General features: G+C 36.4%; 47 protein-coding genes (1 of these 47 cut by a window edge). 37 read left to right on the top strand and 10 right to left on the bottom strand.

Translation table 11 applies throughout. The features are described 5' to 3' along the window. The first annotated feature begins 4 nt into the window (after positions 1-4). From E4T88_RS13370 to E4T88_RS13285, 18 genes are all read left to right on the top strand, one after another. Complete coding sequence (locus E4T88_RS13370; protein ID WP_135106236.1) at positions 5-3,829, top strand: efflux RND transporter permease subunit; 3,825 nt, start codon at positions 5-7, stop codon at positions 3,827-3,829. A gap of 11 nt (positions 3,830-3,840) precedes the next feature. Next, positions 3,841-5,325, top strand: a complete 1,485-nt coding sequence (locus E4T88_RS13365; protein WP_135106235.1) for a TolC family protein — start codon at positions 3,841-3,843, stop codon at positions 5,323-5,325. A gap of 13 nt (positions 5,326-5,338) precedes the next feature. After that, complete coding sequence (locus tag E4T88_RS13360) at positions 5,339-7,000, top strand: efflux RND transporter periplasmic adaptor subunit (RefSeq protein WP_135106233.1); 1,662 nt, start codon at positions 5,339-5,341, stop codon at positions 6,998-7,000. A 35-nt stretch (positions 7,001-7,035) separates the two neighbouring features. Beyond that, a complete protein-coding gene (locus E4T88_RS13355; protein ID WP_135106231.1) occupies positions 7,036-7,458 on the top strand; it encodes a heavy-metal-associated domain-containing protein in 423 nt (140 codons plus the stop codon). Between the two features lie 58 nt (positions 7,459-7,516). After that, entirely contained in the window at positions 7,517-7,891 is a 375-nt protein-coding gene (locus E4T88_RS13350; RefSeq protein ID WP_221411804.1) for a heavy-metal-associated domain-containing protein, read from the top strand. Between the two features lie 98 nt (positions 7,892-7,989). Next, entirely contained in the window at positions 7,990-10,284 is a 2,295-nt protein-coding gene (locus E4T88_RS13345; protein ID WP_135106229.1) for a copper-translocating P-type ATPase, read from the top strand. A gap of 602 nt (positions 10,285-10,886) precedes the next feature. Beyond that, positions 10,887-11,342: a MarR family winged helix-turn-helix transcriptional regulator gene (locus E4T88_RS13340; RefSeq protein WP_135106227.1), complete on the top strand. Its 456-nt coding sequence runs from the start codon at positions 10,887-10,889 to the stop codon at positions 11,340-11,342. A 55-nt stretch (positions 11,343-11,397) separates the two neighbouring features. Further along, on the top strand, positions 11,398-11,802 hold the full coding sequence (locus E4T88_RS13335; RefSeq protein ID WP_135106225.1) for an HYC_CC_PP family protein: 405 nt from the start codon (positions 11,398-11,400) through the stop codon (positions 11,800-11,802). 128 nt (positions 11,803-11,930) lie between these two features. Beyond that, positions 11,931-13,322, top strand: coding sequence for a TolC family protein (locus tag E4T88_RS13330; RefSeq protein ID WP_135106223.1), 1,392 nt, complete (start codon positions 11,931-11,933; stop codon positions 13,320-13,322). 3 nt (positions 13,323-13,325) lie between these two features. Beyond that, complete coding sequence (locus E4T88_RS13325; RefSeq protein ID WP_135106221.1) at positions 13,326-16,475, top strand: efflux RND transporter permease subunit; 3,150 nt, start codon at positions 13,326-13,328, stop codon at positions 16,473-16,475. 12 nt (positions 16,476-16,487) lie between these two features. Continuing rightward, on the top strand, positions 16,488-17,588 hold the full coding sequence (locus E4T88_RS13320; RefSeq protein ID WP_135106219.1) for an efflux RND transporter periplasmic adaptor subunit: 1,101 nt from the start codon (positions 16,488-16,490) through the stop codon (positions 17,586-17,588). Positions 17,589-17,662: 74 nt separating this feature from the next. Then, the gene (locus tag E4T88_RS13315; RefSeq protein WP_135106218.1) at positions 17,663-18,034 is read left to right on the top strand and encodes a heavy-metal-associated domain-containing protein; all 372 of its coding nucleotides are present in this window, start codon (positions 17,663-17,665) and stop codon (positions 18,032-18,034) included. A gap of 11 nt (positions 18,035-18,045) precedes the next feature. Beyond that, entirely contained in the window at positions 18,046-18,528 is a 483-nt protein-coding gene (locus tag E4T88_RS13310) for a GNAT family N-acetyltransferase (protein ID WP_135106216.1), read from the top strand. After that, entirely contained in the window at positions 18,501-19,283 is a 783-nt protein-coding gene (locus E4T88_RS13305) for a metallophosphoesterase family protein (protein ID WP_135106214.1), read from the top strand. The genes E4T88_RS13310 and E4T88_RS13305 overlap by 28 nt, the downstream gene beginning before the upstream one ends. Before the next feature lie 75 nt (positions 19,284-19,358). Continuing rightward, complete coding sequence (locus E4T88_RS13300) at positions 19,359-20,207, top strand: RteC domain-containing protein (protein ID WP_135106212.1); 849 nt, start codon at positions 19,359-19,361, stop codon at positions 20,205-20,207. Between the two features lie 274 nt (positions 20,208-20,481). Then, on the top strand, positions 20,482-21,015 hold the full coding sequence (locus tag E4T88_RS13295) for a dihydrofolate reductase family protein (RefSeq protein WP_135106210.1): 534 nt from the start codon (positions 20,482-20,484) through the stop codon (positions 21,013-21,015). Between the two features lie 285 nt (positions 21,016-21,300). Further along, entirely contained in the window at positions 21,301-21,663 is a 363-nt protein-coding gene (locus tag E4T88_RS13290; RefSeq protein ID WP_135106208.1) for a helix-turn-helix domain-containing protein, read from the top strand. A gap of 4 nt (positions 21,664-21,667) precedes the next feature. Beyond that, a complete protein-coding gene (locus E4T88_RS13285; protein WP_135106206.1) occupies positions 21,668-22,021 on the top strand; it encodes a helix-turn-helix domain-containing protein in 354 nt (117 codons plus the stop codon). A 73-nt stretch (positions 22,022-22,094) separates the two neighbouring features. Here E4T88_RS13285 and E4T88_RS13280 read toward each other — a convergent pair whose 3' ends face one another. The 3 genes from E4T88_RS13280 to E4T88_RS13270 all read right to left on the bottom strand — a co-directional run bounded on the left by E4T88_RS13280 (position 22,095) and on the right by E4T88_RS13270 (position 29,532). After that, positions 22,095-27,500, bottom strand: coding sequence for a helicase-like domain-containing protein (locus tag E4T88_RS13280; RefSeq protein WP_135106204.1), 5,406 nt, complete (start codon positions 27,498-27,500; stop codon positions 22,095-22,097). Continuing rightward, complete coding sequence (locus tag E4T88_RS13275) at positions 27,490-27,927, bottom strand: DUF1896 family protein (protein ID WP_135106202.1); 438 nt, start codon at positions 27,925-27,927, stop codon at positions 27,490-27,492. The genes E4T88_RS13280 and E4T88_RS13275 overlap by 11 nt, the downstream gene beginning before the upstream one ends. Positions 27,928-28,140: 213 nt before the next feature. After that, complete coding sequence (locus tag E4T88_RS13270; protein ID WP_135106200.1) at positions 28,141-29,532, bottom strand: DUF3945 domain-containing protein; 1,392 nt, start codon at positions 29,530-29,532, stop codon at positions 28,141-28,143. Between the two features lie 189 nt (positions 29,533-29,721). Here E4T88_RS13270 and E4T88_RS13265 point away from each other — a divergent pair, with 189 nt between their 5' ends. The 3 genes from E4T88_RS13265 to E4T88_RS13255 are packed head-to-tail and all read left to right on the top strand — an operon-like array spanning position 29,722 to position 36,799. Beyond that, positions 29,722-30,906 carry an MBL fold metallo-hydrolase gene (locus E4T88_RS13265; protein WP_135106198.1) on the top strand — a complete coding sequence of 395 codons (1,185 nt, stop codon included), beginning with the start codon at positions 29,722-29,724 and terminating at the stop codon, positions 30,904-30,906. Next, complete coding sequence (locus E4T88_RS13260; protein ID WP_135106196.1) at positions 30,903-34,985, top strand: hypothetical protein; 4,083 nt, start codon at positions 30,903-30,905, stop codon at positions 34,983-34,985. Before E4T88_RS13265 ends, E4T88_RS13260 begins: the two co-directional genes overlap by 4 nt. Before the next feature lie 35 nt (positions 34,986-35,020). Further along, complete coding sequence (locus tag E4T88_RS13255; RefSeq protein WP_135106194.1) at positions 35,021-36,799, top strand: DUF6035 family protein; 1,779 nt, start codon at positions 35,021-35,023, stop codon at positions 36,797-36,799. On the opposite strand, the gene E4T88_RS13250 is transcribed toward E4T88_RS13255, so the two are convergent. The 6 genes from E4T88_RS13250 to E4T88_RS18010 all read right to left on the bottom strand — a co-directional run bounded on the left by E4T88_RS13250 (position 36,796) and on the right by E4T88_RS18010 (position 43,562). Beyond that, positions 36,796-37,902, bottom strand: a complete 1,107-nt coding sequence (locus E4T88_RS13250; protein ID WP_135106192.1) for a UvrD-helicase domain-containing protein — start codon at positions 37,900-37,902, stop codon at positions 36,796-36,798. The genes E4T88_RS13255 and E4T88_RS13250 overlap by 4 nt on opposite strands. Continuing rightward, entirely contained in the window at positions 37,895-39,538 is a 1,644-nt protein-coding gene (locus E4T88_RS13245; RefSeq protein ID WP_135106190.1) for an ATP-dependent nuclease, read from the bottom strand. Before E4T88_RS13245 ends, E4T88_RS13250 begins: the two co-directional genes overlap by 8 nt. Before the next feature lie 96 nt (positions 39,539-39,634). Then, the gene (gene mobC, locus E4T88_RS13240; RefSeq protein ID WP_135106188.1) at positions 39,635-41,635 is read right to left on the bottom strand and encodes a conjugal transfer protein MobC; all 2,001 of its coding nucleotides are present in this window, start codon (positions 41,633-41,635) and stop codon (positions 39,635-39,637) included. A gap of 17 nt (positions 41,636-41,652) precedes the next feature. Continuing rightward, positions 41,653-42,936, bottom strand: a complete 1,284-nt coding sequence (gene mobB / locus E4T88_RS13235; protein WP_135106186.1) for a conjugal transfer protein MobB — start codon at positions 42,934-42,936, stop codon at positions 41,653-41,655. Next, positions 42,921-43,364: a conjugal transfer protein MobA gene (mobA, locus tag E4T88_RS13230; RefSeq protein ID WP_135106183.1), complete on the bottom strand. Its 444-nt coding sequence runs from the start codon at positions 43,362-43,364 to the stop codon at positions 42,921-42,923. Before mobA ends, mobB begins: the two co-directional genes overlap by 16 nt. A gap of 27 nt (positions 43,365-43,391) precedes the next feature. Then, a complete protein-coding gene (locus E4T88_RS18010) occupies positions 43,392-43,562 on the bottom strand; it encodes a hypothetical protein (RefSeq protein ID WP_167755460.1) in 171 nt (56 codons plus the stop codon). 478 nt (positions 43,563-44,040) lie between these two features. Between E4T88_RS18010 and E4T88_RS13225 the strand changes: the two genes are divergently transcribed. The 14 genes from E4T88_RS13225 to E4T88_RS13160 all read left to right on the top strand — a co-directional run bounded on the left by E4T88_RS13225 (position 44,041) and on the right by E4T88_RS13160 (position 55,891). Continuing rightward, a complete protein-coding gene (locus tag E4T88_RS13225) occupies positions 44,041-44,814 on the top strand; it encodes a ParA family protein (protein ID WP_135106181.1) in 774 nt (257 codons plus the stop codon). After that, complete coding sequence (locus E4T88_RS13220) at positions 44,807-45,214, top strand: DUF3408 domain-containing protein (protein WP_135106179.1); 408 nt, start codon at positions 44,807-44,809, stop codon at positions 45,212-45,214. Before E4T88_RS13225 ends, E4T88_RS13220 begins: the two co-directional genes overlap by 8 nt. Before the next feature lie 3 nt (positions 45,215-45,217). Next, on the top strand, positions 45,218-45,880 hold the full coding sequence (locus E4T88_RS13215; protein ID WP_135106177.1) for a hypothetical protein: 663 nt from the start codon (positions 45,218-45,220) through the stop codon (positions 45,878-45,880). 158 nt (positions 45,881-46,038) lie between these two features. Next, complete coding sequence (locus E4T88_RS13210) at positions 46,039-46,338, top strand: DUF4134 domain-containing protein (protein WP_135106175.1); 300 nt, start codon at positions 46,039-46,041, stop codon at positions 46,336-46,338. Positions 46,339-46,379: 41 nt separating this feature from the next. Further along, on the top strand, positions 46,380-46,715 hold the full coding sequence (locus E4T88_RS13205; RefSeq protein ID WP_135106173.1) for a DUF4133 domain-containing protein: 336 nt from the start codon (positions 46,380-46,382) through the stop codon (positions 46,713-46,715). Beyond that, positions 46,712-49,216, top strand: coding sequence for a TraG family conjugative transposon ATPase (locus E4T88_RS13200; protein WP_135106171.1), 2,505 nt, complete (start codon positions 46,712-46,714; stop codon positions 49,214-49,216). The genes E4T88_RS13205 and E4T88_RS13200 overlap by 4 nt, the downstream gene beginning before the upstream one ends. A gap of 53 nt (positions 49,217-49,269) precedes the next feature. Further along, the gene (locus E4T88_RS13195; protein WP_135106169.1) at positions 49,270-50,235 is read left to right on the top strand and encodes a fimbrillin family protein; all 966 of its coding nucleotides are present in this window, start codon (positions 49,270-49,272) and stop codon (positions 50,233-50,235) included. Positions 50,236-50,328: 93 nt separating this feature from the next. Beyond that, positions 50,329-50,958: a DUF4141 domain-containing protein gene (locus tag E4T88_RS13190; protein WP_135106167.1), complete on the top strand. Its 630-nt coding sequence runs from the start codon at positions 50,329-50,331 to the stop codon at positions 50,956-50,958. A gap of 20 nt (positions 50,959-50,978) precedes the next feature. Further along, on the top strand, positions 50,979-51,971 hold the full coding sequence (traJ, locus tag E4T88_RS13185) for a conjugative transposon protein TraJ (RefSeq protein ID WP_135106165.1): 993 nt from the start codon (positions 50,979-50,981) through the stop codon (positions 51,969-51,971). A 33-nt stretch (positions 51,972-52,004) separates the two neighbouring features. Next, positions 52,005-52,628: a conjugative transposon protein TraK gene (traK, locus tag E4T88_RS13180; RefSeq protein ID WP_135106163.1), complete on the top strand. Its 624-nt coding sequence runs from the start codon at positions 52,005-52,007 to the stop codon at positions 52,626-52,628. Between the two features lie 11 nt (positions 52,629-52,639). After that, positions 52,640-52,969: a TraL conjugative transposon family protein gene (locus tag E4T88_RS13175; RefSeq protein WP_135106161.1), complete on the top strand. Its 330-nt coding sequence runs from the start codon at positions 52,640-52,642 to the stop codon at positions 52,967-52,969. After that, positions 52,959-54,245, top strand: a complete 1,287-nt coding sequence (gene traM / locus E4T88_RS13170) for a conjugative transposon protein TraM (RefSeq protein ID WP_135106159.1) — start codon at positions 52,959-52,961, stop codon at positions 54,243-54,245. Before E4T88_RS13175 ends, traM begins: the two co-directional genes overlap by 11 nt. Before the next feature lie 52 nt (positions 54,246-54,297). Beyond that, on the top strand, positions 54,298-55,263 hold the full coding sequence (traN, locus tag E4T88_RS13165; RefSeq protein WP_135106157.1) for a conjugative transposon protein TraN: 966 nt from the start codon (positions 54,298-54,300) through the stop codon (positions 55,261-55,263). Between the two features lie 46 nt (positions 55,264-55,309). Then, a complete protein-coding gene (locus tag E4T88_RS13160; protein ID WP_135106155.1) occupies positions 55,310-55,891 on the top strand; it encodes a conjugal transfer protein TraO in 582 nt (193 codons plus the stop codon). Here E4T88_RS13160 and E4T88_RS13155 read toward each other — a convergent pair. Then, on the bottom strand, positions 55,888-56,172 hold the full coding sequence (locus tag E4T88_RS13155) for a YciI family protein (protein WP_135106153.1): 285 nt from the start codon (positions 56,170-56,172) through the stop codon (positions 55,888-55,890). The two genes, E4T88_RS13160 and E4T88_RS13155, sit on opposite strands and share 4 nt — an antisense overlap. Positions 56,173-56,213: 41 nt before the next feature. Between E4T88_RS13155 and E4T88_RS13150 the strand changes: the two genes are divergently transcribed. Continuing rightward, a complete protein-coding gene (locus E4T88_RS13150; protein ID WP_135106151.1) occupies positions 56,214-56,642 on the top strand; it encodes a DUF3872 domain-containing protein in 429 nt (142 codons plus the stop codon). 195 nt (positions 56,643-56,837) lie between these two features. Continuing rightward, on the top strand, positions 56,838-57,671 hold the 5' portion of the coding sequence (locus E4T88_RS13145) for a P-loop NTPase fold protein (RefSeq protein ID WP_135106149.1). It continues 708 nt past the right edge of the window; only the first 834 of its 1,542 coding nucleotides appear in the window; its start codon is at positions 56,838-56,840; its stop codon lies off the right edge, out of view.

Below are 57,671 nucleotides of genomic sequence, written 5' to 3'. Positions count from 1 at the left end.
TACTATGCTTAACAAAATTATTAAGTATTTTTTAAATAACAGATTGATAACATTGTTATTGCTTGTTATTCTAATTGTTTGGGGATTATCAACTGCACCTTTTAACTGGCATGGAGGATTATTACCTCGCGATCCGGTTCCGGTAGATGCTATCCCTGATATAGGAGAGAACCAGCAAATAGTGGCATCCGAATGGATGGGACGTTCACCGAAAGACATTCAGGATCAGATAACTTATCCACTGACAACATCCCTATTAGGGATACCTGGGGTAAAAACCATCCGTAGTACATCCATGTTCGGAATGTCTTTCATCTATATCATATTTGATGACAATATAGAGTTTTACTGGAGTCGTTCTCGTATTCTGGAAAAACTAAACTCTCTCCCAGCCGGAACACTTCCAGAAGGGGTACAACCTAGTTTAGGACCAGACGCAACCGCTTTAGGTCAGATATTTTGGTATACATTGGAAGGTCGTAATCCTGAAACGGGAAAACCGACCGGAGGTTGGGATCCTGATGAATTAAGAACTGTTCAGGATTTTTATGCCAAATATTCTATTTCATCAGCCGAAGGGGTCTCAGAAGTAGCTTCTATCGGTGGATATATCAAAGAGTATCAGGTTGAGATAAATCCGAATGCTATAAGAGCATTCAATGTTACCATTATGGATGTGATGGGAGCTATTCAAAAGAGTAATCTGGATATCGGAGCCGAAACTGTAGAAATCAACAAGGCAGAATATCTGGTTAGAGGCCTGGGATACATAAAAAAAGTTTCAGATCTGGAAGAAGCTGTTGTGACAGTCCGAAATGGAGTTCCGGTTAAAATCAAGGATGTTGCATTTGTGAACCTAGGACCAGCTACCCGTCGGGGTGGACTGGATAAAGAAGGTGTTGAAGCAGTAGGTGGAGTTGTTGTTGCCCGTTATGGTTCTAATCCGATGCAGGTCATACAAAATGTAAAAGATAAGATCAAGGAAATGGAAGCCGGCCTTCCTCAAAAGACATTAGCTGACGGTACTGTTTCCAAAGTGACTGTAGTTCCCTTTTATGATAGGTCCGGGTTGATACAGGAAACAATCGGGACGCTTGAAACAGCTTTGTCTCATGAAGTCCTTATTTGTATTATTGTCGTTATTGTGCTTGTCTTTAATCTAAGAGCATCGGTTGTTATATCGAGTATTTTACCCATAGCTGTACTTATGACGTTTATACTTATGCGTTATCTGGGTATTGAAGCCAATATTGTGGCTTTGTCCGGTATTGCCATAGCTATCGGGGTAATGGTAGATGTTGGTGTCGTTTTTGTCGAGAATATTATCCGGCATATGGAAGAGGAATCGAATAAGGGTATAACGAAAGGGAAAGCTTTTGTAGATTTGATATACAAGAGTGTTAGCGAAGTATCAGGTGCATTGTCTACTGCTATGTTAACTACTATTATCAGTTTCCTTCCTGTATTCGCTATGGAAGCTCAAGAAGGTAAGCTATTTAAACCTCTAGCCTATACGAAGACTTTTGCCCTATTATCTGCTTTCTTACTTGGAGTAGCAATGCTACCTACATTGGCTTATTATGTCTTTTCTCTCAAAATAAGCTCCAAGCTAATTCGCAAGGTTTGTAACATCACACTAGTTGTTAGTGGTATTATCTTGCTTATATCTACAGGGATTGTACCTGTGATTGGATTGACTCTATTCGGGCTGAATAATTTATTTTCTCATAAATGGAATAATAATAAAATACCTACCTATCTAAATGTTGGGATAGCAATTCTAATTGCAGTGTATTATCTTACTATAGAATGGTTACCTGTAGGTACGAAGGAAGGTATTCCTGTCAATTTTATTTTTGTTGTTCTGGCTATTGCTGTTATATTGGGTATGCTATGGGTATTGGTGCTTTATTACGAACGGATTCTGCGTTGGTGTCTTGCCCATCGTTGGAAGTTTATGCTCATACCTGTTGTTACAGTATTCTTCGGTATGATTATCTGGATGGGATTTGATAAGACATTCGGATTTGTAGCTAATGGCTTTGAAGCTATAGGATGGAAAACATTCAGGCAAACAAGTGTATGGCAAGCGTCCAGTAATAAATTTCCGGGTGTTGGAGAAGAATTTATGCCGAGTTTGAATGAAGGTTCTTTCCTTTTGATGCCTACAAGTATGCCTCATACCGGTATAGAACAAAATCTTGGTTATATCGAAACATTGGATAAGCGTATATCGAATATTCCTGAGGTGGAAATCACGGTAGGTAAATGGGGGCGTGTTAATTCAGCCCTTGACCCTGCACCAACCCAGATGTTCGAAAACACCATAAATTATCGTCCAGAATATATTTTGGATCAAAATGGACATCGCCAACGCTTCAAAGTAAACGGAAAAGGTGAGTTTTTGCTTGCTAATGGATCGGTTTATAATCCCAAAAATGAGTTCAGGATTATTCCTGCAGACAGCTTAATTATTGATGAGAACGGGGATTATTTCCGTCAATGGCGTCCTAAAATAAAGAAAACGGATGATATCTGGCAGGAAATCGTAAATATATCTCATATGCCGGGACTTACCTCTTCTCCGAAATTGCAACCGATAGAGGCCCGTCTGGTTATGTTATCAACGGGAATGCGTGCTCCGATGGGAATAAAAGTATCAGGTCCTGACCTTGAGTCTATTGAGAAAGGTGGTAAAGCTCTAGAGACCGCATTGAAAGATGTACCGTCGATACTTCCTTCAACAGTATTTTATGATCGAGCAGTAGGAGCTCCATATATCGAAATCAAGCTGAACCGAGAGAATATGGCAAGGTACGGTATTACTGTAGCTGATTTGCAAGAAGTAATCAGTGCGGCAGTAGGAGGCATGCCATTGACGACGACGGTAGAAGGACGAGAACGTTTTCCTGTCAGATTACGGTATCCCCGTGAGTTGAGAGAAAATCCTGAAGAACTGTCCCGGCTTATTATACCTACAGCAACAGGTGCACAGATTCCTCTTAGTGAGGTGGCAGATATAGAATATACAAAAGGAGCCCAAATGATACAAAGTGAAAATACCTTTCTCTTGGGATATGTTATTTTCGATAAAGCAGCAGGTAAGGCCGAAGTTGAAGTTGTGAAAGAAGCCGATAAAATATTAAAAGGAAAAATTGCATCGGGAGAGATTCAACTACCGAAAGGAGTTTCGTACAAGTTTGCAGGAAATTATGAACAGCAGGAACGTGCAGCTAATCGCTTACTTATAGTAATACCATTGAGTCTACTTGCTATATTGCTTATTCTTTATTTCCAATTTAAAACAGTTACAGCGTCACTAATACATTTCTCGGGTGTTATAGTCGCTTTTGCCGGAGGATTTATTCTGCTATGGTTGTATGGAGAACCTTGGTTTATGAATTTCTCAATAGGAGGAAATAATCTGCGAGACATGTTCCAGATGCATCCGATCAACTTAAGTATAGCTGTATGGGTTGGATTTATAGCCCTGTTCGGTATAGCTACTAATGATGGAGTCTTGATGGGGACTTATATACATGATACATTTCTGAAAGAAAATCCTCACACAAAAGATGAAATAAGGGAAGCTGTAGTACATGCCGGATTAAAAAGGGTACGTCCGGCTGCTATGACCACGGCAACAGCACTTATTGCGTTATTGCCTGTACTGACCTCTACCGGAAAAGGATCTGATATAATGATCCCGATGGCTATACCTACTTTCGGGGGGATGCTAATACAGTCCATGACCATGTTTGTTGTTCCTGTATTTCAGTGCTGGTGGAGAGAATCAGCTATCAGAAAGCACGGAAGTATTAAAGAATAAAAACAAAACTTATGAAAAGAAATTATGTAATATATTTATTGGGTGTATTGGTAATGGCGATTTCTCTTACGAATGTTTATGGGCAGACTGGAGATTCCTTAAACCATTACTTACAGGTTGCGGCTCAAAATAATCCGGGTGTAAAGGCTGATTTTCTGGCCTACAAAGCATCATTGCAAAAGATACCGCAAGCAGGAGCCTATCAGGATCCAAATCTGGAAATGGGAGTTTACCTTCAGCCTATGGATATCATAGGCGGAAAGCAGGTTGCGGAGTTCAAGCTGATGCAGATGCTTCCATGGTTCGGGACAAAGAAAGCCGCACAAACAGAAGCGATGCATATGGCCAAGATGTCTTATGAAAAATTCAGGGAAACAAGAGACAATCTTTATCTGGATGTTTATACACAGTGGTATATCTTATGCAGTTTGCAGCAACGTTTACTGAATAATAGGGAAAATAAGGCATTGCTCACCCAACTGGAAGAGTTGGCTATACGGAAATTTTCTTCCCCATCAGGGAGTTCTTCATCCCGATATTCGATAGCTTCACCAGTTCCGTCTTCGTCCTCTAGTGGTCTACCTGCCGTATCCGGAGGAGGGATGTCTGGTATGTCCTCAATGGGAGGCAACAGTTCCGGGTCAACAATTGGAAGCTCTTCAGGTATGTCTTCAATGGGAGGGGGGGCAGGTGGAATGTCTTCCTCTATGGGTTCTACCCCATCGGGAATGTCAGATGTCCTTCGTATACAGCTTGAGATCGCAGAAATAGATAATAATATAGCGAGTCTGCTTTCAGAGATAAAAGCGGAGAAGGCAAAGTTTAACACCTACCTGAACCGGGAAGTCGGCCATGATGTCGAGATTCCGGAATCGTTTACTCAGACAGCTTTTTTATTCGACGGGGTATCTATCATGTCCAAGATAGAGAATCAAAATCCGATGCTTGGAATGATAACCGAGGAAGGGCTTTCATATAAGGCAAAGGCCGAAATGGATAAAAAGATGAGTTATCCGATGTTCGGTATCGGGTTGCAATATATGGTTAATAAGAAGACCGATGAAGCTATGCTTTCAATGGGAGATATGAATGGCAAAGATATGATCATGCCTATGTTCTCAGTGAGTATACCCTTATACCGAAATAAATATAAGGCACAGCAGCGGGAAAGCAAACTGTGGTGGCAATCGAGCCGAGAGAAGTATACCAATACGCGTAACAGTCTGGAATCGGAATTATATAAGACCAAGCATTTACTGGACGATGCCTCCCGCAGAGTATCATTGTATAAGAAACAGGAGGAATTAGCCAAGACGACCTATAACCTGATAGTTCAGGAATTTGTTTCCGGCAAGAGCGACCTGACTAATGTTATCCAGGTGCAACGCCAGCTTCTGGACTACCAGTTAAAAGGAGCGGAATCAATAGCCAGTTACAACACGATGGTTGCTTCTATCGAGAAATTAATATCATTTAAACAAGAAACAGAACAATAAAAACATACATATCATGGATACGAATAAGCTAAAACAAGTGTTCAGAAATAATTATGTCAGGTATGGGATTATCCTGATAGCCGGTCTACTTCTGGGCTGGTTAATCTTCTCAGGCGGCTCGGAGAGTATACCCGGAGAAGATCATTCCGGGCATACACATGAGATGACTACCGATGAGAACGGCAAACAGGTTTGGACCTGTTCAATGCACCCACAGATAAAGATGGATAAGCCAGGCAAATGTCCGATTTGTGCGATGGATCTGATTCCGTTGAAAACAACAGGCTCGGGAGATGCGGCAATCGATCCGTCGGCTATCCAGATGTCGGCAGAAGCGGTTGCACTGGCCAATATCCAGACAACGGTTGTAAGTAAACAAAATCCGGTAAAGGAACTGCGCCTTTACGGAACCGTTCAGGCAGACGAGCGTTTGTCTCAATCCCAGACCTCTCATGTCAACGGACGTATAGAAAAACTGTTTGTAAATTTTACAGGAGAACGTGTGGGTCAGGGTCAGACTATAGCGACTATTTATTCCCCTGAATTGTTGAGTGCGCAACAGGAGTTGCTGGAAGCGGCAAAGATGCAATCAGTTCAACCGACCTTATTGCAGGCAGCCCGAGAGAAACTACGTCTCTGGAAGCTTACCGATGAGCAGATATCACGGATAGAACGATCAAAAACGGTATCTCCTTATGTTGAAGTCAAAGCTACAACCAGTGGTATTGTGGTTGGAAAAAAAGTAAGCCAAGGGGATTATATCAATCAGGGCAATGTTCTGTTTGATATCGCCAATCTCTCACGAGTGTGGATTATGTTTGATGCATATGAATCGGATCTTCCCTTTTTAAAGGTTGGAGATAAATTGGAATACAGCCTTCAGGCCTTACCCGGTAAAACCTTTTCTGGTACAATCTCGTTTATCAATCCTATCTTAGATCCTGTAACCCGTACGGTTAAGATTCGTATAGAGGCTTCCAATCCGGGCACTCAATTAAAGCCGGAAATGTATGCCAATGCTGTAATAAAGTCACCTTTAAATCAGTATGATAATCAATTTGTTATACCTAAGTCTGCTATTCTCTGGACAGGAAAGCGGTCGATTGTATACATGAAGCAGCCAGGAACGGTGACTCCGTCTTTCATGCTTCATCAGGTTGAACTGGGTCCATCTTTAGGCGATTCGTATGTAGTTCTATCAGGAATCAACGATGGTGACGAAATTGTAACTAACGGAGTCTTTACAATAGATGCGAGTGCACAACTGGAGGGTAAACATAGCATGATGAACGAAAGTTCTTCCCGTGCGGTGACCGGACATGAAGGGCATAATATGTCAGGAGGATCACATGCAGGGCATGATATGTCTTCAATGTCGGGGAGTTCTCAACAAGGGATGTCTGCAAAATCCGAACGGAGTATAATTCAAGTACAAGGTCTTTGTGAAATCTGTAAGAATCGTATTGAAAAGGCTGCAAAATCAGTAAACGGAGTAATCTCGGCGACATGGGATGAGAAGACAAAGCAGCTACAATTGAACTTTGATCCGTCAAAAACTTCACTGGATAAGATTAGCGGGGCTATAGCTAAGGCCGGTCATGATACTGACAAGCATAAGGCCAGCAAAGCAGCTTATGATGCATTGCCAAGCTGCTGTAAATACAGAAATAGTTAATATCCGATTTTTATAATAATTAAAACTAGACTAAGATGAAAAAGATTTTTATAGTAACAATGATTTTAGCTGCAACTTTATTTGTAGTATGTAATTCTAATGCCTCAAATAAGGTTATACAGGAAGCCCCAAGGATACAAGCTAAACATCCCAGCATGAATCATAATAATCATACTTCTGTACAAAAAGCTGGTCTTGAACATGCTATATTCAGTGTACAAGGGCTTTGTGAAATTTGTAAGGAGCGTATTGAAACTGCGGCAAAAAGTGTGAAAGGTGTTGCTTCTGCCAACTGGGATATAAAAAAGAAGAAAATTGATGTCAATTTCGATTCTAAATTAACAAATCTCGATACTATAAGCAAAGCGATTACGAAGGTTGGACATGACACAGAAAAGTTTAAAGCTGACAGTAAAGCTTATAATTCTCTCCCTAGTTGCTGTAAATATAGAAAATAGACTATAAATAACAGTTTTATTTGATTACCATGATATTTTATAATTAAAATTTAGAAATATGAAAATGAGATTTATAAGTTTATTGATTATTGTTTTTTTTAGTTCTATGACAATCCATGCAAAAGAAAGGACAGAAGAATTCCTTGTGAATGGAAAATGTGATATGTGTCAGGAGCGTATTGTAATGGCAGCTTTATCCCTTAGTGGAGTGACCAAAGCAAATTGGAATATAGATACCAAAATTGCTACCATCACATTTGATGATTCAAAAACAGAGCTTGACAGTATACATGCAAGTATAGCTAAAGCTGGTCATGATACAAAATTGTATAAAGCAGATGATGAAATATACGAAAATTTACTTGCTTGTTGTAAGTATGACAGAAACAAATTGGTTGCACCAGCAAAGCCAAATAGACATATACATAAATAATAGATGTGAGTTTTAAGCTGTAAATAATTTAAGTTAGGTGAGTTTTATATTTGAGAGAAATGCTCATTATGAGCATTTCTCTTACAAAAAGGGTTAATATGAAACATAGATATACCATAAGCGGAATGACTTGTAATCATTGTCGTTTAAGTGTAAAGAAAGCACTAAATACTATTGATGGTGTTAATGCTTCTGTCACATTATCTCCTACGGAAGCCATTATTAAGATGGATAAACATGTGCCAATTGAAATATTTCAGGATGCATTATCAAGAGCTGGTGATTTTACAATAGAAATGGTGCAAGATTCCGAACATGACAATCATCAGGATTATATAGGAATGGCTCATATGCATCAGGAGCATGACCTCAGTCAAGGATCTATCCCTCGGGGACATATTCACCAAAATTCTGATCATGTAGGAGGACATATGATACATATGGGAAATCTTAAGTATAAATTCTGGATTTCTCTTGTTTTGGCAATACCTATTATTTTGTTATCTCCCATGATGGGAATGCAGCTTCCTTTTAGTGTTTCGTTCGAAGGTTCTTATTGGATAGTGCTGTTTTTAGCTTCTTTTCTATATTTCTATGGTGGGTCGCCGTTTCTGGTCGGTGCTGTTAGTGAACTAAAAATGAGACGTCCCGCTATGATGACATTAATATCGATGGGAATCACTGTTTCATATATATACAGTATATATGCCTTTGCAGCCAATTATATTCTGCAAATCCCCGGTCATCAGATGGATTTTTTCTGGGAACTGGCCACACTGATTGTCATTATGTTACTTGGACATTGGATTGAAATGAAAGCAGTAGGAAATGCAGGAAACGCATTGCAGAAAATGGCTGAACTGTTACCAGGTAGTGCACATCTGGTACAACCTGACGGAAGTATGAAAGATATACCTCTTCAACAGATAGAAGAAGGACAGTCTGTTATGGTAAAAGCGGGAGAAAAAGTACCTGCAGACGGGAAAGTAATATCCGGCGAAACATCTGTAAATGAATCAATGATAACCGGTGAAGCTAAGGCGATAAAGAAAAGCGAAGGAGCTAGTGTTATAGGAGGTTCTGTTAATGGAGCAGGTGCTATCGTTATAGAAATTACTGGCACAGGCGAGTCAGGTTATCTGGCACAGGTAATGAAGCTTGTCAGACAAGCCCAACAAAAAAAATCGAGAGCAGAATCTATTTCCGACAAGGTAGCTAAAGCTCTCTTTTATATTGCATTAACAATAGGTGTCATTGCGTTTATTGTTTGGTACTTAACAAGTAAAGATATAAACATTGCATTGGAGAGAATGGTAACAGTCTTTATTATTGCCTGCCCTCATGCCTTAGGCCTGGCAATACCTCTTGTTGTCGCCCGTTCCACATCTTTGGGGGCTTTGCACGGCTTATTGATCCGTAACCGTAATGCTTTCGAAACAGCACGAAATATATCTGTTGTAACGATGGATAAAACAGGTACACTTACTGAAGGGAATTTTCGCGTTTCGATCGTTAAAAGCCTTTCTGATAAATGGGATGATAAGGATATATTAAAGATAATGGCTTCCATGGAGGTTTACTCTAATCATCCGTTAGCAATAGGTATATTGGATAAGGCTAAAGAAGATAAACTAGACTTATCACAAGCAGTAAATATAACTCTTATCAATGGAACAGGTCTTTTAGGAGTGGTCGATGGACAAGAAACCAAAATTGTAACTGCTGCTTATTTAGAGAAGAATGCAATGTTGTATGATAAAGATTTATTTAAGGATTTGGCTGGAGAAGGTAATTCTATCAGCTATCTTTTAATACATAATGAAATTGCAGGCTTAATAGCTCAAGGAGATCAAATTAAACCTGAGGCAAAACTAATTGTAGAAGAACTCCAAAGAGAAAAGATTACTCCTGCCATGTTGACGGGAGATAATGAAGTCTCGGCGAAGGTTGTTGCTGAACGGATTGGTATTAGCGATGTATATGCATCTCTCTTACCTGAAAATAAAGAAAAGGTTATATTAGAATACCAACAAAAAGGGAAAACAGTAATGATGGTTGGTGATGGGGTAAATGATGCTCCGGCTCTAGCGCGTGCAGATATTGGTGTGGCGATAGGTGCTGGAACGGATGTGGCAATAGATTCAGCTGATGTTATACTAGTGAAAAGTAATCCATACGATATTATTCATTTTCTTTCGCTTGCAAAGAATACATCAAATAAAATGACACAAAATCTATGGTGGGGAGCGGGGTACAACATCATTGCTATACCATTGGCAGCTGGAGTTCTTGCCCCTATAGGTATTATACTGAGTCCTGCCATAGGTGCTGTTTTAATGTCTGTCAGCACAGTTATTGTTGCAATAAATGCGTTAATGTTACGACTGAAATAATTTTCATTTTTCATACTTGATAATAGTAATTTAATTTGTTTTTATTTGATTCTGGTAAGTGTCACACCGGCATATGAAAGGACCTGATAAGTTAGAGTATATATGTCGGTGTACTTTACATTGAAGTAAAAAAAGTGAAGGATATTCTTCTGCGGACTGGGAGATAAAAAGAAAAAACTTCATGTAAATTTCTATTCTTAGCAATTACCGGTATGTTGTAAAGTGTAACAATATAGGATGAAAATCCTATAATTACTATGACTAATAATTTATTTAATAATTAATATATCAGAGCAGTTATAGATAAAAATAGGATATGAGTAATAAGGTTAAATTGAGTGCTGTTAAAAAGAATACTTTTCAACCTGAGAAATATATATATTTTTATAAATATATATCAGTTATTAGTTTAATTATTGGATCAATTATTGGTCTCTTATTCTGGTATCTATTTATACGATGTGGTAATAGTTCTTGTGTAAGACATAATTATCCTGTTCCGGCAATAGGAATATCAGCCTTTATCACATGGTGTATATTTATTTCAATTTTTAAAAGAGGATAATTCATATATTATTAATTAAAAATATAAAAGACATATAATGACATATAATAATCAAACAATATTATCTTCCGAATTTGAAAAGATAGTATTAAAATTTGGGAAAATAATTATAAAAAACAGAAAGAAAATATTGAATCAATTTGACTTATCATTCACTCAATTTGAAATACTAACTGCAATATTCGACTCCTCCAATAAAGGAGAAGACCTTATTCAAATTCGTTTGTCTGATATAACTTTAATTGATGCAATGACCGTTTCTACAGTTCTTAGATGTTTGCAAAAAAAGGGGCTGGTAAAAAGAGAAAGAGATGAGATAAATACACGCATCCTCAAAATAACACTTTCCGAACAAGGTGAATTAATTTATAATCAAATAATATGTGAGTTAGAAAAAGTTAGAATTAATTTTCATAAAGGGTTTGATAAAATACTATTATTAAAACTCCGTCTAAAGTTAGAACAAAGTTTATCAAAATATTATTTTATATAATTTTACAATAAACTTTTTTTACAAATAGAAATAGAGTACTAAATTTGAACTCAAGATGAAAAAACTTTTATTAATAATATTCTCTGCTATATACACGTTGATATCCGTTGGCTTTATCAACTATAATGTATATTGCCAGGATAGGCTGATAAAAACATCTTTAATTATAAATAATCAGAATTGTGACCAATGCCCGAATTGCACACAAAAGAAGTGCAAGAAAGACGGAAGCTGTTGCAAACACTCAAAGGAACACATACAGCTAAAGGTTGATCAAAACTATACAGTTCAGCATATTGATATTACACCTCAACAGGTTGCAATTTTAGATATATTTCTGTCCGGATATATTACTCCCGATGCGAATACAATAAGCGAAGAAACTTATCCGGTAACAAATGCCCCGCCACTGGGGGTACAAAATCCGATTCATATTCTTAATTGCACTTACCTTATTTAAACCTATTGCTCAACAATAGGAAGGCTTATTATGTCTTTTTTCTAAGGACATGATACACTTTATCTTTCTTTAGTCTTTTGCCTAAAAGACTACTCATTCAATATATACATTTTCATAAAAAGCAGAATATGAACAAAAAAATAATTGTTCTACTGATGCTGCTCTCGGTATGTAGAATTGTACCTGCTCAAACTTCGTTGAGTATGCAGGATGCCTTACATATTGCCACAGATAATTACGAAAACATCAAAGCAAAAAAGAATTATCTACAAGCATCAGAAGCCGCAGAACAAGTAAGTAAACGAGAATATTTACCCGATCTTAAATTTTCAGCACAACAGAGCTATGGTACTATCAATGCTCAGAATGGTCCTATGTATGGTTTTGGCGGACTTGGAGTCGCATCCACCAGTATGCCTCTAGCTGAGCAAAATTGGAATGCCGCTTTCGGCTCTCTGTATCTGGCCAATATCAATTGGGATTTCTTTACTTTCGGTCAGATAAGTAACACTATAAATCTGTTTCGTCTAGCAAAAGAAAAAAGCAGGGCCGATTTGCAACAAGAAGTATTCCAACATCAGATACGGACAGTGTCAGCCTATCTCAATTTATTGGCTATCCAACGAATGGTATTCGTTCAACAACAGAATATAGAACGAGCTGAGGTATTTCTCTCAACAGTACAAAGTTTAGCTGATAGTGAATTGAAGCCAAAGGTAGACGCATCTTTGGCTCAGGCAGAAGTATCGAATGCAAAAATAAGTCTGATAAAAGTGTTGGATAAAGAACTTGAGTTATCGAAAGTATTAGCCGTTCTTTTAGGTATTGAATATACCCAATTTCAATTGGAAGATACTTTCTCAAAATCATCACCAGCATTACTTTCATCAGCATCTGAAGGCTCTCAAAATCATCCTTCATTACTATATAAGCAGGCAATTATAGATCAGAGTAACGGGCAAATAAAGTTATTGAAATCTCAAAATATGCCGAGATTCTCTTTATTCGGAGTATTGCAAGGGAGAGGATCAGGTTTCGAATATAATTATGTTCAGGATAATTCAGCCTTCTCCCGAAAATACACAGACGGAGTAGGAATAGATAGGACCAACTATCTCATTGGTGTAGGTGTAACGTGGAATTTCACCTCACTATTTCGAAATCACTCAAAAATAAAGAGCCAGAGATTCACTTCATCAGCATTAGTAGATGAATACAAATTACTGGAAAGTGAATTAAAAGCCCAATCACTTATGGCAGACGGTAGAATACTCAATGCTTTAGACTATAAAAAAGAATCACCCATACAGGTAAAAGCTGCCTCTGAAGCATATCAGCAACATTTGGCTTTGTATAAAAACGGATTAACAACAATTGCAGATCTTACTCAATCTTTTTACAGTCTGAACAGAGCTGAAACGGATAACGAGATTGCAATTATCAACGTTTGGCAAGCTTTATTATTGAAAGCTTCTTCTGTGGGAGACATCAATTTATTCACTAACGAAATAGATCAATAAAATATGAATTTAATCAGAGCTGCATTACGCAAACCAATAGCGGTATTGGTGCTGGTAATGGGGTTGTTATTTTTCGGAATAAAAGCAACCCGTGATGTGCGGGTGGATATTCTTCCCGAAATGAATTTGCCGGTGGTTTACATTGCACACTCATTCGGAGGCTATACTCCTAGCCAGATGGAAGGATATTTCACTAAAATGTACATCAATATGATGCTGTTTACCAATGGTATCAAAAATATTGAAACAAAGAATACACAAGGTCTTACCTTAATGAAGGTGACTTTCTACGAGAATACGGACATGGGGCAGGCAATTGCCGAAATCAGTGCTTTATCCAACAGATCGCAGGTATTCTTACCACCGGGGGCTCCGGCTCCTTTCATTATCCGTTTCGATGCTTCGTCTCAACCCGTAGGACAACTTGTATTTAAGAGTTCGACAAAGACTAATAACGAATTGCAGGATATTGCCAACTTTACGGCAAGACCTTTTCTTATTGCAATTCCCGGTCTTACAAGTGCTCCACCCTTTGGTGGTAGTCCTCGGACAATTGAAATCAACATCGACCCTTCGGCTTTACGGGTACACAATATGTCGCCGGATCAAATTGTGGAAGCAATCACCAAGAATAATATTACTGCACCTGGGGGTAATGTTCAGATTGGAGACATCAATTACCTGACTCCTACGAATAATACCATAAAAGGAGTAAAGGATTTTGAAGATATACCTCTGTTTAAGGGAGATGTACAAACTGTTTATCTGCGTGACGTGGCAACGGTAAAAGACGGAGCCGATATAGCAACAGGATATGCTTTGGTAAACGGAAAACGTTCAGTTTATATCAACATAGCTAAATCAGGAAAAGCCTCTACGTGGGATGTAGTGAAGAATCTGAAAGCTCAGATTCCGACTATTCAAAAGAACTTACCTGATGATGTAACCATTTCTTACGAGTTCGATCAATCAACGTATGTGATTAATGCCGTAAAAAGTTTGATTACCGAAGGAGTAATCGGAGCTTTACTTACGGGACTTATGGTTTTGCTATTTCTTCGGGACAGACGTTCTGCATTTATAGTAATTCTTACAATACCTATTTCGTTGATATCATCAGTTTTATTTCTACAACTATTCGGGCAAACAATCAATATCATGACTTTGTCCGGTCTTGCTCTGGCTGTCGGGATATTGGTAGATGAAAGTACTGTCACGATAGAGAATATACACAGGCATTTAGAGATGGGTAAGAAAAGAGCAACCGCCGTATGGGATGCGTGTAAAGAAATTGCTTTTCCGAAATTACTTATCATGTTGAGCGTGTTGGCTGCTTTTGTTCCAGCACTCACTATGTCAGGAATACCCGGAGCATTGTTTAAACCTTTGGCTTTAGCTATCAGTTTTGCGATGATAACCTCTTTCCTTCTTTCTCAGACATTTGTGCCTATCCTATCCAACTGGCTGATAAAAGAGAAAGAAATTAAAGAAGAACATAAAGAGGGTGCTTTTGATCGGTTTAGAAACAAGTTTGAGAATTTTATCAGTGGTTTGCTTAATAAGCGAAAGATAATTACATTCAGTTATTTGCTTGTAAGCATAGGTATTGTGGTTCTGTTATTTAATATAATCGGTAGAGATGTACTTCCTTCTGTTAACTCCAGCCAATTTCAAATGAGAATCAAAGCTCCCGAAGGAACAAGGCTGGATGTAACAGAACAAAAGATCCATAAGGTATTAGATGAACTCGAACAAATGATTGGCAAGGATCATATAAAGATCACTTCAGCTTTTGTCGGACAACACCCATCCACATTTGCGGTGAGTCCTATCTATCTATACAATGCAGGCCCTCATGAAGCGACACTTCAGGTGGCAATGAATGATAATCATTTAAATCTGGATAACCTGAAAGAAGATATACGTAAGCATTTAAAAGAAAAAATGCCGGAGCTACAAATATCTTTCGAACCTATGGATTTAACAGAAAAGGTTTTGAGTCAGGGAACAACCAATCCTATTGAGGTACGTTTTTCAGGAATGATGAAGAAACGCAACGAGATGTATGCCAATAAGCTGTTGGCTAAACTCAATGGAATTGATTATTTAAGAGATCAGCAGATACCTCAATCTTTAAACTACCCGACTCTGAATATTGATGTGGATCGTGTTCGTGCAGCTCAACTAGGAGTTGATATGTCAGACATTACCCGTTCAATGGTTGCATCTACATCGTCGTCCCGTTATACCAATAAGAATTTCTGGATAGGCGGTATGATGAATATGGCTTATGACATTCAGGTACAAGTGCCTATTAATGAGATGTCGAGTATTGATGATTTATCCAACATCTCCGTATCTAAAGGAAATGTCCGCCCTATACTCGGGGATGTCGCCACCATTACTCAAGGTAAAGGATATGGAGAAAGTTATAACAAAGGCTCTATGGGATATACTTCTGTTGTCGCGAACGTTCATCAAAAAGATTTAGGACGTGCAGCTAAAGATATACAAGCTGCTATTGACTCATTGGGAGAAATGCCTAAAGGATTGAATGTGGAAGTGGCAGGGATGACTCCAGTATTGACTGATACAATGAATAGCTTGAACGGAGGATTACTCATATCCATTGTTGTGATATTTCTGATGCTGGCAGCAAATTTTCAATCTTTCAAAGTATCGGCGGTCATATTGACTAGTGTTCCTGCCGTAATTCTAGGTGCATTGAGTATGCTTATGTTAACAGGCTCAACTCTTAACCTACAATCTTACATGGGACTTATTATGTCAATCGGGGTATCTATTGCGAATGCTTTACTACTTATATCAAACGCAGAAGATATTCGCAAGAAAACAGGAGATGCTCTAGGTGCAGCTAAGGAAGCTGCCGCTTTGCGTATACGTCCTATTATCATGACAAGTTTAGCAATGACGGTAGGTATGCTTCCGATGGCTATTGGCTTTGGAGAAGGTGGTGATCAGACCTCACCTCTTGGACGAGCTGTGATCGGTGGTATTATAGCTTCTACTTTTGCCGTATTGGTTATACTTCCTCAGATATATGCTTACATGCAAAATAAAGCATCAATACAATCGGTATCCTTAGACCCGGAAGATGCAGAAAGTAAATACTTTGATAATAAAATTAAATAAGAAATAAGCAGAATGAAAAAGATATATAATATTGTTTTAGCTACAACATTCATCTTACTATTCGGTGCATGCTCGACTAAAGAAAAAAAAGCAGAAGAACCGCAAGCAGGAATGAATATGCCCATGAGCTTCGAGACTGTCAAACTCAAAAAATCAAATCCAACTGTACCGGTTCGCCTTCCCGGAGAATTAATTGCAGATCAAGAAGTACAGATTTATGCAAAAGTTGCTAGCTATGTACAAACACTAAAGGTCGATGTGGGCTCTAAGGTTTCGCAAGGTCAGGTGTTAATAACGATGGAAGCCCCTGAAATTAATTCTCAACTAGCATCTGCACTGTCGAAGATGAAAGCACAGGAGGCTATTTATATAGCCACGAAAGCAACTTATGACAGAACTATCAAAGCTGCTCAAACAGAAGGTGCTGTGTCACAGGATGCCATTGATCAGATAACAGCCAAGAAAGATGCAGATGAGGCTCAATACACAGCATCGAAATCAGTTTATCAAGAGATTAAGGCAATGGAGAATTATCTGGTTATACGTGCGCCTTTTTCGGGGATTGTAACAGAACGTAATACAGATATAGGTGCTTATGTAGGTCCTGCGGGAAAAGGTTCAGACAGACCATTGTTGGTCGTTCAAAAAGATGCAGCATTAAGGCTTGTATTAGCAATTCCTGAAGCTCATACTCCTTATGTTCAATTAAGTGACACAGTAAAATTTTCAGCCAAATCAATTCCGCAGAAAGTATTTACGGGACTTGTTGTCAGAAAAGCAGGTGCTTTGGATTCTAAATTAAGGGCTGAGCGTATCGAGATTGATGTACTAAATCAGGATAATGTACTCTTACCTCGTATGATTGTTGATGCAAACATTACTCTTCAATCTAAAGAACCTACATTCTTTATTCCAAAATCAGCTTTGGTCGATGGAAATATGGGGGTATATGTAATGAAAATTGTAGAAGGCAAAACTCAAAAAGTACCTGTAAGAAAAGGACGGACAAACGGAATGACAATAGAGGTATTTGGCAATCTGGAGCCTAATGATGAGATATTATTAAAAGTAAGTGAAGAGACCAAAGAAAACATGTTCATACCTAAAAAATAGGTTTCTTCACGAAGAAGAGTGTTGGTTAGCCAATACCAATACTCTTTGATTATTAATATTAAATAATAGAGATTATGAAAAGAGTAGTGATCATTTTTTTAATAACCATAATTCTTAGTTCCTGTAAAGTCAGTAATATTGTAACACCAACGAGTGAGGCAGGAACCCTACCCAGAAAAGAAGGTAAACATTATGTATTGGGAGTAAGAGGAGAATGTGAAATGTGTCAGGAAGAAATAGAAAAAGTAGCACGATTTAATGTAAAAGGGGTCTCTTTTGCTTATTGGATACAAAATGATCAAAAGCTGTTAGTGGATTTTGATCCGACAAAGACCAATATAGACTCGATAAGTACTGCTTTAGCCAGATGGGGATATGATACAGAGAGGCATATTGCGGATACTAAGACATACAATGCTTTACCTCATTGTTGTAGATACAGATAATTACTTGAAATATGAATATACGATTAATAGAAGAGAAAGATAATGAAGCTATGGCTCGTATAATACAATCCACTCTAGAAGAATTTGGAGCCAACCAGCCTGGAACTGTATATTATGACCAGAGTATATGGTCTTTGAGTGACATTGTAAACAATGATAAAAGTGCATACTTTGTCATCGAAGAAAATAATAAGATACTAGGTGGTGCAGGTATTTATCCGACTCAAGGTTTACCCGAACATACAGCCGAACTAGTGAAGCTATATACTATCCCTGAGACCAGAGGTAAAGGCTATGGTAAGCAATTGATAAATATATGTCTTGATTTTGCAAAACAAGTGGGATATAAGTATATCTATCTCGAAAGTATGGAAGAACTAAGCATGGCTGTCGGTTTATACGAAAGATTAGGATTTAAATATCTAGATACTCCTATGGGAAAAAGTGGACATAATTACTGTAAAATATGGATGTTAAAGGATTTAGGAGAATAATGAAAATAGCAATAATAAGTGATATACATGCCAATTTGTCGGCATTAGAAAAAGTGTTAGATGATATTCACTTTGATTTTAAGGCCGATCAAATATACTGTCTGGGGGATTTAACTGATGGTGCTCCATGGACAAACGAAGTTATCAACCTGATTCGGGAATATAATATCCCCACAATTATGGGAAACCATGATGAAAGAATAGCTTTCGATTATGAAGTGCATCCTCTCAAAAGACATACATTAGAAGAACAACTCGCTCGTGCAGAAACCATACGCCAAACAAAAGAAATAATATCAGAAACCAATCTCAAATACTTATCAGAGTTAAAACCTAATATTAAATTCAGTTACGCTGGGATTTCATTTTTACTTGTTCATGGCAGTCCTAAAAGTAATGAAGAATATATCTACGAAAATCATGATACAGAATCTATAATTGGAATGTTTGAATCGAATCAAGCTGATATTATCGTATGTGGTCATACTCATTTGTCTTTTATAAAGGAAGTTTATAGCAATGATTTACCTAAATTATTCATTAACGCAGGTTCAGTTGGTCGCAGCAAAGAACTCAATGGAGGAAAAGCGGTTTATTTACAATTGACAATAAATGAAAGCGGGTGCACATTTGACGAAAAGGTTAAGCTCATTCTTCGGAAAATTGATTATGATATACGCAAAACGATAAATGGCATAAAGAATAGTTCTACTCCAGACTTTTATGCAGATTTTTTGTTGAAATCTATTCTTTAAAGGTTAGCATGCAAATAAGTGTTTCTAGTTTTTAAGCTCTGAAAAAGAATCATTACGCAAATCTAATACAGTACTATGGAACAGTTTATTCGTCAAATAAAGGAAAATATTAATAAAAAGATTCAATTTATAGAATTAGAAGAGAGTAATATTTTTCAAAAATCAGTTAGTATTATTTCTTTATTAGAAACAGCTTTCGATGAATTAAAAGAATTCGTTTCAAATTATACCTTTCAAAATCAACTCGACGAAATTACGTTCTTTAAAGAAACGAAACCTCAATTATTCAGTATTCTAATTTATCATCGAAAGATATATAATTTGGAAATGCGAATGCCAACTGGTAGTTATATTGATAGAAAGAATTATTTAGAAGGAATTTTAGGACGAATAAAGTATTTCTTTGACAATAACGCAGACTTCTACCAATATTATCGTTCAGGAAGTACTCACCTTGATAAGTATTATTTTCTAAGAGGTAAGCCTGATATTCAATTGATTCTCGATTGTTTCTACTTTGAAAGAGATACTAAATTTTCAACAAGCTTCGATTTTAAAGTTGCGAAGATGATTGCAAATGAGAGGTTGACAGTTTATATAAACAATAAGCTTTTAAACATTGATAATTTAGAGCGCAATTTTCAAGACGGTTTTAATTTACCTAAAACAAGACTTACATGGACTGCAAAAAAAGCAGAACTTGTTGAACTGATTTACGCATGGGATAACGCAGGTTGTTTCAATAATGGCAATACTAACATCAAAGAGCTTGCTGAATATATTGAGACAGTCTTCAATATCAATTTGGGAGATTTCTATCATACATTTCTTGAAATGCGGGAACGCAAAGGCAGTCGCACTTTGTTTTTAGATAAATTGATCAAGCTTCTTGAAGAAAAAATGGATGGTTTGGACAATAAATGAATCGAAATAATAACTTATATTTGTATGAATAAAAAGAAAAACAGGAGTATTCATAATACTTCTTGATATATATATGACATAACGTTCACGTAAACGTCTCATCACGAAAACTGGTAATTTTAGAAGAACGAGACGAAATGTGCAATGTTCATGCTATACGAAAGTATGGTGTGGACATGCCTGTTTCGTTCTTCGGGTATACCAGTACCTCGTGATGGAGCAGTGCATGCTCCACACTTCTTTTTTGTATATTGCACATCTAAATATTATATCTATGCGAAAAATCAGATTATATATTGCAGCATCTATCGATGGATATATTGCTAATATAGACGGAGGTTTAGACTGGCTATCAGCATATCCAATTACACCTGAATTGGACTATGGCTATAATGAATTCTTTGAATCTGTTGATAGTGTACTCATGGGAGGTAGAACTTATCGGGATATCCTTAATATGGATGTAATCTATCCATACAAGGATAAGATATCATATATAATTACAAGAAATAAGATGAACAATCCGAAAGAGAATATTCATTTTATTTCTGATAATATTATAGAAACTCTATCAGAGATAAAAAAACAAGAAGGCAAAGATATCTGGCTTGTGGGTGGAGGTGAAATTATTTCGATGTTTCTTGATAATGATTCAATAGATGAAATGACAGTTACAATCATACCAATAATACTTGGTTCAGGAATTTCATTATTTCCCAATACAGCTAAAGAATCGACTTGGAAGTTACAAAACACCCATTCATACTGTAATAATGTATTACAAGTTGAATACCATAGAAATATATAGCCTTAAATGATGTAAAAAATAAAATATACATTACCCAAGTTTATCCCAAGCTTGGGTATTTATTTTTTCATATTCTTCTACATGAAACAGTCCTAAAAATAGCCATCAACAGCATAAAAGACGTCACTGAAACCTTAAACCACAGATTCCCTTTCGACTAAATCAAAATAATTAGATAGAAGAACCTTATCTATTAGTCAATTAGATATTTATCTAAAAATAGTCATCCCAACTTGGGCTTTCAAATCTTCTAAATATCAGACCTTTGTTTCAAACAAATATGATATGGAAGTTATAACAATAGATTCAGAAGCATTTAAAGAATTAATCAGAAAGATTGATTCGATTACCGACTACATACGAAACAATGACACGTCCAGTACATCTAAAGAATTGGACGAAGTATGGGTCGATAGTTATGAGGTATGTACCTTTCTTCGGATAAGCGAACGCACTCTGCAACGCCTTCGCTCCAATCAACTTATTTCATATTCTATTCTGTCGGGGAAAACCTATTATACCATAGGAGAAATAAAGCGTATTCTACAGGAACACTTGGTTAAAACCGGAGAAGAAGCACTATCTGATTTGATCAATAACCATCAACAGTATATTGAACGCAGGAAAAGAAATAAGCCTAAAAAATAAAGTTATGATAATTGACGACGAGATATTTGAATCCAATATAAAGGGGATAGCCAGACTTCTCAAACGTATAGATGAGAAGGTCGATAAGCTACTGGTTTCAGAAAACAATGGTGTATTGGGAGAGCGTTTACTCGATAATCAGGATTTATGCCTTTTTCTTAAAATTACCCCTCGTACTTTACAACGTTATCGTAATCTGGGATTGCTACCTTTTAAAACGATCTGCAAGCGGAACTATTATAGGGAATCAGATGTAAAAGTATTTGTCGATCAATATTTCGGAGGAAAAGATAAACTTACAGATAAAGACAAATGGCAGAAAAAAAATAGTTTCAAAAACAAAGACAATATCCAATAACAGATTATTAAAATTCTTTTCTATTAGCCTTTTTAGAGTTTCTTCGTTGTGAAACGCAGAAGCTCTTTTTTTATTACAATCTCATTCCTTTATATTCAGGATTCTCATCCTTATGTTTTTTATTCTCTGAAATACCTATGTTTCCATTATCAGGTCTACCTAATAATATCCGATCCCTGTTTGCATCAATAATCTCCTTAATACTCATTGGTTGCCCTGAGCGAACATTATTTACAGAATCAACAGACTGTACAAGAACAACCTTTTGAACTTCTTTTAGCTCGTCTTTCGTTGTCAGAGTAAGCTGTATCTGCCGATCCAAAGCAACCAATTCCGTTTTCAATTCTTTTAACTGAGGTTCTTTTCTGAAAGTAGAATCAATGACCTCTTTGAGAATAGGCAGATCCTTAGATAATTTTTCATTATCAGTCTGGTATTTCTCGATCAATTTAGGAATACGCTCCAAAGCATTCAGAAAATTCATAGCGGCTAGTTTAGCGTCAGTAGCAATATGTCCATTATTGTAGTTGTACTTTATTCCACCCTCCCCTTCTATAAAGAATCGGTTATCTTTAAAGATCGAACCTTCCTTTTGACTATCCTCAGTCTTTACAAGAAGCTTGAAGTCATAGAGTGTTCCAATAGTAAAATACTCGTTATTGGTGCGGGCATTATCCGATAAGTGATTTAACTTTTCTCCGATGATCTTAGGATCGGAAGAATTTATTCCTTCCAATTTTACAGGATTTAGTTTGTTCCCCTCCTTATCTGTCTGAGCACGATTCCTGAACGCATCCCAATCTTTTGTCATGCGATTTATCATCTGTGTATTCCCTTCAATGGTTCGGGTACTGTCTTCATATTTGAAAGTCGCTGAAGATTTACTCTTGACAAATGCTTTCTTCTCACTTTCCAAAGCATTGATCTTTTTCTCTAATTTGGCTTTTTCCAATAAATCAGTATTGCCTGAAAGAATAGCCACATACTCCGAAAAATTCATACCTGCACTTTCATCCATACTGCCCTCATCAATAGTACGACTACCCAGACTATTATTCTTTAGCTGATTGATAAATGTCTGTTTATTCTGCAACAGATTGAACTTATAGGAATCAAGGCTTTTCTCGACCGCATAGATAACTACATCCACTTTATTGTCTGCATATAGTTTAGCTATCTCATTCCCTTTGCGGATAGCCCGCCCGTCCCGTTGTTGCAGGTCAGAAGGTCGCCACGGTGTGTCCAAATGATGAATAGCAACAGCTCTTTGCTGAGCGTTTACACCTGTTCCCAACATTGAAGTAGAACCAAACAATACTCGGATACGTCCTTCATTCATTCCTTCAATCATTGCTTTACGGGCATTATCTGTTTTGGCTTCCTGAATAAAACGTATCTCTTGTGCCGGAATACCATGATCCTCTACCAACTTGCGTTTAATCTCTGAATACGGATTCCACTCATTGGGTTTGTAAGTTCCTAAATCAGAGAATACAAACTGTGTTCCTTTATTGGATTCATACTTATTGTAATATTCCGCTATCTTAGTTGCACAATGGGACGCTTTGTTATCAACATGGTCTCCATAAGCCTGATTAATCATTCGCATATCCAATGACATTTTACGGGCGTAATCGGTCGCAATCAGCATCTTTGCTTTATCCTCTTTTTCAGTCAATGGTGCACGACCCAGTAATGTGGCATCTCCGGTTTTGGCAAATTCCATCAACTTTTGAATAAATATTTCCTGCTGAGGCGTTGGCGGAATATTGTACAGTATCTCATTTTTTTCGGGTCTGTCTATTCCAATATCTTTTGCTGTCCGAAAATCAGTTATCTCGGCATAAAAATTTGCCAGTTCGGGGACTTTAATGAAATAACGGAAACGTTCTTTCTGTACGATCTGGTTGGTAACAGAAAATTCATAATCGGTTGTTTTCTTGGCATAGATTGCTGCCCATGCATCAAAAGAATTGATACCCTGATTCTCCAATTCTTTCGGACGAAGGTATTTGAATAACAGATATAATTCTGTCAGGGAGTTGGATATGGTTGTCCCTGAAAGAAATGTTGCCCCTAAGTCTTTACCAGTACGCTCCTGTATCGTACGAATGGCAAAGAGCATATTCAAGGCTCGCTGGCTTCCCTCAGGATTCCCTAAGCCTGCAACACGATCATGTCGAGTGGTAAAGGTCAGGTTCTTAAATTGATGAGATTCGTCTACAAACAAATGGTCGATTCCCATCATTTTAAAATCGACTACATCATCTGTACGGTTCTTTATGGTATCGGCAAGTACACTCAATTTTACTTCCAGATTCTGTTTTCTTACTTCCAATCCCCGTAACATGCGTTTGGATGCGGATTTTCCTTCAATCTGTTCAATAACACGAAGATTCTCTTCTACCGAATCCAGTTCTGCCCGAAATATCTGTTGCTGCATTTCGGGAGATTGGGGTAGCTTTCCGAATTGATCGTGCGTCATGATAACAGCATCCCAGTTGTTGTTCTTTATGTCATTGAAGATCTTTACCCGTTTACTTGGTGTAAAGTCTTCCTTACCCGGATAGAGAATCTTTGCATTCGGGTATGCTGTTCTAAAGGTATGAGCTATTTCGTGTACATTGGCTTTTAAACCTAATATCATCGGCTTGTTGGCTAATCCTAATCGTTTCATTTCATAGGCTGTAATACACATAATAAGCGTCTTCCCGCCACCTACTTCATGATCTGCTATACCTCCACCTATCAGTTTTTGCATCCAGATACAGTCTTTCTGACTCGGATATAAATCGACAATACCCAATGCTTTCAGGTCAAGATCAGGAAATGTCTGGTGTGAACCATCGTATTCAGGACGGACATAACAGTTGAATTTTTTATTATATAGATCTGCTAACTTATTTTGAAATTCGGGAGACTGGTCGTTGAGCCAATCTGTAAAGCCATTCCGTATTTCGTCTATCTTAGAATTTGCTAACTGGATTGCTTCAGGATCGGCTACTTTTACACTTTTACGTTCTCCGTTCTCATCCAATACTTCAATTGTCTTGGTGATACTCGGAGTTGTATTAAGCAATGCGTGCTTCATCAGATGAATACCTGTAAAAAGCTGTTTCTCACTTTGTACGGCAAACTTTTCATTAATGATCAGGTTACTTCGTTCTGAATTGACCGTAAAATCATCACGGGAAACATAGTATTCAATATTCACATTGGTTTCAAAGAGTGTACCGGCGTAATCCCGATAAGTTTGCATCGGTATCCAGCGTTCTCCGAAGTTAAAATCTAGTTCAGCATAACGGATTGGTTGTGGAATGGATTCTTCCAATACTTTAAAGGCGGTTTGTGATGCTGGATCATTCGGATGATTAGTGAGATAGTCTTTGACTTGCTCTACTTTTTCAATTACATTGCCTGAAATAAATTTATCCCGTATCTCATAGTTTTGTATCATCGGGTTGAAATAGATCTGTCCTTCCAGATCAGTCAATACCTCTTCCCTTCTTTTATTATCCAGTAATGAAAGCATGTAATCCATATGGATTTCTCCATATTTGTTTAATGATGCCACCAAAGCCTCACGAGATGTTTCTGCATGTTTTACCTCATCAGGATTAAAACTTACAGGCCTTTGAAATATATCTGCTTTTTGTAATTTTCCGTCTATCCTGCGTTCTAATGCAAGAATAGCTGTTCCGGAAGCATCCATCTTGATTATATCCAGATTCTTCTTATCGTTCAGATTTCCATAGAGCCTGAAAAAAGAATCATAAGAAGTGTTCAGCTCTTTTCGTAAGTCAGGTTCTTCAACGAGGTTCCTTGCTTCATAATCGTACAATTTATGATATGCATCCCGTAATTGAATATACCTGTCAACCTTTGATTGCTGTATTGTCGGCAGATCTAAAGGCTGAAACATGGCATCTGTCCTGTAACGTTCTTTCAGATAGCCGATCTGCCCGTCATCTTTGACTAATGAGCCTTGTTTATGATATTCTTCCAATGTGCCAGAGAATGCTCTAAGTTCCATAGGTGGTTTTGGTTTCTCTTCCCTGATAACTCGTTCGGGTCGGGGTTCAGGCTTTTGTCTCTCATTGGAGGAAAACAAACTTAACTGTACAGGTTTCTGGTTGGGCGGTGGAGTCCGTTTTCTTTTGTTCGGTTTAATCTGTGTACGCTCGGCTTCTGTAAACCCAAACAAATCATATAAAGACATGGTTGGTTGTGATACATTCAACTCAATAGCTTTCTCTTTCTTCTCTGTAGGCTGTGAGGTACTATTTATCGGAGGTGTATTATGAACAGTCTTTTGGCTTTGTATTGAATATTTATAGTATAAGTTCAAATCGAGATTCAGTTTAAAATCTGTATTTAACATGTGCTTTAAATCAGAAGAAATTGCGTCCATTCCACCTTCATGTAAGAAGACCTGTGCCGGCTTTCCATAAGGATCGGTATCTGTAAATCCTTTGGTATGGACTATTCGTTGCAGATTTTCAAAGCTGTTGTTAATTGTTATACCATATGAAAGCTCATAGGTTGTCAGGAACTTTTTCTCTTGACGGGTTAGTTCTTGCTTTAGTGTATTCTTTTGCAGAACGATTAAATCGCTGCCGACTTCTGTTCCTGCATTTTCTGTAAAAAGGTTATTCGGTAAACGAATAGCAGATACAAGATTGGTATTATTCATCAACCATTGTCTTACAGCTTGATTGTTTGGAGAGTTTAATACCCCCTGAGAGGTAATAAAAGCCATTAGTCCTCCTTCACGCAATGTTTCAACTCCTTTCAGAAAGAAATAATTATGAATGGCTCGTGTGGAGTCCCGATGCAGTTTATCCGTTTTCATAAATTCAGCATCGAATACACTCATCTCTCCAAAAGGAATATTGGAAGTAACCACATCAAAATGATTATTATATCGGCTCTCAATAGTTTCAAAGCCATCTACAATAACTTTATCATCTGGATTGATAAAGGAAAGTATTTTACCTGTCAACAGATCCTTTTCAAAATTGACAATATCAGCTTTGAGGTAGCGGAAAGAAAAAGCAGAGGAAAATCCGCCCATGCCTGCTGATGGGTCCAACAGGGTATTTATCTGTACATCGTTATCACTGAATGTATCGGCTAGAGCTTGAACAACTAAAGGTGGAGTATAGAAAGCTGTCAGTACCGAGTTCTTTATACTATTGATATATTGCTTATACTCTATAGCAGAATCGGTATTATCCCTGATAACCCGATGTAGTTCGGAAACCATCGGAAACAACTCCAATTCAGATTTTGCCCATGATGCTGTATCTGCCAGACTATTGACAGAATTAAGTATACATTTGAGTCCCCCGAATCCGGTATATTCCATTAATATGTCCTGCTCCATTTCGGTAGCCGGACGTTGTTCTTTTTCAAGGGTAAAAACGACCCTGATAGCATCGATATTGGCTCTGAGATGAGCCTTTTTATTATAGCTCATGTTCGTCCTCCCATATATCAATTAATCCAACCAATTCCGTATAGAGTAGATTGTATTCGGCAGAATACGCAAACTCATCATGCAGGGTATATTCAGCAAAGACTTCTTCACAGAAAGGAAGTAGTAACATCGTTTTCTGAAAGACTTCGCTTTCGGGGATATAGGAGAATTCTTCTAAAAGAATCGAACGGATTGTATCGAACTTGGAGAACAGTAGCCCTTCATATAAAGCTTTACAAGCTATTTCTTCGGCTCGGTCGTGTGAGTAACCGTCTTTTATTGCATTAGAATAGGCTTCGGCTGCAATATCGGCTCTTGTTTTAATAAATTGGGAATCTCCTGTTTTGTCGGGATGGCTTTCCTGAAGATAAGAGTGAAGAAGTAGTCCGTAATAGGACAACTCCTGCTGGTTATTTTTAGCTTTCATTGTGGAGGAAATTAGTGGAGGTCCGTAGACCGTTTTTAATAATGTAGTATAGGGAATTGCTTATAAAAGCAGAACGGCTCCCGGGTTTTCCTTTCCCCGAGAGCCTCCACTAATTTCTCAAAGTTACAAGCTGTCCAAAGTACCTCCCGATACGGTTGGACGCCTATGATAGTAAAGTTGTAGAAATCAGTGGTAAATATAGGGATTTATATGTTATCTCCTTATTCCCCTGGATTGTTGCAGGGACTCTTCCAGTTCTTGCTTATTCTCCTGCTTTTCTTTCTGTTTTTCGGTTGGTATGGTCTGTCCTTGCTCTAACGGCTCTTGTACTTTCTTGGTAGCTTCATTGGTTTTTCCTTCCGAATTAACGGCAACCTGCACCTTGTGTCGGTCATCGGGCTTAACTGTACCATGCTCCAATGCTTTCTTGTAATCGGTAGCAAACATAAAGTCGGTTTTACCCGTCTCGGGTTTCCATGTGATATAGCCATTGTAGTTTTTTCCGTTACGATCGGTAAGACCGCTGACATAAACGGTTTTTCCTTCATTCAGACTCGCCTGCTGATCTTCGGTTAGTTCTTTCTTGCGGAAAGACTTTGGGGCTTCTTGCTGACTTTCGGATTGGTGTTGAGATTGGCTTTGCCTAGGATTATTCCCAAAATGTATTTCAAGACCTCTTCTGTCTGCATTAATCTGAACCGTACCATTAAACAGGGTATCTTTCTTGGATTTCATATCTTCTAAGTACACGCCTTTTCCTTCTGCCAGATCTTTCTTCTGTTCCTTACTTAATTTGATACCTTTAAATTCATCCGGTATTTTTATCCTGTCGGCACGAAGTGCTACCAGTTCATTCGTCAGTTTATCAATGGAGACAAAAGCATTCATCTTCATACCTTCTTTGGGTTCAATCTCAATCAGTCTTCCGGCATTGCCTGTTTGGCGAAGATTGTCTTTATCTTCTTTTGTGAATGTTGCTCCCATAAAGGGATAATTGAGCTCAGGTGCGTTGCGTATATTGTGAATACGGAGTCTAAGGTTGCCTTCGGTATCTTCTCTGAAAGACAAACGGGCATCGGAATAGACAGCTTCTCCCAAAGCCTCGGTTTTGATGGTAAGCAGTACAGGTGATTTTTGCCAATTCAGCATCGGCTCTAGGCTACCAGATCTTTCCAGTTTTTCTTTGGTTATACCTAACTCGGCTAATTGATCCCAGTTGATCCGGGATTCATCCAATGCCTGATATTCTTTTGGAGCAAAAGCTTCAGGTAAGATTTTGTAGGCATCTAATGCTTCTTTATTGGATGGATTATCGGGATCTTTCAGCATTTCTTTGAGAACAGGGGTAATACTCTCAAATAACTCTAACGGTATTTTAAAGAAATGAAAGTGTGTAGGATCTTTACTCTGGCTCAGGAAGTTTTTGAAGAAGTTTTCTAATACATCGGCATTCTTGTCGATTTTCAGGAAAGCGGGTTCATTCTCTTTAGTTGGCTTGACTGTGTTGGGTGTTCCGTCTTCATTGATACCACTTACAACATTCAGGTTGTTGCTGTCTTTTTCTGTGACCAGCAGAATTTCTTGGTCATTTACTTTTTCATTCATATCATCATAAATTAATGACGCATCAATAGCAATGCTTCACTAATTTAGAATGAAACAATCGATATGTAATTGATTATAAAACAACTGTCATCTGATGACATCTGGTGTCATCATTTGTCTGAGATGAAGTGAATTATTTGTACATTTAAAGTTTTAATGATATAAAAGAAAGTATATAAATTATTGAATATGGGAATAACTCTACATTTTGAAAATGTTGGTATTGGCGATTGTATCCTAATTCATATTGAGGATGATATTGATAAATACAACATACTTATTGATTGCGGAAATTATAATGATAAAGTCAAACAATTATTTGATAAATACAAGATATCAATTTTAGATAGTCTTATTATTACTCACATCGACAATGATCATATACTAGGTTTAATAGATTTATTAAACGAAAACAGAAATATAGAACTAAAACAAATTTGGTATAATAATTTTCAACATTTACCAACAAATGAGGATAATATAACTTTGGATGAGAAAGATAGATTAAATATAGCGTCTTTATATAGTGAACTTCCTTCGAAACTAAAAAAATATGAAGAATCTAAGATTAGTGTAGAAAAAGCGATGATGTTATCAGATATAATAGTTGCAAAGGAAGAATGGAAGCAAGCCTGGAATAAATCTCCTATAATGACAAATTCTTCTACAAACATACATGTTATTAGAGAAGGAGATATACAAATATTATCTCCACGAAAGGAAGAATTAGAAGCATTAGATTATATTTTTCACAAAGAATTTTTTAAGAAGATGTATAAAACTCATCCCCAAAATAGTGATTTAGAAGATAAAGAAAAATTATATGAGTTATTACTTAGAATTTATGATTATAATAACTTAGAAGATCAAGAAGAGTACACGATAAGTACTGAACTCTTAACTAAAGCAACCATTCAACAAAAATCAAAAGAGAGAACAAATATTGATAAAACTGAAACCAATAGGAGTTCAATTGCTTTTATCTTTAGTTTTATGGAAAAAAAAATTTTGTTCCTAGGAGATTCTGCTCCTGATGTTGTTTTTGAAGAGCTATCTAAAATAGAAGGATATGAATCCTCCATAATTTTTGATGCAATAAAAGTATCACACCATGGGAGTAGCCAAAATATAACATCTGAGTTATTATCAAAAATTGACAGTGGTTTTTTTATATTTACTGGTGGTACTGCAAATCGACCAGAAGTAAAAACTATATCTAAAATCATTAATCGTCCTTTACCTAATGGTGTTTTAAAAAGAACTTTAATTTTTAATAAGGAAAATGAAATCATTAAGAAATTTAGAGAGAATAAATCTTTACAAAATGAATATAAGTATGATGTAATAATTGATACACAATTGATTTTATCATGAATATAAAAAATATTGCACTAGCAACAGTAAAACTACAGTGTGGTTCAGATAGGAGTACAGCTTTTTTTATAACAGAAGATAAATTACTAACTACACGACATAGTGTTGCAGATTATTTTATAAATAAAGAACCGATATGTATTGAATTGGGTCAAAATGAGCTTATTAATTGTGATGCTGAAGAAATTCAAAAAGGGCTTGATGTTGTATTACTGACATGCACCAATTATAAGTCAACCTGTTATCTTAGATTATTGATTGATGTTCCCTTTCAAAGAGAAGAAAGATACAGTTTCTTTGGCTATTCTAATACTATAATGGGTGAGCTTAAGGGATTATCAATTGATATTTCGATACATGATCACTTTGTTGGAAATATTAAAGATTTTGATACAACTGCTATAATCTGTGACACATTTATTCCTTCCAAATTTAAAGGCTTCTCTGGTTCTCCTGTATATATTCCTGAACATGAAATTGCTGTAGGCATAATAACTAATAAATTAGATGGGGAAGTTGGATTCTTATCAATATCTGCAATATCTGTGATTTTGGAATCCAAAAACATTGATTTACACAATGATTATAATAAGTTTGATAACACTCCTTATGGTCGATTCTCCTGTAAAAACAGTCTAAAAAGAATGGTAGATATGGCAGGACATCGGTATGAAAGAGAATTACACCAACCTGATAATCGGTTCAATTTTTTTAATTACATATGGGATATCGAAAAACAAAAAAATGATATAGCAAAAATTCTTGAATTTGAAACTAGTCTCAAGGATATTATAACCCAAGAAACTTTAGATATATCTAAATATAATTTATCGGCAGATTATTCTTTACTAAATGATGAGAATTTACGAGGTGTATATCATCAGATTTTATTCAAAGATATTGGGGCGTTTTATGCTCCATCTCATGTACAGCCTAGCCTAATACGTAAATTACAGGAAAATTTCTATTCCGTAACTAGTAATATTTCTTTTAAAATATCTCCTCCCCAATTTTTATGTATCAAAGGTCTTGCTGGTGTCGGTAAAACTCATCAAATGTGTAATTTATCCGAAACATTAATACAAAATACAAATGTGTATTTATGTTATGGAACAAATTTCAATACTATTGATCCGGTAAAAGAGCAAATACAAAAAATATTCAATTTCCCAGACTCGAATTATCTGGAAATTTTAAATAACAAAGCAAAGGATGCTAATAAGCGCTTTTTCTTTATTATAGATGCTCTGAATGAAGGTGCTGGTGATGATTTTTGGCAATTAGAAATAAGCAAGCTAATACCAGAGTTCAAGCAACTAAATAATTTAATTCTCATAATTACAATACGTAATCCATTTGATAGAGTTATTTTATCTAATACTACAGATTTTCCATACATAGTACTAACTGGATTTGCAGATATTGAAAAGGCTAAATCCAGTTATTTTAAATTCTATAACATTGATGAGAAGAAAGTTCCAATGGATATTTTTGAATTTGAAAATTGTTTGTTTTTAAAGATTTTTTGTCAGACCTATTCTCAATATATAGAAACACATAAACTGACTTATAAAAATTTATTTGAATCTTACGTAAAGATTTATGAGCATAAAATAGCAAAACGCATAGATGAAGACCATAAAAAACAATTAGCAACATCATACATTCAAAAAATTGCAAGAAATTCAATACATTCAAGAAATTGCAAAGATGTCTTACGAGAAGATGCTCGAAGAATTAGCAATAATCTTGTACCCCTAAGATTTTGGTCTAATTCTTTATTAAAGGCAATGTTTGACGAAAATCTTTTATTAGAGGGTATTGATGAAAAAGATAAAGATACTGTTCATTTTGCCTATGAACGTTTAGGCGATTTTTTTAAGGCCATAGTTTTTTCAGAGAATAGAAATCAAGCAAAATACCTAAGAGACAAACTCAATGCTTTGGTTAGTATTGATGAAAGTAATTTTGAGATTGATAATTTTATAATAGCCCTTCATGTTGTATGGCATGAAAAGTATGGTATAGAATTACTCGAAGATTTACAGTTAACTCATCCTCAGTTTATCGATCTTTTTTTGAAAAGCTTGGCCTTGCGCTCTAGTTATACTCACACAAATTATATCTCAAAATTATTACAGAATTATATCAACAAAGATGATTATTCTTTTGTGTTTTCATCCTTTAATATAAATAGGATAGAATATAATCCATTTATAGATCTTATAAATCACAATTTAAAGGGGCTAACTCTATCCGAAAGAGATAGGTTGTGGACTAATTGCATTAATGAACTTGATGACTTAGGTGATTTAGAGGGCTTTTACTCAGCTTCTTTTGTTATGAAAGTATTAAAATCAAATGATGAAGCCAGAAAAAAATACTTAATATTTATTATTTGGCTTTTAGCATCGTCACATCCCCGAGTAAGGGATCGAATAACTAGAATTATATTTTATATTTTCAAAGAGACTCCTCAGGTAATTTCGTCAATCTTAGATGAATTTAAAAATGTGAATGATTTATCAATATTAGAACGCATATTTTGTGCTACATATGGAGTCATCTTATTGTCTAAAGATAAAGTCTTGATAAATGAAATTGCGGAGAAAACATATGGAATAATTTATGATAACAATCTGCCTATATACCATCTTCACCTAAGAGATTGGGGAATACGAATCTTGCAGAGAGCAGCATATCTTGATGACGATAATGGTGTTTACTATGAAATGTCTCTTCCTCCTTATTCGAATGCAAAAGATTTACCACAACTTATATCAGAAGAACAATTAGAAACATATTTAGGAAGCACATTAGGCTCAAAGAAAATATACGACTCAGTATGTGGGTTCCACGATTTTAATAGATATATTATAGGTACAAATACCAACACACATAGTAGAACAATAACAACCTTGTTTATTGGTACTGATATTGAGTCTGTAGATAAAAACAATATTTCTTATTTACCTCTTTCCGATTTAAAGAACTATATTATTTCTGAAATTAAAGATCTTGGATGGAGTGATAAACTTGGAGAGCTAGATAATTATAAAACCTCTACAGATGGAAGGTACGATAATAAAACAGAAAGAATTGGGAAAAAATATCAATGGCTAGCTTTATATTCTATTATACCTCAATTATTTGATAAATACTTGATAATAGACAACCCTTGGGCATATGATGTGCAGTTCTGCAACATAAATCTACCATGGAAATCAAGATATACTTCATATTTCGATCCGACATTACCTGTCAACAGCCTTTATGAACCTGAGTATCCAATACTATTTAATGAATATGTATCAGATAATATAGCAGATGAACCTAATGATACATGGTATCAGGATGAAACAAAGATTCCGTCTATTAATCATTTGGATCAAATAGATGTAAATGGTGAAAAATGGATATTGCTAAGTACCCACCATACAAAAGAAGAGAAAGAAGCTAATGGAGTAAAAAAAGAGTTTTTCTTAAGATATGATTCTGCATTTATATCAAATGATAATAAAGATAATTTTATACAATGGGCAAAAGAACAAAATTTCTATGGAAGATGGATGCCTGAATATCATGACAATATAGATTATCTCTATTCTGAGTATTGTTGGAGCGAAAGATATAAAAATAGTGCTCCTGAATTAGAGCAAGAGATATCTCAAGGGAATTGTCCTTGTACTGTTATATTGACAACTGAGTGTCAACTCCAAGAAAATAGGAATGGTACAGAAGAGGAATACGTAGGTATGACTCTTCTACCTAATCATGATATAATGGATATTATGAATTTATCCGTAAGTGAAATTCGAGGTTATATTCATGATGAAAATCAACAAATAGTAGTTTTGTACAATTATTTGCATAATGGAAAAAGAGGATTATACATAAAAAAATCTTTACTGGATCAATATCTTTCAATTAAAGAATATAGCTTATTTTATTACATTCTTGGAGAAAAAAATCTTTGGGAAGGTTATAATCTTAGGAGTAAGAAATTGTCATCTGCATATATTTATGAAGAAGGTGAACATAGGGAAATAGCTCCATTAGAGATCAAAGAAACGATTTAATAAAAATAGAGCAACTTCATAATTATATTATTGTTATGGAAAATAAATTTCCTACTATTGAGGAAGTCATTAATCAAGAAGATGGGGAATGGAATATCATCAAAAGTATTGTTTTCTTTAAAGATCAACATTTGCCTACACGCAAGTTCGAATTATTCAAGATAAGGCAACATATAGTAAATAAACTAAATGAAGGAAATCCTGCCTATATCTGTTCCTACTGTAAGATTCCAGTAAAAATCAGTGGCGGAAGTCAAGGAGAAAGAATACAATCTCTCCATTTTAGACATGCTTATAGGAGCCCTAACTGTATTTATCATGATCTTAGCAATTATACCAAAGATCAAATTCTATGCATGAAATTCAATGGTGCAAAAGAAGGTTTTCTACATGAATATTTAAAGAATACTATTGCTTCTATAATCGAAAATGATAAAGACTATTCTCCATTAAAAGTTGAGATTGAAAAAATCGTAAGAAGTGAAAGCCTATCTAAGGAATGGCGAAAGCCTGATATTAAGGCTATATATTCAGATAAGGAGGTCGTTTTTGAATTGCAGATTGCAACCACATTTGTAGATGTTATCTTAGCTCGCTCAAACTTTTATAAACGAGAGAAATCCTATCTTATATGGGTATTAGATAAGTTTTCCACTAATTTGAAAGAACAAACTTTTAGTCAAACTGATATTTTAGTGTCTAGTAATTCTAATGTTTTCGTTTTCGATAATGAAATGGAAGAATTATCAAAAAAAGCAAATGAATTGCATCTTAAATGTCATTATATATACCATAAAAAAGACAAAAATAGACTCTCTTCTCCTTTATGGGATTCAAAGATAGTTACATTACGAGATATATGTTATGATGAAAAATATAGAGCCTTTAGTTATGATACGGAAGGTAAAAAAGAAGAACTCCTCAGGGAAATAGAAGTTAAGAAAGAAGAGAGACGTCAACAGTTTTATCATAATTCCAATCTAGTTGATGATAGCTATAATGAACAACAAGAAATTAGTTATCATTATCAAAGATTAATCAATATTATCAAAGAATGTGAAGAAAACGATTCATACGGAAAGCTTGAAATAGAATTTCGTAAATTGAATGATTCTGAGTTTGATAAACTATCTGAGTATATTCAAGATGAAATTATTAAATGGTATTTTGAATCAATGAGTTATTTCTTCATTAGATATATCTTTGAAGAATACCGTTTTTATATCAATATTAAAGAATTAAAAGGAGTCGATGATACTCCATTACTTTGTTTACTCAATAAAGGTTTTGATAATAATACATTTTACTCATGTCTGCATTCTTTTTTTATACGAGATTATCATCCCGTACAGGAAGATTCAAGAGTAATTAGTAATTATATAATGCATTTATTAAAGAAAGATAGCTTAGATGATGATGAAAGAAATGAGTTAGAAAAGCATGTTATCACGTTACAATATATAAGGTTGTATGAAGCTAATATTAATAGTTTTGACATCATCTATAATGGAAAAACGAAAGCTTTTATTTTGAGAATTCTCTCTGTTTTATCAAATCGAATTATAGGTAGCAGTCAATCAAACTTTAAAAGTATGACAAATAATGTTATTCAATTTAATAAAGAATATCTTCATTTGTTTATAGCAGCAATGAGATCAGAAAGAGGACTAAAGAATGATTATGGTAAAAATGGAGAAAAGTTATTAAGTCTATTTAATAAGGATCTTTTAAATCATGATCTTGATAATGTTTTTCCAGCAATATTTCCTAATATAAATTGGAAAGAGGGAATTGAAAAATTAACAAATGATTAATCAGTATAATACTTTTGAATAATATCTGAACCTATGTTTTCGTCACATGCAAATGCTACACTTTGTCTAGCTCTTGTTATAGCTACATATAATTTAGACCTGCTTGTTGCTTTTAGGTCTGACTGATGGTCTTTCAACCATTCAATAATTGGCTTCGTTGGATAAATGAGTACTCTTTGAAATGATAAACCTTTGGATTCTCCAAAATTCATAACTTCAAACAACTCATTAACAATGGTTTTCCTTGTATCTCTTAGTTGAATAGGATTATATTCATTCAAATATTTGTGAATATCCTTCTTTTTAATCCAGAAAACACCATCATGATCAGTTTTTACATTATTACCAGATTTTGTCTTTTGTAATAGAGGGTAAAGTTTGTTTGAAAGATTACATATCGTCAATATAGAACGATAATTTATAAGTAGAGATTTATCATCTTTAGACAGATTCGAAATTTTATCATCAAAAAAATTTGTGATTTGAGATTTGCGATATTGTTTATTCTTCGATGCAGTATTAGTTGAATAAGTGCCTTGCCTCGGATCTCCTACTAATAACATATTAGAAGAACTATTGAATAAAAACTTGAGAATCTCAAGATCATATCCTGCCAAATCTTGTACTTCATCAATAAATAAGTGTGGATATATTTCAGCTATTCTTCTAATTACAGCTCCAGCACTTTGCGTCTCACATTTACACACAAATTTCGCAAGTTTATCAGAGTATATCTTGAGAGATGTTGTAAAGTAATGTTGTTCAAATTCTTTTTCTTCTGAAAAATAAACAGGTCCATTCTTTGTCATATATTTTTCTCCAGATTGACTGTTCACTAATAGCAATCCAGTTATCTTTTTATCGAAAAGATAGCGTTGGTAAGGTCTGACCCCATGTTGTAGTAAAAAGGAGAACCAGGTTTGGATAGTTATATTCTCAGGAATACATTTATTAATAGCTATAATTTTTCTACGAATCTCATTCTCGTTAGCTTGTGTATAGGTCGTTATGAGCACTCTTTCTTCCTTGATCTTAAGAGCCTCATTTACTAGAAAAGTCGTCTTTCCCGAACCTGCAGCAGCTATCACTAATTTGTTATTCATCTATTGCGTCTAATATATATTTAGGATATATAATATCTTCCGTCGACTCGAATATTTTTAGTGCACATTCTGTTTTGTTCGTCTTCATATGGATATGCATACTATTTTCATCGTTATAATTAGTACCAAACACTTTATTTAATAAGCCAATAGAGTTCACTTTAAGCAATTTAGGCTCTAGCGTATTATAATTGAATGGAACATTATTAATACTTAGGATTCCTTTGTCAATTGTCTTATCGTAGCAAATTTTAATGAAACTATTAAAATCAGCTGTTAGAAAATTTTTATATTTTTTTTCTAAAGACTCAATATTACCATCATTATCTGTTACAACAGTAGTTGGCTTATTTAACTTAGCTGCCACTTCTAAAAATCGAAGAAAAGAAGTACCTACAGAAATAACATCTATACCGTCATGAATTGGTAATTTTCTATATTTATTGAGGTATGCTTTTTGTAATACAAGTTCATCTGAATCACCTTCAACCAATATTGCTTTTTTACATAAAATTAGTCGTAAAGTATCATATCCTGCTAGTTTCTTAAAAAAGTATTGAGTCCCTGTAGGTAATTCTTTTAATGTTAAGGTCTTCTGATTATTCAAGAAAATAAGATTTTCTAATCCTAACTTATTTGCAACAAAACTATTATGAGTAGATATTATCATTTGCTTACTCGTATTGATGTTTAAATAATCAATGAGTTGATTAAGTTTTGTATGAGATAAATGATTTTCTGGCTCTTCGAGAAGAATAATATTTGCTGCAAGAGCTTTTTTGTGACTTAAAGCTAATTTAGTTTTAACAAGACATTGCTCTCCTTTCCCTATAAAATGAAATGGAACATTATCTAAATAGGTTATAAGTGTATTTTCCCAAGCATTTTTAGAAGATAATTCTACAGACAATGCTACTTTCTTATCTGAGATATTTGCCGCAACTTCAATTTTTCTATTTATTTTTTTAATTGCTTCATCTTCCATAAATGTTTCCCTCATTTTTCTGTGGGCTTGTGATACTTCAACAATTTCGTTACTCTCTAGAAATTCTTTGATAATTCTAGAGATATAAACATCAGAACCTGATTGTAGTTTATGATTGCTAGAATCTATTAATGCAGATTTAATTGGCAGAAATCGAGGAGTTATAGTTTCATCTAGAGCAAAAGTATACCATTGAATATCGTAATATTCAATGGGTAAGGTTTTCACCCCTTCTAATACTATCAACTCTTCGTATTCCTTTTTATATTTTTCATTGAAAGATATCTTAAGACCGAAACCTTTCTGTGGGGTTTTTCCACTACTACTCCATGTCCCTTCATAAAGGATTGAACCGTCACCATCTAAGTATACTTCAATCAGAATTTCTGGAGGAATTGGGATTCCATTTTTCTTATTTTCTAGATTCTCTAGATATTCTGAAACTGCATCAATATTAAAAATATATTGAGTTAATTCGTTTTTGAAATATCTACCATCAAGATATCCTGTAAGGCACAAGTGTAATGCCTCAATGATGGTTGATTTTCCAGCTTCATTATCCCCAACTAATATATTTATACCATTATTTAGGTATAAATCAAAATTGCCTAAAGATTTAAAGTTTTCTATATGTATTTTAGTGATATACATGTTTTGTCATATTTTAACCAAAGATAAAAATTATCTAAATATCATGTATTTAAAAATCAAAAGATTGCAAATCAAAACTAATGATTAAATAAAATTTCATTTCTTTACCAACTTACTCAACTTCGGATCTTTCATAATTCGCTCCATTTCAATTTCTACAATTTTAGTAACATCTTTCTTAATAGTGTAGTAATTGTTCTCAATAACATCTTTCATTGGTTTATCATAAACCTCTTGAAAATCCATAACGACAGGTATCTGTTTGAACTCCTTAGTTTCAGCAGATACCTTTTCTGTATCTACAACAATTTGAGCATGAAATATCTTCTGTTCGATTCGTTCTTCAAAGTTATCGGAAACAGAACCGACAAATATTCCCTGAGTAAGTGTTGAAATCTTTGATGCCGGAATTAAAGCATCTAATTGAGTATTGATGGTGGTAGATTTATCCTGCTTGTTAATCGTCATAGATTGCCGCTTCTGTAACACCTTTCCAAATCGATCTGATAGATTTTTTGCAGTGTCACCAACTACCTGTCCCGAAAATATATTACCAACAGTATTCATCACAACATCGGCTTCTTCTCGTCCATAATCTCTCGTCAATTGCGATATATCCTGAAAACCCAGACAAACAGCAACTTTATTACTTCGGGCAGTTGCAATCAAATTGTCCAACCCCCGAAAATAGATTGTCGGTAACTCATCAATAATAACAGATGATTTCAACAAGCCTTTCTTATTGATTAACTTTACGATACGGCTATTGTATAATCCTAAAGCTGCTCCATAGATGTTTTGCCTATCGGGGTTATTACCAACACATAATATTTTCGGAGCATCAGGATTATTGATGTCCAATGTAAAATCGTTACCCGACATGACCCAATAAAGCTGTGGAGAAATCATTCTTGATAGTGGTATCTTAGCACTGGCAATCTGACCTTGTAATTGTTCTTGTGCATTTCCATGCCATGCATCCATAAAAGGAGAAAGATAGTTTTCCAATTGTGGATAGGATGTCAAAATAGGAAATATTTCTTTGTAAGGTTTATTCAGAAATTCAATAGCATGAGGAAATGTACAATATTTACCGCCATCGTATAATTTCAAATACCAGATAATTGCAGCTAGTAGAATAATCGGCGATTCGACAAAGAAGTCGCCCTGCTTCTGAATCCATGTTTTATTTAAGTTCAACATAATCGTATAAGCTGATTCATAGGCATCTGAGATGTCAGTCATAAATTCAGGGGCAATGGGATTACATCGGTGACTACGTTCCGGATTATCAAAGTTGATAACGTAAAACTGAGGATCAACATTATATCTATCCGCATACAGTAACATCTTATTGTATGCAATAGTAGATAGATCAGGATATTTGAAATCATAACAATACAGGGCAAAGCCTTTGCTAATCTGCTGGTCAATATAATTATTGACTACAGCAAAAGACTTACCGCTACCCGGAGTTCCAAGTATAATTGTCGCCCGAAAAGGATTAACCACATTGATCCAACCTTTGTATTGTTTCTTCTGATACTGAAATAATGTAGGCAGGTTAACGGAATATTCATTCTCCATGAGCTGTGTTTCCTGCATAAAACTTTCGTTCTCCATATTAAAAACATCATCCATCAGATTCGTTTTCAACAATCTACTCATCCATAATCCACCCATCAGTAGTAAAATATAACCAACTGTCATTGTGAATATATACAAGGCTGTGTTGGCTACTAATGGCAGAGGCAAAGCCAATATCCACCAATTAAGAAAGAAAAAGATAAACCCAAAGAACAGGAATACATATATTTTGTTCCAAGTTATTTTTTCCTCTTTTACTCCTTTCGTTCCTAAACAGGATAGTCCCAGAAATACTACGGCAAAAAGCTTTGTCCAAAGAATATGTGAAAACAATCCGGCTGTATTCTGAAAGTTGAGCAGAATTTTATCTACAACTCCGATATTAATGCCCATCTCCCAAATGGATTGATAACAAAACCAATATATATGGATAACCACAAATAAAATACTAATGGCTCGCATGAATTCCATTACTTTAGCCAAACCTCTTAAGTCGTCTTCGTTTTGCATATGATTTTTAGTTGTTATTATAATCCTTTGAATTTTGCTCGTTTTCGCTTCTTCTCTTCATTTTCCATTCTGCGAGTAAAAGCCTCTTCTGTATAGTCTGTACCATGTTGTTCCAATAACGAAATATCTATTGTAGAATCTTCCTGTTTGTTACTATAATCGGCGTTTTCGGTAAAGCTGTCTATTGGTTTATCAGCTTCAGATCCTTTCGTTGTATTATCTGCCGAATTTATGATTAGCTGATGTTTATTTGTAGTATCATGCTTAAATAGCTCATTAAAAATATTTGCAGAGAACTCCTTTCCCATTTTTGAGCCATTGAAAACACATCTGCTCTGATGATCAATAAAGGTTGCGCCATAGATCCGTCCCTCCGTATTTTCGCGAAATACTATATTGATATTATTTTTAGCCAAGTCTTTAAGAAAAGTCTGCTTATCGGTATAATTAGTTATTGCCGAGCCGACAATCAATTTCAGGGATTCAAATACCTTGTGTTCTTTCATATACTTAGCGGAATATTCCAACCGGCTTTGTAATGCATCATATCCTACACCTTTCCCGATAACGGATGACTTTATCGGATTCCCAACCTTTTCTCCTTTCTCATCTATAGCTGAATATACCAGACCTGAATAATTCTTATCTTTTACTTCACCCTTAACTTCCTCTACTGTTACTCCATAAAGGGATAATAGAGTACGGAACTCATTTACGGATTGGAAACGATAATTCTTTAGCAGAGATTTTGAAATATTAGCTATCTGTTTCTTAATGTCTCCTGATTGATAATCTATGCCTTTGATCTGTGGTAGTTCTACCATCTGTTTCTTTTTCTCTGCAGGATGCAGGTTATAGGCTTTTTCCAATTCTCGGGTAATGTCTTTAGAACGTCTTTTTTCAAATGAATCATCGACCTTTTTCCCATTTTCGTCTATATTTACTGTCACGATATGGATATGCTTTCGATCCAAATCTTCGTGTTTATAAACAATATAGGGCTGTTCTCCATATCCTAATTTTTGCATATATGCTTGTGCTATTTCGTTATACATTTCATCTGAAACTTCGTCATTGGGATGCGGGTTGATTGATATGTGTGATACTATTTTTTCTGTATTCTGGTTTGCATTCAGGTATGGAGCAAATGATAGATTTGCCAGATACATATTCAGAGAACCATCCCGATTTAATATGATCCTATTGCTGAAAAGAACCTTTGCTTGCTGCTCTTTTACCTTCTCCTGATTATACAACAATGCACCCTGAAGAGAACTTCCTTTACTTATTTTTGCAACCATAGATGTCCATATTTTCGTTCAAACTCATCTGTTAGCTCCATCATTTGTCTTTGTAAAGTGACCAATTCAAGTGTTGCTTTTTCCAGTTTATAAAGAAAAGCCAATGCTTTCTTCTCTGTAAAGTTCGACTTCAATGCTTTTACTATCTGGTTATAATTTGTTCCGATAGCACGGTATTGTCCGAAAAAAGTTGTCATCCGCATATAATAGTCCTGTACACCTTTATCTATTTTGACCACTTTTATGGGTCTGTTGAAAATACATGAGGTTATAAAATGTGCTTTGACTACTTCTCCCGACTGCTCAAATAAGGACAGAAATTTATTATTCTCATCTACATTCATTCGAATAGAATAGCGAAATACGGCAGGCTTCTCTTTGGGATTCCTTCCACCTTTTCGCCTGTTTGATTGATTATCTGGTATCATAACTATATAAATATTTAATGAACAAAATCATGACTTCGGAGTGATTTTCTCCCCTGTAAGGGGCAAGGGTTTTGAGCAGCCGGAAAGTATTTCGGGCAGCTCAAAACACACCTTGCTGTATTCTGACGAATACCAAAATCCATCCTCCGATGGATTGCCCGAGAAGCTAATTTCGGAAACGACAATTAGCCAATTCAAAATCCGGAAGATTATTATCACACCACAAAGGTAGAATCCATTAATCAAAAGCTTATCATAGACTTATCGGACAAACAGTGACACCAGATGTCATTAGATGACAGTTCTTTTTTTACTGCTATTGGTTATCTATTTTCAATGTTCTTTTGTGTGGATCAATTAACGAATTGGTGAATTCTGTCATTCAAAAACTCTTTAATACAAGATGTATCTAATCTGCTCAGTAATGACTTATATCGTGAGTGAATGAAGCTTTTCATTAGGGAAACAATGACAGAAGTTGTGGCTTCATGAATGAATGACTTCACTAAGTCATGACGTCAGGCTATAACTCATTTGATATAGAGTTCACAAACTTCATATTTATATCATTCAGTAAGTAATGATAACCTTATGTAACTAGTGAATAGCTGAACGAACTTTATGATTCCTGATTGATCGAATGAATTATTGAATTACTTATTTAAAACAGTATCACATGAAAGAGAAAACATTATTTATCGCAGTCTCTACCCAAAAGGGAGGAGCCGGGAAAACAGCTTTAACCGTCTTACTATCCAGTTATCTGCATTATTCACAGGGTTACAATGTGGCTATCGTGGATTGTGACTATCCGCAATACAGTATCAATGGGATGCGGTTGCGGGATAAACAGTCTGTAACAGAAGATCCGTATTACAAATCACTTTTTTATAAGCAGTGCAAGAGCCTGAACAAAAAGGCTTATCCGATTGAAGTAAGCAGAACTACCGATGCTATCGAAACAGCAGAAAGGATTATTCACGCATCAGAAGTCCCATTGGATTTTATCTTCTTCGACCTGCCCGGAACAATGAATGCCAAAGGAGTATTAAGTACTCTTGCTCAAATGGATCATATAATAACACCCATTACTGCTGACCGTATGGTTCTGGAAAGTTCTCTGGAATATGCCGGACTTATCAATGAACAGATTATAACTACAGGTAAAGGGAATATCAAAAGTTTGCATTTACTCTGGAATATGGTGGATGGAAGAGAAAGTAACCATCTGTATGGAGTCTACGAATTAGTAATAGCTGAATTGGGCTTACAGGTCATGAAATCATTTGTTCCCGACACCAAACGTTTTCGTCATGAAATAACAACTGAGCATAAACCAATCTTCCGTTCTACTTTACTTCCTGCCGATAAGAGGTTGATAAAAGGCAGCCAGTTGGATCAGGTTACAGATGAATTTCTATCTATCGTGAAGGGAGGTGCTAATGGCTAAAAAGGAAAATGAATACGAAATTGATGAAGATTTTCTGCTGGCATCCATTGGAGAACGTAAAGAAGGCAAAGCTCCACCCAAGAAAGAAGAAGAGATCACAGAAAATATTGAAGAAGCTGTGAAGCCTAAAGAGAATAGTAGTAAGCGGAATAAACGAAGCAATAGCAGTACGGATGATTATGAAGCTACTTTCCTATGCCGTAATGAGATACGACTGCGTCAGGGTGCATATATCAGCAGATCGGTATATCAAACAATTATGCGGATCGTAAAACAAATTGCCGGAGACGACGTATCAGTCGGTGGTTATATCGACAATGTTCTGAAGCATCATCTTGAAAAATACAAGGATGAGATAAATACTTTGTATAAACAGGATCGAACCGATTTAATAGACTAGACGATGATAGAATTACTTATTATCCTATGCCTTGTAGGGATTATTGTGATTAAACTGTCGGATTATAAAATAACCATAAAGAAGAATTCTTACGGCTCAAAATCAGACGATGAAAAATCTCAGAAAAGAGAAAAAAGAGTCGGACGGGTTGGTAAAAGCATGCCTGATATCAGACAAATGATGACATTGAATGACAGTTCTTTAGAATCGGATAATCCACACGAAAAAGAGCATATATTTGATTCGTCAAAGGATGAAAGCGAGCCTGATCCGAAGGACTTAGTGATAGACGCCGATCCTTCCGAAACAGTAATTGATCATGAAGAGGAAGACGAAATTGCTGCTTATACAAGAGGCGAAGTCTATACAGCCGGAGGGATGGACTATGAGGTAATGATGAATACCGTAAAGGTTATAAACAGCAAGACCGCCACCCAAGAAGAGGAACAGAAGGCCGGACAGGTTTTGTATGATAACCGGGATACGGAACTGGTAAATAAGATGGTTTCAGCAAAAAAAGAATTATCTGTCAGGATAACATCACTCATCGGACTCCGTCTTCAACAACATGCCGAAGAGAATCCGCAGTATGTTGAGTCAGGCCTCGCTTCTCATCTAAATGAATCGGATGAGTATAAAAATTTTAAAGCAGACGATTATTTCTAAGGTCAGATAATAACCATTTTAAGAAAGGAGGTTGCTTATGAGATAGAAAGTTGTAGAATATTTTAATAAAACGGTCCGTGACCGCCACTAATTTCCAACGTTACAAGTTAAACCCGCTATGGGGAACTATCCACTCCCCATAGCTTAAAATCAATTTTATGTACAAAAAAGTTTTATTTTTTGTAGCCATACTAATGGCTGCATCAGCCTCTGTATTCGCTCAGGGAAACGGTATGCAAGGAATCACCGATGCTACCAATATGGTGACATCTTACTTTGATCCAGCCACTAAACTGATCTATGCTATCGGTGCTGTTGTCGGTTTGATCGGAGGTGTAAAGGTGTACTCCAAGTTTAGCTCAGGTGACCCTGATACATCTAAGACTGCCGCTTCCTGGTTTGGAGCCTGTATCTTCCTGATTGTTGCCGCCACCATCCTTCGCTCATTCTTCCTGTAGGAGTCTCAGACTCTCTTATTTTACTTTTAATAACGAGAAGAATGGCAGAATATTCAATCAACAAAGGAATCGGAAAGCCCGCAGAGTTTCGGGGACTTAAAAGCCAGTACCTCTTCATTTTTGCAGGTGGACTATTGTCTGTATTTATTGTCTTTGTGATAATGTATATGATGGGGATCAGTCAGGTAATCTGCATCGGATTTGGAGTCGTTACTGCCGGAACATTGGTTTGGGCAACATTCCATCTGAATGAGAAGTATGGAGAACATGGGCTTATGAAGTTACAAGCCATCCGTAACCATCCCCGCTATATCATCAACCGCAAACGGATTATACAGCTTATTAGTCGTATCAAAAGAAAGGAGGATATGGTATGAGGAATATACTAAGTGCCGCCACGCTGGAAAGCAAGTTTCCCATACTGGCAGTTGAGCATGACTGTATCCTGAGTAAAGATGCGGACATAACAGTAGCCTATCGGGTGGAATTGCCCGAACTTTTTACGGTCACCTCTACCGAGTATGAAGCAATCCATGCAGCCTGGGCAAAAGCAATGAAGGTATTACCTAACTATTCGATAGTCTGTAAGCAGGACTGGTTTATCGAAGAGGATTACACCCCCGAATTGCAGAAAGAAGACATCAGTTTCCTATCTCGTAGTTTCGAGCGTCATTTTAATGAACGTCCTTTCTTAAATCACACCTGTTATCTCTTTCTGACTAAGACGACCAAAGAGAGGGCCAGACAACAAAGCAGCTTTACAGCTCTAACTCGAGGCTTTATCGTTCCCAAAGAAATACAGGATCGGGAGATGGCTCAGAAATTTCTGGAATCAGTCAGCCAGTTTGAACGGATTATCAACGATAGCGGATTTATCAAATTGGTACGATTGACTACTGATGAGATAGTAGGAACAGCAGATCAGGCAGGTATTATCGAAAAATATTTCTCCTTATCGCAGAATGACACCACCTGCTTACAGGATATGTCTCTCGGTGCTGGTGAAATGAAGATCGGTGATAAGTATCTGTGTCTGCATACGCTTTCAGATGTGGATGATCTTCCCGGAAAAGTGGAAACAGATACCCGCTATGAAAGACTATCCACTGATCGAAGCGATTGTCGTCTGTCGTTTGCTGCACCTATCGGAGTGCTCTTGACCTGTAACCACATTGTCAATCAGTATATCTTTATTGATGATCATGCAGAGAACCTGAAACGTTTTGAAAGACAAGCAAGGAATATGCACTCTTTATCCCGTTACAGCAGAAGTAATCAGATAAACAAGCAATGGATCGAAGATTATCTGAATGATGCACATAGTTTCGGGTTAACCTCCGTTCGTTGCCATGTTAATGTAATGGCTTGGAGTGAGGATAAGGAGGTCCTTTCCCGAATTAAAAACGATGTGGGTAGCCAGTTAGCTCTCATGGAATGTAAACCCCGACACAATACAGTTGATACTCCGACCTTGTTTTGGGCAGGTATTCCCGGTAATCAGGGCGATTTCCCGAGTGAAGAAGCTTTCTATACTTTTATCGAACAGGCTTTATGCTTTTTTGTAGAAGAAACAAACTACAAGAGTTCGCTTTCTCCCTTCGGAATCAAGATGGTAGACCGGGTAACAGGGAAGCCGCTTCATGTAGATATATCCGACTTACCCATGAAGAAAGGAATTATTACCAACCGTAACAAGTTTGTATTGGGTCCTTCGGGTAGTGGAAAATCCTTCTTTATGAACCATCTCGTCCGCCAGTACTGGGAACAGGGCACGCATGTAGTCCTAGTAGATACCGGAAATTCCTATCAGGGTTTGTGTGAAATGATCCGCAGTAAGACAAAAGGAGAAGATGGGATTTATTTTACATATACCGAAGAAAAGCCGATCTCTTTCAATCCATTTTATACCGATGATAATCAGTTTGATGTAGAGAAAAAGGATAGTTTGAAAACCTTGTTGCTGACGCTTTGGAAAAGTGAAGATGATAAGATATCCAAGACCGAAAGTGGAGAACTGGGTAGTGCTGTCGATGAGTATATTAAAAAAATTCAGGCTGACCTAAGTATTGTTCCGAGTTTCAACACCTTCTATGAGTTTATGCGAGATGAGTACAAGACTGCATTAGCGAAAAGAGAGATTGAAGTCAGTAAATCTGATTTCAATATTGATAATATGCTGACAACGCTCCGTCAGTATTATCGGGGTGGTCGTTTTGACTTTCTGCTAAATTCGGACAAAGAACTGGACTTATTGAATAAACGCTTTATTGTCTTCGAAATCGATGCTATTAAGGAGAATAAAGATCTTTTCCCTATAGTGACGATTATTATCATGGAGGCTTTTATCAACAAGATGCGTCGGTTGAAAGGTATCCGAAAACAGCTGATTGTGGAAGAAGCATGGAAAGCCCTTTCGTCTCCCAATATGGCTGAATATCTAAAGTATTTGTATAAAACCGTTCGTAAGTTTTTTGGTGAAGCTATCGTTGTTACTCAGGAAGTGGATGATATTATCTCATCACCCATTGTGAAGGAAGCTATCATTAATAATTCCGATTGCAAGATACTGCTCGATCAGCGGAAGTATATGAACAAATTCGATTCGATACAGGCTTTATTAGGCTTGACCGAAAAAGAAAAGGCTCAGATACTCTCCATCAATATGTCCAACAATCCAAGCCGTATCTACAAAGAAGTCTGGATCGGTCTGGGTGGTATGCAATCGGCTGTATATGCAACAGAAGTTAGTCCGTCTGAATATTACACCTATACCACCGAAGAGACAGAGAAACTACAGGTGCAAAAACTATCGGAAAAGTTAGGCGGGGATATTGAGCAGGCTATCAAGCTAATCACTTCAGATAAGTCTCTTCAATAAGCAGACTTATCGACAATTTTTAAATTAATCTCAAACGTAAAAAAATAAATTATATGAAAAAGTTCTTTTTTCTGACAGCCATTGCTGTCTCTCTATTTAGTTTTAATAGTTGCAATAACGATGATGATCATCCGGTAAATCCGGGTAGTAAAGATGCCATCTTAAAGATTCAGGCAGGTATCACAGCAATAGATGTTGTCGGTACAAAAGCATCAGTTGTATCCGCATTTCCTGAAGGAACAAATATCGGTTTGTTCGTTACATCGGGTAGTCTGGGGGATAACAATAATTCGTATAAAGAAAATGACAATGCATTATCTGTTTTTAGAAACGGAATCTGGAATCAGACACCTGAGATCAGGCTTGCAGGAGATAATGCGACGGTCTATGCCTATTATCCATACAGCAGCAACAATACCGATGGCAGATCCATTTTTGTGGATCACGCTACGCAACAGGATTACATGTACGGAACGCATACTCCGGGACAGTCTGCCATCAACAAAGATAATCCGGCAGTAAGCCTGACCATGAAGCATGCGATGGCTTTGGTACAGTTTAATATCAGCAAAGTCAATTATCCCTGGCAAGGAAAGCTTACCCGTATTGAAATAGCCAATGCTGATAAGAAGACTATTCTTTTCAATGAAGGACTAATGGATATTTCAACAGGAACGATTAAGAATATTGAAGGAAAGAACAGACCGGCATCTATTCAGGCGTATTCAGATATCTATCCACTTTTGACTATTCCTGAAAAACCATCTCAATTAGAAGCAGATTTCTTAAAAGTCTTTGTGCTGCCTATTAAATCGACTGGAGGCGAAGGGGATGTTGTTTTTAACTTTACTATTGACGGACGGATCTATACATGGAAAGTCCCGGCTAACACCACTTGGAAAGCAGGCACGAAAAACACCTACGCTGTAACTATTAATGGTTCGAGTCTGAAAATCGGGAATGTAAATATATCAGATTGGACAGGTGGTATTTCAGCAAACCTAATCATTACGGACTAATCTCACACAGGGAGTAAGAACACTGACACTTCTGTTCTTACTCTGTTACTTCTCTCTTTTTATTCAATTTACATCATTAAAAATCATTGAAATATGAAAATAAAAATCTTCATGTTGTGCGTGAGCCTTGTGCTTTTCACTTCAAATATATCAGCTCAATGGACAGTTTGGGATCCGAGTAACTTCACTCAGAGTATTGTCAATACCAGTAAACAGATTGTTCAGACATCAACGACTGCCCAAAATATGGTGAACAATTTTAAAGAAGTTCAAAAGGTGTATAATCAGGGCAAACAGTATTACGATGCTCTGAAAGCTGTGAACGGCTTGGTCAAAGATGCAAAGAAGGTGCAAAGAACCATCCTTATGGTCGGTGAAATCTCCGATATCTATGTACACAGCTTTCAAAAGATGCTGTCCGATCCCAATTATTCCATTGAAGAACTCAATGCTATTGCTAATGGCTATACCCGTTTATTGGAGCAAAGCAATGACGTGCTGAGCGAACTAAAAGGAGTGGTTAATATCAGTACACTCTCTCTTTCCGATAAAGACCGTATTGATGTGGTTAATTCCTGTTATGATGCAATGACTGATTACCGAAATTTGGTTCGATACTATACAAATAAGAATATCGGTGTTTCCTATCTAAGAGCCAAGAAAAAAGGGGAAACAGCCCGAGTCAATGCTTTGTATGGTAATCCTTCGGATCGTTATTGGTAAATTCCTAAATAAGAAGAAATATGGATTTCGATCAATTTCATCAAACCCTGCGGACGCTTTACGATCAGATGATGCCCTTATGTGGCAATATGATCGGTATAGCCAAAGGAATAGCTGGGCTGGGGGCCTTATTCTATGTGGCATACCGAGTTTGGCAATCTCTGTCAAGAGCCGAACCGATCGATGTATATCCTCTGCTACGTCCTTTTGCCATCGGTCTTTGTATTATGTTCTTTCCGTCTGTGGTACTTGGTACTATTAACAGCATTATGAGTCCTGTCGTACAGGGTACAAACGGAATGCTGCAATCCGAGACATTGGATATGCAAAAGTATGCAGAGATGAAAGACAAACTGGAATACGAAGCCATGAAGCGTAATCCCGAAACAGCCTACTTAGTAGACAACGAGATTTTTGAAGAGAAGCTGGATCAACTGGGCATTACCGATGTGGGAGAAATAGCAGGTATGTATATTGAGCGTGGCTTGTACAATGCGAAGAAGTGGATTCGGGAAGCTTTTCGGGAGATACTGGAAATAGTCTTTAAAGCTGCTGCATTGATTATCGATGTGATACGCACCTTCTTTCTGATTGTCCTTTCAATTCTCGGTCCACTGGCTTTTGCCATATCGGTCTGGGATGGATTTCAATCGACACTCACGCAATGGATCACACGTTATATCTCTGTTTATCTGTGGTTGCCTGTTTCGGATCTGTTCAGTACGATACTGGCAAGGCTTCAATCCCTGATGCTCCAATCGGATATTGAACGGATGCAGACTGATCCGAACTTCTCATTGGATAGTTCAGATGCCATCTACATAGTCTTTCTGATCATTGGTATTGTCGGGTATTTCACTATACCGACTGTTGCCGGATGGATTATATCAGCAGGAGGTATGGGGAACTTCGGTAAGAATGTAAACAATACAGCAACCAAAGCCGGAGCAATGGTTGGTGGTGCTGGAGGTGCTGCTGCCGGAAACATTGTAGGACGCTTGAAAGGGCGGTAAAATCTCTAATCTCAATCATCAAATCAAAAAACAATGGAATTCAAATCATTAAAAAATATCGAATCGAGCTTTAAGCAGCTCCGCATCTTCGGCATTGTCTTTCTCAGTTTATGTGCTGCTGTTGCAGGTTACTCCGTTTGGAGTGCCTACAATTTTGCAGAAGCACAACGGCAGAAGATATATATACTGGATAACGGAAAGTCCTTGATGCTCGCACTCTCGCAGGACTTATCTCAAAACAGACCGGTTGAAGCCCGTGAACATGTCAGGCGGTTTCATGAACTGTTCTTTACGCTCTCCCCTGATAAGTCAGCGATTGAAAGTAATATCCAACGGGCATTGCTCTTGTCGGATAAGTCCGCTTTCAATTATTACAAAGACCTATCAGAGAAAGGATATTACAATCGTATTATCTCTGGGAATATTAATCAAACGATACAGGTCGACAGTATTTCCTGTAATCTGGATGTCTACCCCTATCAGGTTATTACTTACGCCCGTCAGATGATTATCAGGGAGAGTAATATTACCGAACGTAGCCTTGTGACAACCTGTAAACTGCTGAACTCTGTCCGTTCCGATAATAATCCGCATGGATTTAGCATCGAAGCTTTCGAAATACGGGAGAATAAGGATTTAAGGGTGTTGGACCGATAAAATGCTGAGCTATGAAAGAACGGATTAAAGAACTCGGCTACTGGTTGGAAGATAAACTCAAAGACCTCTGTGGGGAGATCACTCCAGACAAAAGATTGACCGTAATTGTCATTATGCTTTTATTCTTTACGATACTGAACCTGTATTTTACATTTACGGCTATCAGTAATTGGGGAAGGGAACAAGAACGCAGGGATCAGTTAAAGATAGAACATATCAAACAATTGGAACTGGAAAAGACCAAACCGAAAGATGCAGTATTTGATTCGGATATTCTGGATTCAGATATTGACATTTCGGATAGTACTAACAATAAAACAGATCAATCATATGGCGGATAAACCAAAACTAAGTGAAGAGCAAAAACAAAAGCTAAAGAAATATGCGATTTTCGCATTGATGGCAATTGTTTGTGCAGGATGTATTTGGCTGATTGTCTCCCCATCGGAGAAAGAAAAAGCCAAAGAGCAGATTGGTATGGGCTTCAATGCCGATATACCTGATCCCAAAGGAGACGGTATCATTGGAGATAAAAAAGATGCCTACGAACAGGAACAGATGAAGGAACGCCAGAAAGAGCGGATGCAATCCTTACAGGGTTATGCCGATATGCTGGAAAGTTCGAAAAGTGAACGGGTGACTATTAATCTGGATGATGAGCCTCAGCAAGCTGTGAAGAAAGAAAAGGCTCCGATTAATAATTCGGTATCAGCTTACAGGGATATCAACCGTACATTGGGTAATTTCTATGAGAAGCCCAATGACGATTCAGAGAAGGAAGAGATGAAAAAGAAACTGGAGGAACTCGAAGCCAAAATGCAGGATAAGGACAATAAACAGTCGGCAGTCGATGAACAACTACTCCTGATGGAAAAATCCTATGAGATGGCAGCTAAGTATATGCCACAGAATCAGTCAGAGCCTTCAATGACAAATTCCAATTCTTTGAAAAGCAAGATTGATAATTATGGAAAGGATAATTCGTCTAAAAATGGGAAGACAACAGTGAATCCTGTTCGTCAGATACAAAAGAATACGGTTTCATCATTGACTCAGAACATCAGTAACGAAGAGTTGTATCAAATGTATGACCAGCCAAGAAATACAGGTTTCAATACAATGGATGGGGAGACTGGAGTAAGTAGTAAGAATACAATTTCAGCAGTTATTCATGATGACCAGACAGTGATTGACGGACAAACTACCCGTCTGCGATTGACTGAGCCGTTGGTCGCAGGAACTACTCTTATCCCTGAAAACACGATTCTGACAGGAGTAGCTAAGATACAGGGCGAACGGTTGGATATACTGATATCTTCTATTGAGTATGAAGGAACAATCATTCCTGTAGAAATGGTCACTTACGACACAGACGGGCAGAAAGGTATTCATATACCGGGATCATTGGAGATGAATGCAGCCAAAGAAATTGTAGCCAATATGGGAAACAGTGTGGGAACGAGCTTTACTATGACTCAGAGTACAGGAGCACAACTGGCATCCGATCTCAGTAAGGGAGCTATACAGGGTGTATCGGCATATATGCAGAAAAAAATACGACAGGTAAAGGTTACCCTTAAATCGGGCTATCGGATTATGCTGATGCCCAAACAGTAAAGAGTTTACAACTGAATAAAAACAAGTATTTATTAATCAAAGAAATAAAACAATGAAGAAATATATTATTGCATTAGCATTGATGCTGACAACGATTGTTGCTCATGCGCAGAATGAAACAACGCCCAAAGATATGCAGGAAGATCTGCAACAGGTATTAAAACCTACTTATGGCGATTATTATGAAGGGCTTTCCAAGAAAATAACCTTTGATCGAATGATTCCTCCTTACGGATTGGAAGTAACTTTTGAGAAGACCGTGCATGTTATCTTCCCTGCTGCGATTCGGTATGTGGACTTGGGATCAAGTAATATCATTGCAGGAAAAGCGGGAAGCTCGGAGAATGTATTACGGATAAAGGCAGCTGTTCGCAGTTTTGAAACCGAAACGAATATGGCTGTAATAACCGAAGAAGGCAGCTACTACACTTTTAATATCAAATATGCAGATGAGCCTGAGAAGCTAAACATTGAAATGAAAGACTTTATGCATGATGGTATAGCAACCAACAGACCGAATAATTCGATGGAGATTTACCTGAAGGAACTCGGTAGTGAATCACCCCGCATCGTTTACCTGATTAATCGCTCCATCTATCAGAATGACAAACGGATTGTAAAGCATATCGGCTCGAAACGTTTCGGAATCCAATATCTGCTCAAAGGTATCTACAGCCATAATGGGCTATTATATCTGCATACACAGATCAAAAACTCAACGAATGTTTCATTTGATATTGACTTTATACGGTTTAAGATTGTAGATAAGAAGATGGTAAAACAGACTGCTGTTCAGGAAACGGTGATCTATCCGCTTCGGGCTTACAATTTCATTTCTCAGGTTGGAGCTAATCAGACGGAACGAACCGTCTTTACCATTGATAAGATAACGATCCCGAATGATAAGCAATTGGTTATTGAGCTCTTTGAAAAGAACGGTGGACGCAATCAGACATTTGTCATAGAGAATGATGACCTGATACGGGCAGAGCAGATTAATGAGCTAAAGATCAAATAAGGTCAGGGTCATAGACTCTTTTACTACACACCAATACAATAATAAAATGTATAGATATAAAATAGCTTTAGTAATCATATTGAGCCTTGTCCTTATCGGACAGGCTCATGCACAACGTTATTTGCCCGGACAAAAAGGAATTCAGGTGATAGGTGGTTTTGTGGATGGATTTAATCTGGAAAAGAAAGACGGACAGGCTTTCTTTGGAGGCATTGCTTTATCGACTTATACCAAGAATGGCAACCGATGGACTTTCGGTGGAGAATATCTGCAAAAGTCTTATGAGTATAAGGATAAGCTGATACCCTTATCTCAGATAACAGCCGAAGGGGGTTATTATCTGAAATTCTTATCTGATCCTAGTAAAACAGTATTCTTCTCCGTAGGGCTTTTCGCTGTTGCAGGTTATGAAACGATTAATTGGGGGAAGGAACTGTTGTTCGATGGAGCAAGCATCACAACAGAGGATAATTTCTTATACGGTGGTGCAGTCAGTTTTGAGATAGAAACTTATCTGACGGATCGACTTGTGTTACTACTCAATGCACGGGAACGGGTATTGCTCGGATCGGACATCAATAAATTCCATACACAAATCGGTATGGGGATTAAGATCATGATCAATTAGATAAATCGGTCAAAACCATCAGCATATTTGGTAGGGATAAATTCGATAATATCGTAGGTCGCAACCTTATTGATATAGAATGGATCGGCTTTCATAATTTCCAAAGCAAGCTCTTTTGTGGCTACTCTACAAAGGATAACTCCTCCGGTACGGGGTTCTTGTCGTCCTGAAGCGATGAAATAGCCTTCTTTATAATTTATATCCAGATAAGTGCGGTGCATACCCAGGTATTTTTCAACCTCGCTTAGTGGTTTCTGATAGGTTAGAACGAAAATAAACATAACATTCAAATTTGAAACAAAAGTAAAAAATAGAAATCGATATGAGAAGAATAGCATCATATATAATTTACACGATACTGATTGCATGTATCGCATGTGCCTGTAGCGACGATATTGATATTCGCCAAAGTTATGAATTCAAGGTTACTCACCTGCCTGTACCGAAAAAGCTGAAAGTTGGTGAGACGGCTGAAATTCGTTGCCAGCTGGAACGATCAGGCAGATATGATAATGCAAAGTATTATCTGCGGTATTTTCAACCGGATGGTAAAGGAGAACTGAAAATGGATGATGGAACGGTATTTTTACCGAATGATACTTACGAACTGACTAAAGAGACGTTTCGGTTGTATTACACTTCTAAATCAGAGGATCAGCAGGTGATTGATATTTACTTTGAGGATAATTATCAGAATACTTATCAGCTTTCTTTTTCTTTTAATAATGATAATGGGGAGGAAGAAGAATGATGACAATGATGGTTATTTCGTATGTGTCCATTTGGATAAGTATTATTTATTCGTTGGTGACGGCTCCGAGTGATATAGAGTTATGGGGCAAAGAAATGGAATAGTAGCTGTATCTAAAAAATAAAGAAAGCTGGAGAATATAGATTCTCTGGCTTTTTTGTAAATTAGAGGGAAAATATCAACAAATAAGAAACAATGGAAGAATTATCAATATACATTGAAGATTTATATAATCATTTTAAGTCTCATCTAGACAATAATAAAAGAATCTTATTTTCAGGGCCATATGGTATTGGTAAAACTTACTTCTTGCGAGATTTTTTCAAAAATGAAAATATAGAAAATGATTATAATGTCTTTCATTTGTTTCCGGTAAATTATCAGGTATCTAATAATGAAGATATATTTGAGCTTATCAAAATTGACATTTTATACCATATATTGGGGAAAGGATGGGGATTTGAGAAACAACAGCAGGAAAAGATAAGCAAAACACTTGCTTTACAAACATACACTATCAGTAAAACTTCAAGTGCATTTAAGGCTATCACACAGATATTATCTCTAGGTAAAAGTAAACCTATAACTGAAGGTGCGGATGAACTTGAAAAGATTATAACGAGCTTTAGTAGATACTATAAAGAACTTAATGAAGAAGAGGGTTCTTTGGATAAGATAAAGGAGTTTGCCGATATATTTGAAAAAAAGAAAGGGTCAATCTATGAGTTTGACAATATTACTCAACTTATTTATGAATTATTAGAAAAACAGACAATTGTAGAAAATCAAGCAGACGAAACAGATACAAAGAGAAAAGAGAATGTATTAATTATTGATGATTTGGATAGAATTGATCCAGAGCACATATTTCGAATTTTGAATGTATTTTCAGCACATTTTGATATAAGAAATGAGGATAGCAATAAATTTGGATTTGATAAAGTAATTTTTGTTTGTGATATTGAAAATATTAGAAATATATTTTTTGCAAAATATGGATTTAACACTGATTTCAATGGTTATATAAAT

Source organism: Dysgonomonas mossii (assembly GCF_004569505.1).
In the GTDB taxonomy this organism is placed as follows: domain Bacteria; phylum Bacteroidota; class Bacteroidia; order Bacteroidales; family Dysgonomonadaceae; genus Dysgonomonas.
The sequence above is the reverse complement of the archived record's forward strand: the minus strand, read 5'-3'. Positions and strand labels throughout refer to the sequence as shown.

Coding starts and splice junctions, on each gene's coding strand:
- E4T88_RS13195 (WP_135106169.1), top strand. CDS start 49,270: ATGAAAAAGTTCTTTTTTCTGACAGCCATTGCTGTCTCTCTATTTAGT.
- E4T88_RS13285 (WP_135106206.1), top strand. CDS start 21,668: ATGATAATTGACGACGAGATATTTGAATCCAATATAAAGGGGATAGCC.
- E4T88_RS13250 (WP_135106192.1), bottom strand. CDS start 37,902: ATGAATAACAAATTAGTGATAGCTGCTGCAGGTTCGGGAAAGACGACT.
- E4T88_RS13150 (WP_135106151.1), top strand. CDS start 56,214: ATGAGAAGAATAGCATCATATATAATTTACACGATACTGATTGCATGT.
- E4T88_RS13200 (WP_135106171.1), top strand. CDS start 46,712: ATGAGGAATATACTAAGTGCCGCCACGCTGGAAAGCAAGTTTCCCATA.
- E4T88_RS13275 (WP_135106202.1), bottom strand. CDS start 27,927: ATGAAAGCTAAAAATAACCAGCAGGAGTTGTCCTATTACGGACTACTT.
- E4T88_RS13295 (WP_135106210.1), top strand. CDS start 20,482: ATGCGAAAAATCAGATTATATATTGCAGCATCTATCGATGGATATATT.
- E4T88_RS13325 (WP_135106221.1), top strand. CDS start 13,326: ATGAATTTAATCAGAGCTGCATTACGCAAACCAATAGCGGTATTGGTG.
- mobA (WP_135106183.1), bottom strand. CDS start 43,364: ATGATACCAGATAATCAATCAAACAGGCGAAAAGGTGGAAGGAATCCC.
- mobC (WP_135106188.1), bottom strand. CDS start 41,635: ATGCAAAACGAAGACGACTTAAGAGGTTTGGCTAAAGTAATGGAATTC.
- E4T88_RS13355 (WP_135106231.1), top strand. CDS start 7,036: ATGAAAAAGATTTTTATAGTAACAATGATTTTAGCTGCAACTTTATTT.
- E4T88_RS13365 (WP_135106235.1), top strand. CDS start 3,841: ATGAAAAGAAATTATGTAATATATTTATTGGGTGTATTGGTAATGGCG.
- E4T88_RS13370 (WP_135106236.1), top strand. CDS start 5: ATGCTTAACAAAATTATTAAGTATTTTTTAAATAACAGATTGATAACA.
- E4T88_RS13270 (WP_135106200.1), bottom strand. CDS start 29,532: ATGAATGAAAAAGTAAATGACCAAGAAATTCTGCTGGTCACAGAAAAA.
- E4T88_RS13175 (WP_135106161.1), top strand. CDS start 52,640: ATGAAAGAACGGATTAAAGAACTCGGCTACTGGTTGGAAGATAAACTC.
- E4T88_RS13205 (WP_135106173.1), top strand. CDS start 46,380: ATGGCAGAATATTCAATCAACAAAGGAATCGGAAAGCCCGCAGAGTTT.
- E4T88_RS13300 (WP_135106212.1), top strand. CDS start 19,359: ATGGAACAGTTTATTCGTCAAATAAAGGAAAATATTAATAAAAAGATT.
- E4T88_RS13360 (WP_135106233.1), top strand. CDS start 5,339: ATGGATACGAATAAGCTAAAACAAGTGTTCAGAAATAATTATGTCAGG.
- E4T88_RS13335 (WP_135106225.1), top strand. CDS start 11,398: ATGAAAAAACTTTTATTAATAATATTCTCTGCTATATACACGTTGATA.
- E4T88_RS13315 (WP_135106218.1), top strand. CDS start 17,663: ATGAAAAGAGTAGTGATCATTTTTTTAATAACCATAATTCTTAGTTCC.
- E4T88_RS13260 (WP_135106196.1), top strand. CDS start 30,903: ATGAATATAAAAAATATTGCACTAGCAACAGTAAAACTACAGTGTGGT.
- traJ (WP_135106165.1), top strand. CDS start 50,979: ATGGATTTCGATCAATTTCATCAAACCCTGCGGACGCTTTACGATCAG.
- traM (WP_135106159.1), top strand. CDS start 52,959: ATGGCGGATAAACCAAAACTAAGTGAAGAGCAAAAACAAAAGCTAAAG.
- E4T88_RS13310 (WP_135106216.1), top strand. CDS start 18,046: ATGAATATACGATTAATAGAAGAGAAAGATAATGAAGCTATGGCTCGT.
- traN (WP_135106157.1), top strand. CDS start 54,298: ATGAAGAAATATATTATTGCATTAGCATTGATGCTGACAACGATTGTT.
- E4T88_RS13305 (WP_135106214.1), top strand. CDS start 18,501: ATGGATGTTAAAGGATTTAGGAGAATAATGAAAATAGCAATAATAAGT.
- E4T88_RS13255 (WP_135106194.1), top strand. CDS start 35,021: ATGGAAAATAAATTTCCTACTATTGAGGAAGTCATTAATCAAGAAGAT.
- E4T88_RS13190 (WP_135106167.1), top strand. CDS start 50,329: ATGAAAATAAAAATCTTCATGTTGTGCGTGAGCCTTGTGCTTTTCACT.
- E4T88_RS13350 (WP_221411804.1), top strand. CDS start 7,517: ATGAAAATGAGATTTATAAGTTTATTGATTATTGTTTTTTTTAGTTCT.
- E4T88_RS13245 (WP_135106190.1), bottom strand. CDS start 39,538: ATGTATATCACTAAAATACATATAGAAAACTTTAAATCTTTAGGCAAT.
- traK (WP_135106163.1), top strand. CDS start 52,005: ATGGAATTCAAATCATTAAAAAATATCGAATCGAGCTTTAAGCAGCTC.
- E4T88_RS13265 (WP_135106198.1), top strand. CDS start 29,722: ATGGGAATAACTCTACATTTTGAAAATGTTGGTATTGGCGATTGTATC.
- E4T88_RS13155 (WP_135106153.1), bottom strand. CDS start 56,172: ATGTTTATTTTCGTTCTAACCTATCAGAAACCACTAAGCGAGGTTGAA.
- E4T88_RS13345 (WP_135106229.1), top strand. CDS start 7,990: ATGAAACATAGATATACCATAAGCGGAATGACTTGTAATCATTGTCGT.
- E4T88_RS13330 (WP_135106223.1), top strand. CDS start 11,931: ATGAACAAAAAAATAATTGTTCTACTGATGCTGCTCTCGGTATGTAGA.
- E4T88_RS13225 (WP_135106181.1), top strand. CDS start 44,041: ATGAAAGAGAAAACATTATTTATCGCAGTCTCTACCCAAAAGGGAGGA.
- E4T88_RS13280 (WP_135106204.1), bottom strand. CDS start 27,500: ATGAGCTATAATAAAAAGGCTCATCTCAGAGCCAATATCGATGCTATC.
- mobB (WP_135106186.1), bottom strand. CDS start 42,936: ATGGTTGCAAAAATAAGTAAAGGAAGTTCTCTTCAGGGTGCATTGTTG.
- E4T88_RS13215 (WP_135106177.1), top strand. CDS start 45,218: ATGATAGAATTACTTATTATCCTATGCCTTGTAGGGATTATTGTGATT.
- E4T88_RS13320 (WP_135106219.1), top strand. CDS start 16,488: ATGAAAAAGATATATAATATTGTTTTAGCTACAACATTCATCTTACTA.
- E4T88_RS13220 (WP_135106179.1), top strand. CDS start 44,807: ATGGCTAAAAAGGAAAATGAATACGAAATTGATGAAGATTTTCTGCTG.
- E4T88_RS13340 (WP_135106227.1), top strand. CDS start 10,887: ATGACATATAATAATCAAACAATATTATCTTCCGAATTTGAAAAGATA.
- E4T88_RS13160 (WP_135106155.1), top strand. CDS start 55,310: ATGTATAGATATAAAATAGCTTTAGTAATCATATTGAGCCTTGTCCTT.
- E4T88_RS13290 (WP_135106208.1), top strand. CDS start 21,301: ATGGAAGTTATAACAATAGATTCAGAAGCATTTAAAGAATTAATCAGA.
- E4T88_RS13210 (WP_135106175.1), top strand. CDS start 46,039: ATGTACAAAAAAGTTTTATTTTTTGTAGCCATACTAATGGCTGCATCA.